Annotated in this window: 58 protein-coding genes, 2 pseudogenes and 1 riboswitch (2 of these 61 cut by a window edge); of the genes and pseudogenes, 39 read left to right on the forward strand and 21 right to left on the reverse strand. The window is 57.5% G+C overall.

Annotated elements, in window-relative coordinates:
* A protein-coding gene (gene pta, locus CTT34_RS04655; RefSeq protein ID WP_159341401.1) for a phosphate acetyltransferase crosses the window boundary here: on the reverse strand, window positions 1-2,080 show its 5' portion. Its footprint begins 104 nt before the window's first position; 2,080 of the gene's 2,184 nt are visible here — the first part of the coding sequence; the start codon lies at window positions 2,078-2,080; its stop codon lies off the left edge, out of view.
* Window positions 2,077-3,261, reverse strand: a complete 1,185-nt coding sequence (locus CTT34_RS04660; RefSeq protein ID WP_159341402.1) for an acetate/propionate family kinase — start codon at window positions 3,259-3,261, stop codon at window positions 2,077-2,079. The genes pta and CTT34_RS04660 overlap by 4 nt, the downstream gene beginning before the upstream one ends.
* A gap of 152 nt (window positions 3,262-3,413) precedes the next feature.
* Here CTT34_RS04660 and CTT34_RS04665 point away from each other — a divergent pair, with 152 nt between their 5' ends.
* The 6 genes from CTT34_RS04665 to CTT34_RS04690 all read left to right on the forward strand — a co-directional run bounded on the left by CTT34_RS04665 (window position 3,414) and on the right by CTT34_RS04690 (window position 8,285).
* Complete coding sequence (locus CTT34_RS04665) at window positions 3,414-4,334, forward strand: EamA family transporter (protein WP_159341403.1); 921 nt, start codon at window positions 3,414-3,416, stop codon at window positions 4,332-4,334.
* Between the two features lie 130 nt (window positions 4,335-4,464).
* On the forward strand, window positions 4,465-4,974 hold the full coding sequence (locus tag CTT34_RS04670) for a porin family protein (RefSeq protein ID WP_159341404.1): 510 nt from the start codon (window positions 4,465-4,467) through the stop codon (window positions 4,972-4,974).
* A gap of 152 nt (window positions 4,975-5,126) precedes the next feature.
* Complete coding sequence (locus tag CTT34_RS04675; RefSeq protein ID WP_159341405.1) at window positions 5,127-5,666, forward strand: porin family protein; 540 nt, start codon at window positions 5,127-5,129, stop codon at window positions 5,664-5,666.
* A gap of 173 nt (window positions 5,667-5,839) precedes the next feature.
* Entirely contained in the window at window positions 5,840-6,901 is a 1,062-nt protein-coding gene (locus tag CTT34_RS04680) for an HlyD family secretion protein (protein ID WP_159341406.1), read from the forward strand.
* A complete protein-coding gene (locus CTT34_RS04685; protein ID WP_159341407.1) occupies window positions 6,891-7,991 on the forward strand; it encodes a DUF2955 domain-containing protein in 1,101 nt (366 codons plus the stop codon). Before CTT34_RS04680 ends, CTT34_RS04685 begins: the two co-directional genes overlap by 11 nt.
* Window positions 7,992-8,099: 108 nt before the next feature.
* Window positions 8,100-8,285: a CsbD family protein gene (locus tag CTT34_RS04690; RefSeq protein ID WP_159341408.1), complete on the forward strand. Its 186-nt coding sequence runs from the start codon at window positions 8,100-8,102 to the stop codon at window positions 8,283-8,285.
* Window positions 8,286-8,343: 58 nt separating this feature from the next.
* Here the strand turns inward: CTT34_RS04690 and thiC are convergent, their stop codons facing one another.
* Both thiC and tenA read right to left on the reverse strand, forming a co-directional pair.
* Complete coding sequence (gene thiC, locus CTT34_RS04695) at window positions 8,344-10,260, reverse strand: phosphomethylpyrimidine synthase ThiC (RefSeq protein ID WP_159341409.1); 1,917 nt, start codon at window positions 10,258-10,260, stop codon at window positions 8,344-8,346.
* A 23-nt stretch (window positions 10,261-10,283) separates the two neighbouring features.
* Window positions 10,284-10,952, reverse strand: a complete 669-nt coding sequence (tenA, locus tag CTT34_RS04700) for a thiaminase II (protein WP_159341410.1) — start codon at window positions 10,950-10,952, stop codon at window positions 10,284-10,286.
* Window positions 10,953-11,031: 79 nt separating this feature from the next.
* Window positions 11,032-11,186: riboswitch (TPP riboswitch) on the reverse strand.
* Window positions 11,187-11,384: 198 nt separating this feature from the next.
* On the opposite strand from tenA, the gene CTT34_RS04705 reads away from it, so the two are divergent.
* Window positions 11,385-11,573 (forward strand): tautomerase family protein, encoded by a 189-nt coding sequence (locus tag CTT34_RS04705; protein WP_159341411.1) that lies wholly within the window; start codon window positions 11,385-11,387, stop codon window positions 11,571-11,573.
* Here the strand turns inward: CTT34_RS04705 and CTT34_RS04710 are convergent.
* A complete protein-coding gene (locus CTT34_RS04710; protein ID WP_254436454.1) occupies window positions 11,500-12,030 on the reverse strand; it encodes a phage integrase N-terminal SAM-like domain-containing protein in 531 nt (176 codons plus the stop codon). The genes CTT34_RS04705 and CTT34_RS04710 overlap by 74 nt on opposite strands.
* Window positions 12,031-12,272: 242 nt before the next feature.
* On the opposite strand from CTT34_RS04710, the gene CTT34_RS04715 reads away from it, so the two are divergent.
* The 7 genes from CTT34_RS04715 to CTT34_RS04750 all read left to right on the forward strand — a co-directional run bounded on the left by CTT34_RS04715 (window position 12,273) and on the right by CTT34_RS04750 (window position 17,174).
* Window positions 12,273-12,773: a DUF4760 domain-containing protein gene (locus CTT34_RS04715; RefSeq protein ID WP_159341412.1), complete on the forward strand. Its 501-nt coding sequence runs from the start codon at window positions 12,273-12,275 to the stop codon at window positions 12,771-12,773.
* Window positions 12,770-13,174, forward strand: a complete 405-nt coding sequence (locus CTT34_RS04720; RefSeq protein WP_159341413.1) for a hypothetical protein — start codon at window positions 12,770-12,772, stop codon at window positions 13,172-13,174. Before CTT34_RS04715 ends, CTT34_RS04720 begins: the two co-directional genes overlap by 4 nt.
* Before the next feature lie 88 nt (window positions 13,175-13,262).
* On the forward strand, window positions 13,263-13,718 hold the full coding sequence (locus tag CTT34_RS04725; RefSeq protein ID WP_159341414.1) for a TIR domain-containing protein: 456 nt from the start codon (window positions 13,263-13,265) through the stop codon (window positions 13,716-13,718).
* A 20-nt stretch (window positions 13,719-13,738) separates the two neighbouring features.
* Window positions 13,739-14,542, forward strand: coding sequence for a hypothetical protein (locus CTT34_RS04730; protein WP_159341415.1), 804 nt, complete (start codon window positions 13,739-13,741; stop codon window positions 14,540-14,542).
* Window positions 14,543-14,649: 107 nt separating this feature from the next.
* Window positions 14,650-15,069 carry a syntaxin family protein gene (locus CTT34_RS04735; RefSeq protein WP_159341416.1) on the forward strand — a complete coding sequence of 140 codons (420 nt, stop codon included), beginning with the start codon at window positions 14,650-14,652 and terminating at the stop codon, window positions 15,067-15,069.
* A 183-nt stretch (window positions 15,070-15,252) separates the two neighbouring features.
* On the forward strand, window positions 15,253-15,897 hold the full coding sequence (locus CTT34_RS04740) for a DUF2971 domain-containing protein (protein WP_159341417.1): 645 nt from the start codon (window positions 15,253-15,255) through the stop codon (window positions 15,895-15,897).
* A gap of 899 nt (window positions 15,898-16,796) precedes the next feature.
* Entirely contained in the window at window positions 16,797-17,174 is a 378-nt protein-coding gene (locus CTT34_RS04750) for an Ltp family lipoprotein (RefSeq protein WP_159341418.1), read from the forward strand.
* Window positions 17,175-17,245: 71 nt separating this feature from the next.
* On the opposite strand, the gene CTT34_RS04755 is transcribed toward CTT34_RS04750, so the two are convergent.
* From CTT34_RS04755 to CTT34_RS04765, 3 genes are all read right to left on the reverse strand, one after another.
* Window positions 17,246-17,500 (reverse strand): Txe/YoeB family addiction module toxin, encoded by a 255-nt coding sequence (locus CTT34_RS04755; RefSeq protein WP_016914643.1) that lies wholly within the window; start codon window positions 17,498-17,500, stop codon window positions 17,246-17,248.
* Window positions 17,497-17,748 carry a type II toxin-antitoxin system Phd/YefM family antitoxin gene (locus tag CTT34_RS04760; RefSeq protein WP_159341419.1) on the reverse strand — a complete coding sequence of 84 codons (252 nt, stop codon included), beginning with the start codon at window positions 17,746-17,748 and terminating at the stop codon, window positions 17,497-17,499. The genes CTT34_RS04755 and CTT34_RS04760 overlap by 4 nt, the downstream gene beginning before the upstream one ends.
* 163 nt (window positions 17,749-17,911) lie before the next feature.
* Window positions 17,912-18,733, reverse strand: a complete 822-nt coding sequence (locus tag CTT34_RS04765) for an aldo/keto reductase (protein ID WP_159341420.1) — start codon at window positions 18,731-18,733, stop codon at window positions 17,912-17,914.
* 198 nt (window positions 18,734-18,931) lie between these two features.
* On the opposite strand from CTT34_RS04765, the gene CTT34_RS04770 reads away from it, so the two are divergent.
* From CTT34_RS04770 to bla, 5 genes are all read left to right on the forward strand, one after another.
* Window positions 18,932-19,396 carry an OsmC family protein gene (locus tag CTT34_RS04770; protein ID WP_159341421.1) on the forward strand — a complete coding sequence of 155 codons (465 nt, stop codon included), beginning with the start codon at window positions 18,932-18,934 and terminating at the stop codon, window positions 19,394-19,396.
* A 105-nt stretch (window positions 19,397-19,501) separates the two neighbouring features.
* Window positions 19,502-20,029, forward strand: a complete 528-nt coding sequence (locus CTT34_RS04775; protein ID WP_254436455.1) for a GNAT family N-acetyltransferase — start codon at window positions 19,502-19,504, stop codon at window positions 20,027-20,029.
* A 22-nt stretch (window positions 20,030-20,051) separates the two neighbouring features.
* Window positions 20,052-20,522: a GNAT family N-acetyltransferase gene (locus CTT34_RS04780; RefSeq protein WP_159341423.1), complete on the forward strand. Its 471-nt coding sequence runs from the start codon at window positions 20,052-20,054 to the stop codon at window positions 20,520-20,522.
* 43 nt (window positions 20,523-20,565) lie between these two features.
* Window positions 20,566-20,994: a GFA family protein gene (locus tag CTT34_RS04785; protein WP_159341424.1), complete on the forward strand. Its 429-nt coding sequence runs from the start codon at window positions 20,566-20,568 to the stop codon at window positions 20,992-20,994.
* Between the two features lie 48 nt (window positions 20,995-21,042).
* Window positions 21,043-21,933, forward strand: a complete 891-nt coding sequence (bla, locus tag CTT34_RS04790) for a class A beta-lactamase (RefSeq protein ID WP_390620251.1) — start codon at window positions 21,043-21,045, stop codon at window positions 21,931-21,933.
* A 110-nt stretch (window positions 21,934-22,043) separates the two neighbouring features.
* Here the strand turns inward: bla and CTT34_RS04795 are convergent, their stop codons facing one another.
* Entirely contained in the window at window positions 22,044-22,604 is a 561-nt protein-coding gene (locus CTT34_RS04795) for a manganese efflux pump MntP (RefSeq protein ID WP_159341426.1), read from the reverse strand.
* A 287-nt stretch (window positions 22,605-22,891) separates the two neighbouring features.
* Window positions 22,892-23,611, reverse strand: coding sequence for a CDP-alcohol phosphatidyltransferase family protein (locus CTT34_RS04800; protein ID WP_159341427.1), 720 nt, complete (start codon window positions 23,609-23,611; stop codon window positions 22,892-22,894).
* 259 nt (window positions 23,612-23,870) lie between these two features.
* Here CTT34_RS04800 and CTT34_RS04805 point away from each other — a divergent pair, with 259 nt between their 5' ends.
* From CTT34_RS04805 to CTT34_RS18410, 4 genes and pseudogenes are all read left to right on the forward strand, one after another.
* On the forward strand, window positions 23,871-24,851 hold the full coding sequence (locus CTT34_RS04805; RefSeq protein ID WP_159341428.1) for a zinc-dependent alcohol dehydrogenase: 981 nt from the start codon (window positions 23,871-23,873) through the stop codon (window positions 24,849-24,851).
* 34 nt (window positions 24,852-24,885) lie between these two features.
* Entirely contained in the window at window positions 24,886-25,284 is a 399-nt protein-coding gene (locus CTT34_RS04810; protein WP_159341429.1) for a 6-pyruvoyl trahydropterin synthase family protein, read from the forward strand.
* On the forward strand, window positions 25,281-27,215 hold the full coding sequence (locus tag CTT34_RS04815) for a glycosyltransferase (protein WP_159341430.1): 1,935 nt from the start codon (window positions 25,281-25,283) through the stop codon (window positions 27,213-27,215). The genes CTT34_RS04810 and CTT34_RS04815 overlap by 4 nt, the downstream gene beginning before the upstream one ends.
* Before the next feature lie 3 nt (window positions 27,216-27,218).
* Window positions 27,219-28,088: pseudogene (locus CTT34_RS18410) on the forward strand (lysylphosphatidylglycerol synthase transmembrane domain-containing protein); the annotation flags it as partial.
* Between the two features lie 108 nt (window positions 28,089-28,196).
* On the opposite strand, the gene CTT34_RS18415 reads toward CTT34_RS18410, so the two are convergent.
* Entirely contained in the window at window positions 28,197-29,021 is an 825-nt protein-coding gene (locus CTT34_RS18415) for a RibD family protein (RefSeq protein ID WP_366070196.1), read from the reverse strand.
* Window positions 29,022-29,118: 97 nt separating this feature from the next.
* Here CTT34_RS18415 and ribA point away from each other — a divergent pair, with 97 nt between their 5' ends.
* Window positions 29,119-30,222, forward strand: coding sequence for a GTP cyclohydrolase II RibA (gene ribA, locus CTT34_RS04825; RefSeq protein WP_159341432.1), 1,104 nt, complete (start codon window positions 29,119-29,121; stop codon window positions 30,220-30,222).
* Here the strand turns inward: ribA and CTT34_RS04830 are convergent.
* From CTT34_RS04830 to CTT34_RS04845, 4 genes are all read right to left on the reverse strand, one after another.
* Window positions 30,219-31,019, reverse strand: coding sequence for a creatininase family protein (locus tag CTT34_RS04830; RefSeq protein ID WP_159341433.1), 801 nt, complete (start codon window positions 31,017-31,019; stop codon window positions 30,219-30,221). The genes ribA and CTT34_RS04830 overlap by 4 nt on opposite strands.
* 170 nt (window positions 31,020-31,189) lie before the next feature.
* A complete protein-coding gene (locus tag CTT34_RS04835) occupies window positions 31,190-31,858 on the reverse strand; it encodes an FkbM family methyltransferase (RefSeq protein WP_254436456.1) in 669 nt (222 codons plus the stop codon).
* Window positions 31,859-33,829, reverse strand: coding sequence for a glucans biosynthesis glucosyltransferase MdoH (gene mdoH, locus CTT34_RS04840; protein ID WP_159341434.1), 1,971 nt, complete (start codon window positions 33,827-33,829; stop codon window positions 31,859-31,861). It lies immediately after the preceding gene.
* Window positions 33,822-35,324 (reverse strand): OpgD/OpgG family glucan biosynthesis protein, encoded by a 1,503-nt coding sequence (locus CTT34_RS04845; protein WP_254436457.1) that lies wholly within the window; start codon window positions 35,322-35,324, stop codon window positions 33,822-33,824. Before CTT34_RS04845 ends, mdoH begins: the two co-directional genes overlap by 8 nt.
* Before the next feature lie 203 nt (window positions 35,325-35,527).
* Between CTT34_RS04845 and CTT34_RS04850 the strand changes: the two genes are divergently transcribed.
* Both CTT34_RS04850 and CTT34_RS04855 read left to right on the forward strand, forming a co-directional pair.
* Window positions 35,528-37,123 (forward strand): alkaline phosphatase family protein, encoded by a 1,596-nt coding sequence (locus CTT34_RS04850; protein WP_159341436.1) that lies wholly within the window; start codon window positions 35,528-35,530, stop codon window positions 37,121-37,123.
* Window positions 37,120-38,529, forward strand: a complete 1,410-nt coding sequence (locus CTT34_RS04855; protein ID WP_159341437.1) for a mannose-1-phosphate guanylyltransferase/mannose-6-phosphate isomerase — start codon at window positions 37,120-37,122, stop codon at window positions 38,527-38,529. Before CTT34_RS04850 ends, CTT34_RS04855 begins: the two co-directional genes overlap by 4 nt.
* Window positions 38,530-38,539: 10 nt before the next feature.
* On the opposite strand, the gene CTT34_RS04860 is transcribed toward CTT34_RS04855, so the two are convergent.
* From CTT34_RS04860 to CTT34_RS04875, 4 genes are all read right to left on the reverse strand, one after another.
* Window positions 38,540-38,890 carry a DUF4870 family protein gene (locus tag CTT34_RS04860; protein WP_159341438.1) on the reverse strand — a complete coding sequence of 117 codons (351 nt, stop codon included), beginning with the start codon at window positions 38,888-38,890 and terminating at the stop codon, window positions 38,540-38,542.
* A gap of 11 nt (window positions 38,891-38,901) precedes the next feature.
* Window positions 38,902-39,834, reverse strand: a complete 933-nt coding sequence (locus tag CTT34_RS04865) for a lysophospholipid acyltransferase family protein (protein WP_159341439.1) — start codon at window positions 39,832-39,834, stop codon at window positions 38,902-38,904.
* 3 nt (window positions 39,835-39,837) lie between these two features.
* Window positions 39,838-40,242, reverse strand: a complete 405-nt coding sequence (locus tag CTT34_RS04870) for a DUF4870 family protein (RefSeq protein ID WP_159341440.1) — start codon at window positions 40,240-40,242, stop codon at window positions 39,838-39,840.
* Between the two features lie 117 nt (window positions 40,243-40,359).
* On the reverse strand, window positions 40,360-40,743 hold the full coding sequence (locus CTT34_RS04875) for a VOC family protein (RefSeq protein ID WP_044627922.1): 384 nt from the start codon (window positions 40,741-40,743) through the stop codon (window positions 40,360-40,362).
* 39 nt (window positions 40,744-40,782) lie between these two features.
* Between CTT34_RS04875 and CTT34_RS04880 the strand changes: the two genes are divergently transcribed.
* From CTT34_RS04880 to CTT34_RS04940, 13 genes and pseudogenes are all read left to right on the forward strand, one after another.
* A complete protein-coding gene (locus tag CTT34_RS04880) occupies window positions 40,783-41,421 on the forward strand; it encodes a class I SAM-dependent methyltransferase (protein WP_159341441.1) in 639 nt (212 codons plus the stop codon).
* A gap of 135 nt (window positions 41,422-41,556) precedes the next feature.
* Window positions 41,557-42,927 (forward strand): MFS transporter, encoded by a 1,371-nt coding sequence (locus CTT34_RS04885; protein WP_159341442.1) that lies wholly within the window; start codon window positions 41,557-41,559, stop codon window positions 42,925-42,927.
* 114 nt (window positions 42,928-43,041) lie between these two features.
* Window positions 43,042-44,835, forward strand: a complete 1,794-nt coding sequence (locus tag CTT34_RS04890; protein ID WP_159341443.1) for an acyl-CoA dehydrogenase — start codon at window positions 43,042-43,044, stop codon at window positions 44,833-44,835.
* 90 nt (window positions 44,836-44,925) lie between these two features.
* A complete protein-coding gene (locus tag CTT34_RS04895; RefSeq protein WP_159341444.1) occupies window positions 44,926-46,572 on the forward strand; it encodes an acyl-CoA synthetase in 1,647 nt (548 codons plus the stop codon).
* On the forward strand, window positions 46,569-47,417 hold the full coding sequence (locus tag CTT34_RS04900; protein WP_039176547.1) for a 3-hydroxybutyryl-CoA dehydrogenase: 849 nt from the start codon (window positions 46,569-46,571) through the stop codon (window positions 47,415-47,417). Before CTT34_RS04895 ends, CTT34_RS04900 begins: the two co-directional genes overlap by 4 nt.
* A 109-nt stretch (window positions 47,418-47,526) precedes the next feature.
* Window positions 47,527-48,300: an enoyl-CoA hydratase-related protein gene (locus CTT34_RS04905; RefSeq protein ID WP_044627916.1), complete on the forward strand. Its 774-nt coding sequence runs from the start codon at window positions 47,527-47,529 to the stop codon at window positions 48,298-48,300.
* 117 nt (window positions 48,301-48,417) lie between these two features.
* A complete protein-coding gene (locus CTT34_RS04910; protein ID WP_044627915.1) occupies window positions 48,418-49,035 on the forward strand; it encodes a LysE family translocator in 618 nt (205 codons plus the stop codon).
* A gap of 15 nt (window positions 49,036-49,050) precedes the next feature.
* Window positions 49,051-49,532, forward strand: a pseudogene (locus CTT34_RS04915) (glutathione S-transferase C-terminal domain-containing protein); the annotation flags it as partial.
* A gap of 86 nt (window positions 49,533-49,618) precedes the next feature.
* Window positions 49,619-50,158, forward strand: coding sequence for a YaeQ family protein (locus CTT34_RS04920; protein WP_159341445.1), 540 nt, complete (start codon window positions 49,619-49,621; stop codon window positions 50,156-50,158).
* Between the two features lie 193 nt (window positions 50,159-50,351).
* Window positions 50,352-51,371 carry a lipid A deacylase LpxR family protein gene (locus tag CTT34_RS04925; RefSeq protein ID WP_159341446.1) on the forward strand — a complete coding sequence of 340 codons (1,020 nt, stop codon included), beginning with the start codon at window positions 50,352-50,354 and terminating at the stop codon, window positions 51,369-51,371.
* Between the two features lie 46 nt (window positions 51,372-51,417).
* Window positions 51,418-51,654, forward strand: a complete 237-nt coding sequence (locus tag CTT34_RS04930; RefSeq protein WP_159341447.1) for a hypothetical protein — start codon at window positions 51,418-51,420, stop codon at window positions 51,652-51,654.
* 84 nt (window positions 51,655-51,738) lie between these two features.
* Entirely contained in the window at window positions 51,739-52,056 is a 318-nt protein-coding gene (locus CTT34_RS04935; protein WP_044627911.1) for a DUF6693 family protein, read from the forward strand.
* A 210-nt stretch (window positions 52,057-52,266) separates the two neighbouring features.
* Window positions 52,267-54,366, forward strand: a complete 2,100-nt coding sequence (locus CTT34_RS04940) for a TonB-dependent siderophore receptor (protein WP_159341448.1) — start codon at window positions 52,267-52,269, stop codon at window positions 54,364-54,366.
* A gap of 76 nt (window positions 54,367-54,442) precedes the next feature.
* On the opposite strand, the gene CTT34_RS04945 is transcribed toward CTT34_RS04940, so the two are convergent.
* Both CTT34_RS04945 and yghU read right to left on the reverse strand, forming a co-directional pair.
* A complete protein-coding gene (locus CTT34_RS04945; RefSeq protein ID WP_159341449.1) occupies window positions 54,443-54,673 on the reverse strand; it encodes a DUF2798 domain-containing protein in 231 nt (76 codons plus the stop codon).
* Window positions 54,674-54,696: 23 nt separating this feature from the next.
* Window positions 54,697-55,396: the 3' portion of a glutathione-dependent disulfide-bond oxidoreductase gene (gene yghU, locus CTT34_RS04950; protein ID WP_159341450.1), read on the reverse strand. It continues 161 nt past the right edge of the window; 700 of the gene's 861 nt are visible here — the last part of the coding sequence; the start codon falls outside the window, past its right edge — the gene reads right to left on this strand; the stop codon is at window positions 54,697-54,699.

The following is a 55,396-nucleotide window of genomic DNA, read 5'->3' on the forward strand; positions in this document are numbered from 1 at the left end:
CTTGCAGCATCGGGCCAACGCTCACCACGCGGGCGCTGCGCTGCACCGCTTTGTAGGTGGTGTTGCCGGTGTTGAGGTCGGGAAACACGAACACGGTGGCCTTGCCCGCCACGGGGGAGTCGGGGGCTTTCTGCTTGCCTACGCTTTCGATGGCGGCGGCGTCGTACTGCAGCGGGCCGTCGATGGCCAGATGCGGCGCGCGCTCTTTAGCGATGCGAGTAGCTTCGCGCACTTTGTCCACATCCGCGCCGGTGCCGGAGTCACCGGTGGAGTAGCTGATCATCGCCACGCGCGGCTCTATACCAAACGCCTCGGCAGAGCGGGCGCTCTGTAGGGCGATCTCTGCCAGGGTTTCGGCGTCCGGGTCTGGGTTTACCGCGCAGTCGCCGTACACCACCACCTGTTCCGGCAGCAGCATAAAGAAGATCGACGACACCTGATTGTACTCAGGGGCCGTTTTGATCAGCTGAAACGCCGGGCGAACGGTGTTGGCAGTAGTGTGAACCGCGCCAGACACCAGGCCATCCACTTCATCGAGCTGCAGCATCATAGTGCCCAGCACCACGTTATCCTGAAGCTGCGCTTCGGCGGTCAGTTCGTTGAGCTTGCCGCGACGGCGCTCGACCATCGGGTCAATGTAGCTGGCGCGGGTGCTTTCCGGGTCGATGATGGTCAGCGCATCGGGCAGCGTGAGGCCACGGTGATGGGCGACGCTTTCGATATCTTCGCGTTTGCCCAACAGCACGCAGTCGGCAATGCCACGACGCTGGCAGATGATTGCCGCCTCGATGGTGCGCGGCTCGTCGCCTTCCGGCAGCACGATGCGCTTTTTGGCCTGCTGAGCGAGCTTCACCAACTGGTGGCGGAACGCTGAGGGCGAAAGGCGGCGGGTGTAGCCACGGCTCAGCTTGGCTTTCAGCCACTCCAAATCCATGTGGGCAGCCACGTAGCGGGCCACCTGCTCGGCGCGCTCGAAGTCATCCATGGGGATTTCAGTACTGAGCTGGCTCAGGTTTTGCGCCGTGGTCAGGCTGTCGGTTTCTACCGCCAGCACCGGCAGGCCGGTTTTCAGCGCCGGGCGACACATCTCGATCATGCCCTCGTTGGGCAAGAAGCCGTTGGTGAGCAGCACGCCCGCCAGCTGGGTGCCGTTCATGGTCGCCAGCGCGGAGGCCAGCACCACATCGTCACGGTCGCCGGAGGCCACGACCAAGCTGCCCGGCGTGAAGATATGCAGCGCGTTGGCCGCACTTCGAGCGCACAGGCTGGTAGAGAGCACGCGGCGGCTGGCGGCTTCGCCCTCGTTGAGCACCTTGGCATTCAGCGCCCGGGCCACGTCCAGCGTGCGCGGGGCACTCAGAGTTTTGCTGTAAGGCACTACGCCAATCAGGTGGAAGCGGTCAGTAGCCAGCGCCGGGGAGTAGCGGCGCAGCTCGTTGAGTACCGGCTCTTCCAGCTGCGGTTTGATGGTGCCCGGCGCGGCAGAAAGGTCATCTTCCTGGCCGTAGGGCAGGTTCTTCATGCGCATCAAGATGCCGCCCAAGGTGCGGCTAGAGCTAACGCCGCCAAAGCTGCGGGCGTGCATATCCAGCTCTTCGGCCAGCGCCTGGGGTTCGTTGAGATCCCCGGTGCCCACCAAAATGATGCGGGCGTTCAGCGCATGGGCCAGCTGCGCATTGGTTTGGGTGGCGTAGGTGGTGTGCTGAGTGGGGACCACGCCTTCCACCACAATAAGATCCAGCTCGCTGCCGTCTCGATAGGCCTGCTGTGTGACCTGCTCGTAAAGCTCGATGACGTTTTCCATCAGCTCGTCGGTTTGGTCATCGCGCAGCAGGCGCTCTAAACGCGCCTGGGAAATGGGCGAGGGCGGGCGTTGGTTCAGCGTGCGTGAGACCAGCGCCGTGGAGCGGTCAAGGCCGGGGCCGTTTAGCTCGTTCTGCATAAACGGCTTTAAAAAGCCGGCTTTCAGGCCGATGGTGTCGAGCGCTTGAATCAACCCAAGACAAGCGGACGTTAGCCCGGCACCGACGTTGGTGGGTACCAGGAGAATGGCTTGCGGTTGCTCGGGGGAGCTGTTCATTCAGGGGTCTCCACGCAGTGGCGGGTTTCCATGGCAATGCGGCCCTCTTCATCGGTGGGGATCACCCACACTTCTGGGCCTTGATGGCCAGCGCTATCCAGCTTGCCCTCTTTGCCGCGAATGGTGGCTTCGTTGGCCGCTTCATCTAAGCTGAAACCAAAGTGGGGCAGCAGGGCCAGCACTTCACGACGCACGATGGGTGAGTTTTCGCCAATACCGCCGGTGAAGATCACGCCATCGAGCGTAGGCAGTGCACAGGAGAGCGCGGCCAGCGACTTGGCGATGCGGTAGCAGAACACGTCTAACGCCAACTTGGCGCCAGGGTGCCCGGCCATGGCTTGGTCTTCTACTTCGCGCATATCGTTGGTCAGGCCGGAAAGCCCCAGCAGGCCGCTCTGCTTGTTCAGTACGTTATCGATTTCATCTAGCGACCAACCTAACTGGCGGTGCAGATGCGCATGCAGGCCGGGGTCCACGTCGCCGCTGCGGGTGCCCATTACCAAGCCTTCCAGCGGGGTTAAACCCATGCTGGTATCCAGGCTCTGGTTGTTCCACACCGCCGCGGTAGAGCAGCCGTTGCCCAGGTGGGCCGTCAGCCAGCCGCCCGCGCCACGGCTACTCAGCTCGCCAGCGCGCTGGCTCACAAAGGCGTGGCTGGTACCGTGGAAACCGTAGCGGCGAATGCCATGCTCGGTGTAAAGCGCTTCCGGCAGCGCGTAACGGTAGGCGCGGGGTGGCAGCGTTTGGTGGAAGGCGGTATCGAACACGGCCACTTGGGGCAGTTCTGGAAACACCTTGCGAGTTGCAGCAATGCCCGCCAGGTTAGCGGGGTTATGCAGCGGTGCTAAAGCTGCCGTGGTTTCGATGGCCTCGATGACGCTGTCATCAATGAGGGCAGCCTGGGTGAAGTGCTCGCCGCCGTGAACGATACGGTGGCCCACGGCACCCGGCACGCGGCCTTCCAAACGCTCCAGAATGGCGTTGAGGGCTTCGGCATGGTCAGCATTCGGCAGCGGCTGGGTAAAGCTTTCACCGGCGCTGTTTTTACCTTTCAAGCGGGCGTCGCTGCTGCCTAAGCGCTCCGCTAGCCCGGCTAAGCGTGGTGCCTGCGGGTCAGCATCGATCAAAGCGTATTTAATAGAAGAAGAGCCACAGTTAATAACCAGCACCGGTGCGTTCATAACAACCTTTGTAACGTAGTTAGGAGGTAAGGGGATAGACTTTAGTTTAACATGCTGCGACGCGGAAAATCAGCGAAGAATTTAGTTAGCCTTCTATGTAAAATGTCGGCATCCTGTTCCTTATATAACCCATCGTGAGCCCTTTTGTTCCTATGTCCTCGATTTCTAGCCCCAACCTATTACCCCGTCATCTTGCCATTCTGCTGATGATGACGGTGGCGACGATGTTCGCTGCGAACCACGTCTCAGCTCGGTTGGCGTTTGATAACGGCACGGGGCTGCTTTTAGCGGTGTTGATGCGCTCAGGCGTGGCTTGCTTGATTCTGCTTTCCTTGGTCATCCTTCAGAAAAAGCGCCTTTGGCTGCCTCCGGGAGCGTGGCGCTGGCAGCTCGCGGTGGGACTTCTTATTACCCTGCAAAGTGTCAGCTTATATTCCGCTGTGGCGCGCTTGCCGGTGGTGATTGCGCTGCTGCTAGTGAATACCTTTCCTATTCAACTGGCGCTCATTAGCTGGGCGCTGGGCGGGCCTCGGCCATCGCTTCGTAGCTGCCTGATTATGGGCACTATTCTGATTGGCCTGTTGGTGGTGCTGGATATCCCCAGTTGGGTGGCCAACGCCGATGCAATGGGGCCGGAGTGGCTGGCAGGCATTGGCTTTGGGTTATTTGCCGCGTTCGCGTTTGCCTGTGCGCTGTGGGTGACCGAGCATCGTTTGGCCGGGGTAGGCAGTACGCTGCGCAGCCTGCTCACCATGCAAACCGTGTTTATCGCCATGATCATTGGTGGGTTTTTAGGGGCCGTGCCGGGCGGCATGAGCTTGCCGGACAATAGCACCGGCTGGGTAGGGCTAACGCTGCTGGCGCTGCTCTATGGCAGCGGGTTCTCGATTCTGTTTATTTTCGTGCCTCGGTTGGATATGGCCCGCAACGCGCCGGTGATGAATTTCGAGCCGGTGGCGTCGCTGCTGATCGCCTATCTGGTGCTTGGGCAAATGCTCAGCCCTAGCCAGCTCGTGGGCGGCGCGGTGGTGGTCGGGGGCATCGTCGTACTGAGCCTGTCGAAAGGGCGCTAGAAAACGTCATGAACAGCGCAAGAAAAAAGGAAACTCGATGCAAGCGTGAGCGGGTGAATTGCGTTCTTCAGGGGGCTGGGCCACACTTCGAAGTGTAAGGAAACACTGTTTTTTAACTGAGGTGATCCCCATGAAGATGACCGTACTATCACTGACCTCTGCAGCGCTTTTGGCGGGTGCAGGTGCGTTCGCGGCATCCGCCCAAGCCCAAGAGTCCTTTCAATACCCACAAGGATACGTGGGTGGCGATGCCATGTTTTGGAGCTTGAACCCTGAGAGCGGCGACTCCCGCGATGACGTCGGCCTGCGCCTGCGCGGCGGTGCTCAGTTCAATGATTACTTCGCCCTGGAAGGCCACCTGGGCACCGGCGGCTCGGATCGCGGTGCCGATCTAGACCACCTAGCGGGTGCGTATGCCAAAGGCATCATCCCCGTGGCGCCCAACTTCCGTCTCTATGGCCTTGCGGGTTTCTCTGAAGTCGAGATCAGCAACAATCGCGAAAGCGGCCTCTCTTACGGTGCGGGTGCCGAAATGGACATTGCGCAGAACGTCTCCGTTGGGGCCGATTACATGCGCTACCTGGACGAATCCGCCTACGATTTTGATGCGGCCAGCATAGGCCTTCGCTACCGCTTCTGATGTTCTAGCGCGCTAAGCGCTGCTTCAAGGGAATACGACCCCGCTGACTGAGCAAAGACTCGGCAGCGGGGGTTTTTTGCAACAACGATTAATTTTAGTTAATGTATCTCCGCTGTTTACGACGCTAAAAGTATTAAAACCAAGGGAATAACATGAAAACATCAGCCAAAGCGCTTGCGATTGCCTCTACTCTGTTCGTGAGCGCCACCGCCCATGCGCAGTCCTTCGATGCGGGCTACCCCAAGGGGTACGTAGGCGCAGACGCAATGGCATGGACGTTAGATTTTGAGGGTATAGACGAGAGCTATGATTCAGTGGGCCTGCGTTTGGTGGCAGGCATGAAGCTGGATGAGTACTTGGCCGTTGAGTTTCACGGGGCCACTGGCGGCTCAGACGACATTTATGGGCTAGACGTTGAACTGGACTACTTAGTGGGCGGTTTTTTGAAAGGTATCGTTCCGCTTAGCGACAACGCCCGCCTGTTTGGTCTTCTAGGCTATTCGGAAGTCAAACTAACCGCCAGTGGTTTTGGCCTGAACGAGAGCGGCCGCGATGACGACGTTTCCTTCGGTGCAGGCGCAGAAGTCGATGTCACCGACACCCTGGCGATTAGCGCAGATGTCACTCGTTACCTGAGCCAAGCAGACTATGATCTAGACGCTTACAGCATTGGCCTACGCTACCGCTTCTAAGCGAGCAGCGACCACAACGGGTTACGTCATACCCCGCTGACTGAGCCAAGACTCGGCAGCGGGTTTTTTAAATCCATATTGTTAGCGTGCTAATAATTTTGTTAGACTAAAGTATTCCATCTAACGCGACCCAAGGGCCATGACCGTTTGGGAACAGTGAACGAGAAACGCTAATGACCCCTGATCAACGATTTACCCGCTGGGTGAAAATAGCCCTGGCGGCGTTTGTGGTGCTGTTTGTCTATTTCTTGCTCGCCGATAGCTTTATGCCCATGACCCCGGAGGCGCGGGCGATGCGGCCCGTGACGCGGATTGCACCGGAGCTTAGCGCGCCGGTGAAAGACGTGGTGGTGCGTGACCACCAGCGGGTAGAAGCGGGTGATGTGCTGTTTCGCCTGGACCCGGCACCGTTCGAGCTTGCTCGGCAGCAGGCGGAGTTGAATCGCGAGCAAGCTGAGCAGGAGAACGCTCGGCTAACCGCCGAACTGGCGGCGGCGCGGGCCTCGCTGGCATCAGCTCAGGCCACGTTTGATGAGCGCCGCGGTGAGCGCCGCCGCGCCGAGGCGCTTTTGGGCCGGCAGGGTATCTCCCGCCAGCAGTATGAACAGCAAGTGGCCGCTGAACATACGGCCCAAGCTGCCGTGGCATCCGCTCGTGCGCAAATCGATAGCTTGGAAGTACAGCTAGGCGAAGAGGGCGATGCCAACCTACGGCTGCGCCAGGCTAACAATGCACTAGCGCAAGCCGAGCTGGACGTGGCTCGTACCACGGTCAGAGCGCGGGAAGCGGGGGAAGTGACGAACCTTCAGCTCCAGCCGGGGGATTACGTGCAGGCAGGCCAGCCTGCCGTGGCGCTGGTGGCCAGCAATGTCGACGTGGTGGCTGATTTTCGCGAAAAAAGCCTGCGCCACGTGGCTCCTGGTGATGAGGCAAAGATCGTATTTGATGCGCTGCCGGGGCGTATTTTTGCAGGCCACGTGAGCGCGTTCGATGCTGGCGTGCGAGAAGGGCAGCAGGCCGCCGACGGGCAGTTGGTGGACATTCCTACCTCTGACCGCTGGGTGCGCGACGCCCAGCGGGTGCGAATTCACGTCGTGCTGGATGAACCGCTGGAAGAACTCCCGCCCAGCGGTGCGCGGGCCACGGTGCAATTAGTGCCCGGCGAGCACGCCTTGGCAAAGCCGTTTGCTTGGCTGCAGGCGCATCTCATTAGCTGGCTGCACTATGTTTATTAGACGGTTGGCGAGATCGTTGGCTACTTCAAAGCCACACGCGGCGACCCCCGCCACTCGTTCGGCACCGGTTCCCTCGGCGCTTAGCCAGAACGGACTTCGCCAGTGTCTACGAGTCGCGGGTGGCGGCACGTTGGGGTTTATCATCAGCCAACTGATGGGGTGGAATTATGGCGTCTTCTTTACCGTCTTCCCTATGTTTTTGTTGGGCTTGGTGCCGGTGTTAAATGGCTCGATCATTCGCCAGTTTCTTTCCAACGTGAGCCTCAACGTGCTGGAAGTCAGCTTGGTCGTTGGGCTGTTAAAACATATGCCCGTGGTGATGACACTGGTGGTGCTGGGCCTGTTTCTGCTGCGCTTTAACCTAATGGCCAAAGGCCCGCTGTTTCTGTTCGGTGCCAACGGGGTGCTGACGCTCAGTATTCTGCTGCACTTTGCCAGCTATCCGGGGGTGGATTTAAGTGATCTGCTGGCCAGTAATCTCATGGCCAGCGTGCTGGCGGTGTTTATCGCCATGCTGATGTACACCCTGTTTCCCGATGTAGAGCCACGCCAGCCGCCGCCCAGAGGCAGTAAAACGGCGGCACAAATCCGCCATGAAACGCTGATTGGCGGCATCACCGCCACGCTCTCGTTTGTGGTGTTTCAGGTATTTGACCTACGCGGTTCGCTCTCGGCGCAAATGGCCACCATCTTGATTCTGTTCACGCTGGGCTATTTCGGCGCTCAGGCATCGGCAGCCAAGCGTGCGGTCGGTACGCTGCTAGGCTGTAATCTCGCGCTGGTCATGCAGTTGGCACTCTACACCCAGAGCCACCATTTTTTGTTGGTGATTCTGCTCTATTGGCTGGGACTAATGCTGTTTGCCAGGGAGCATATGTTGGAGGGTGGCGGCTCAGGCATTGGGTTTGGTGGGCTGACCACCATGGGGATTCTGTTTGGTCAGTCGTTAGGGCCGCAGCAAGACTTGGTCTACAGCGCGCTGTACCGTTTCTCTTCCATGAGCGTGGCGCTGATCGGCACGCTGTCGGTGATGATTTGCCTGCACTACCTGCTCAACCGCTGGGAACCCACGCGCTTGCCCGAAAAGTAGTTGAGGCAACTTTTTAACAAAGAGCTACGCTGAAAAAGAGTCGACGCTGATGTCGTAAGACGCACAGCGAGCGGCCATTTCCCTACTAACGGATTAGAGGTGTTCGTCATGGCAAGTGGCAAAGAAGATAAAGCGAAAGGTGCGGCCAACAAAGCCGCCGGTAAAGTAAAAGAAGCAGCAGGCAAGGCCACCGGTAGCAGCAAAACCGAAGCCAAAGGTAAAGCCCAACAGGCCAAAGGCGAACTGCAAAAAGGCAAGGGCGATGCCAAAGAGGGCGCCAAGAAGAAAAAGTAATTCTTGTTGCGCAGAACGAACAACCGGAGCCAATGGCTCCGGTTGTTGTGTTTAAAGGCTACACCTCCTGGTAAAGCTCGCTGCCTTCCCGGCGGAACTTCTCCGCCTGCTCCTGCATTCCGCGTTTCACCGCTTCGGCATCGCCTTCAGCGGCGTTTTCCGGCGTACGGTCGCGGTAGGTATCGCGCACTTCCTGGCTGATCTTCATGGAGCAGAACTTTGGCCCGCACATGGAGCAGAAGTGCGCCACCTTGGCGGAATCCTTCGGCAGGGTTTCATCGTGGTACTCCCGCGCGGTGTCTGGGTCTAGGCCCAGGTTGAACTGGTCTTCCCAGCGGAACTCGAAGCGCGCTTTAGAGAGCGCGTTATCACGGCGCTGCGCCGCTGGGTGGCCCTTGGCCAAATCCGCTGCGTGGGCGGCAATCTTGTAGGTGATGATGCCGGTTTTCACGTCGTCTTTATTGGGCAGGCCCAGGTGCTCTTTCGGCGTCACGTAGCAGAGCATGGCGCAGCCAAACCAACCAATCATCGCTGCCCCAATGCCGGAGGTAATGTGGTCGTAGCCGGGGGCGATATCCGTCACCAGCGGCCCCAAGGTGTAGAAGGGCGCTTCGTCGCAGTACTCCAGCTGCTTATCCATGTTCTCCTTCACCAAGTGCATGGGCACATGGCCGGGGCCCTCGATCATCACCTGCACATCGTGCTTCCAGGCGATCTTCGTCAGTTCACCCAGGGTTTCGAGTTCTGCGAACTGCGCTTCATCGTTGGCATCGGCAATGGAGCCGGGGCGCAGGCCGTCGCCCAGCGAGAACGCCACATCGTACTGCTTGCAGATCTCGCAGATCTCCTCGAAGTGGGTGTACAGGAAGCTCTCCTGGTGGTGATACAAACACCACTTCGCCATGATGGAACCGCCACGGCTGACAATACCGGTGACGCGGTTGGCGGTGAGCGGCACGTAGCGCAGCAGCACCCCTGCGTGAATGGTGAAGTAATCCACCCCCTGTTCCGCCTGCTCGATCAGCGTATCGCGGAAGATCTCCCAGGTGAGGTTTTCGGCAATGCCGTTGACCTTCTCCAGCGCCTGATAAATGGGCACCGTACCAATCGGCACCGGCGAGTTGCGGATGATCCACTCGCGGGTTTCATGGATGTTCTGGCCGGTGGAGAGATCCATGATGGTATCCGCGCCCCAGCGGATGCCCCAGGTCATCTTGTCCACTTCCTCTTCAATGGAAGAGGTGACCGCCGAGTTGCCCAGGTTGCCATTGATCTTCACCAGGAAGTTACGACCGATGATCATCGGCTCGCTTTCCGGGTGGTTGATGTTGTTGGGAATAATCGCCCGCCCACGGGCCACCTCATCGCGCACGAACTCTGGGGTGATCTCTTTGGGCAGGCTGGCCCCAAAGCTCTGGCCCGCATGCTGATGGCCCAGAATGCGCTCCACCTCTGCCGTACCCAACGCTTGGCGGCGCTGGTTTTCCCGCAGGGCGATAAACTCCATTTCCGGCGTGATGATGCCCTGGCGGGCGTAGTGCAGCTGGGTCACGTTCTTGCCTGCTTTTGCCCGGCGGGGTGTGCGGGTTAAATCAAAGCGCAGCTGGGCCAGCGTAGGGTCGTTGGCGCGGCGCTGGCCATACTGGCTGGTGGGGCCATCGAGAAACTCAGTGTCGTTGCGCTCTTCAATCCAGGCCCGGCGCAGCTCCGGCAGGCCTTGGCGCAAATCGATGTTGGCGCTGGGGTCGGTGTAGGGGCCGGAGGTGTCGTACACCAGCAATGGTGGGTTCTGTTCATCCACGCCGCTGGTTTTGGTAGGCGAGAGGGTGATTTCCCGAAACGGCACGCGAATATCCGGCCGCGAGCCTTCCACGTACACCTTGCGCGAGCCGGGAAGCGGGGCCACGGCGGCGGCATCTACCTGGGCGGTTTCGGCTAAAAAGTGCGCGGTTTTACTTTTGACGGTCTTGGTCATGACGGTGTCCTTGTTGTTGGTCATTATTCAGAAAGGTCTAAACCCATCTGCCAGAAGTCGATTTCCAGGCGGGTGGCATCGCGGAAGATCTTGCTTAGCTCAGCAAAACGGGCGGGGGTAACATCCGCCAAGCGGGCATCGAGCCACGCAAGCTCCGCTTGCATAGCGGCTTGGAACTCCTCGCCTTCGTACATGGCGATCCAGGCGTCAAACGGGTTTTGCGCGCCGCGCAGCGTGGAAGGTTGCTCGTTCAGCCAGTTGGCGATTTCACCGTAGCCCACCAGGCACGGGGCCAGCGCCACGTGCAAATCGAGCAGGTCGCCCCGGTTGCCGGTATCCAACACATAGCGGGTATAGGCCAGCGTTGCGCGGGCCTCAGGGAGTTCGGCAAGCTCCTGCTCGCTAATGCCCCATTCCTGGCAAAAGCCCACGTGCAGGCCCAGCTCCACATCCACAATGGCTTTCAAGCCTTCATGGGCTTGGCGAAGATCGGCGAGGGTGGGGCTTTTATAGGCAGCCAGCGCGTAGGCGCGGGCGAAGTGAATCAAAAACAGGTAATCCTGCTTCAGGTAGTGACGAAACGACGCTTCGGGCAGCGTGGCAGTGCCCAACTGGCGCACGAAGTCGTGCTCGATATAAGCCCGCCAATCGTCTTGGCAAGCGGTGGTGAGATCGGTAAAGCGGTAGCCCATGGTGCCTCCGGTGGTAATGATCCGGAGGGCAGGCGAAAAAGATCGAGGGAGTGGCACGGAAGGGTGGCGTAAAGGTGCGCCGCGGCCATCGCTTGATCCCTACGCCGGTACCCGCGCCGCCATTCATAAAGCAGCGCATTAGCCGGATCAGGTTCAGCGGGACCAGCGCTCGGTAGCTAAAAGCTCACCCTGCGCCATCTCAGCCGGATATCACCGGCACCCCGTCAAGCTGTTCGTGGGTGGAGTGTAGGAGGCGGGTGGGGGAGATGCAAGGGGGGGATGGTTCGACTTAGGCTTTGCTCGGATATGAGGGAGGGGGTAGAGTTAAGTGAGGATTTTCCATAATCTCAATGAGCGGGGCAGGCTTATTAAGTTTGTATAGCCTGCCCTATTAAAACCTGTATATATCTTTGGTTTGATTAGGAGAGCTATATGCCAATCGTAACCGTCCAGCAATCCCCTGGTAGAACAAAAGAGCAACGTGAGCTCTTGGTAAAGCGGATAACCGAAGCCTTTTCAGAAGCATATGGAACAAGCCCTGAGGCAGTCACAATATTTCTACAAGATTTTGACGACGAGCATTGGGCCAAAGGTGGGAAGCTACATTCTGAGCGATCTTGACTTCTTCCATTCGAGAAAAGTCGATTTCTTTAATACGTTGCTGATATGACTCTGAGGCTCGTAACCCCGAACCTAACATAAGTTTTGCAATTAGAAGCATGGAACCGAACAGATGCTCAAACACACCCATGACCTCTTCGTGGGAAAGCACGACAGGTAAGCGCTGAGGGCGCTTAACTCGGCTAAATTGACCAATCTCGCCAAGCGGCTGGTCCAGCACATGGCGATAAAGGAAGACGATGGCATTGAGTGCTTGATTCTGTGTAGCCGCTGCCACGTGCCTTTCGATTGCCAGATACTCCAAAAATTGCCGTACTTCATGACCTGTTAGGGTGGCAGGGTGACGTAAATTATTAAACCGAATGTAAAATCGAATCCAGTAACAATAGGTTTTATCGGTGCGTAAGCTATAGCGCTTGACCCTCATGGTTGCCTTGACGCGTTCCATCAGTTTCATGGGAGAATGCCTCAATAATGCTGTTCATAAAAGCAGTGTTATTGAGGCGAGCAAAACGCGCAAGCCCGCGAATTTTGGCTACATCGCCAAAATTCTCTTTGCACGCTGTAGAATCAATGAGGTAGATTCAATTTGGTGGCTATGAAACCTCAGTCATTGTGATGTCACGTTCATTGAGGTTTCATGGCAGGGCGTATAATCACTGTTAGGGTTTAAAACAATTGGGTCAATAAGGAGTTTTCGTGTCCAGTTTTTCGATTATAGAGTTAATGACTCTAATGATGTCCGCGATGTCTGCTGTTGCTGTGCTCTATCTCGCAATGCAGGTCTCAATCATCAAAAGAATTTATATGCGTGAAACACATGCTAACCGTATGGAGAGAACGCTTGAAGCTATGGAGCTCCCGAGTGAAGTTACAAAGACGATGAGCCAGGTTCTTCACCAGCATTACAGAGGTGATATGCATGCGATATTTGAAGACCCAGAGCTGAGAGCATCTTTGTATTCCACTCTAAATACGCTAGAAAATCTATCCTTTGGGATTTTGTCGGGAATATATGACGAAGATGTGGCGTTTGCGCAAATGGGAGGCGCGCTGCCTAGGTTTTACGATATTATTCAGAGATTTGTCTATGAATCAAGAGAAGAGTTCTTGTCATCTAGTCAGTACATTAAGTTAGAACAATTAGCTCGTATGTGGGCGCATAGGGAGAAAGGCTATTACAAAAGGAGTGCATTATGAGCAAAGAAACTCCTTTTGAGGTTATTTCAGATTATTGTAATAGCGAGGACAAGAATACGGTTGTAAGAGACTTAGCTTATAGTATTTATAGGCAGCAATTTGAAGACCTTTCTAAAGATGCAAATGGTGACCAAACCAGCATCGATGCAATTCAAAAAACACTGTTGTCGCAAGGAAATCTGGTTGCGCATGTTAGAACTGCTGAAGATATGCTGTCCAGACAATTTCAAAGTGAGTTAAAGCCAATACAGTCTAAGGCGACAAAAGACTCTTTTTGGTTTTCCGTAGGTAGTGGCGTAGTGAGTAATATTCTATATTCTCTGCTCCTAATTATTGTGTTTGTAATTGCAAAAGACCAGCTGTCATCGTGGCTCTCAACCTTAATCGAAACGAAACCCTAACAAATGCAGGCACGGCGACGCCTTTTCCATTGCGGCTTCGCCTTCATTTCAAAGCCGCGCATGCTGCAGGCGTTAGACAAGGAAAGAGATGAAGTACGTAATCTTCTATTCATGGCAATCAGATTTGCCCAACAATACTAATCGCGGTTTTATTGAGTCCGTTATTGAAAAGTCTATCAAGAACAGCAATGGAGCTGATCTTTATGATTTAGAACCAACCATTGATAGGGATACCAAAGATGTGCCTGGTTCGCCAAACATAACTCAAACATTAATTGATAAAATTAAGGCCAGCGATGCTTTTGTTGCAGATATTTCCATAGTTACCGGCATATTGAACGAAGATGAACGGCCATCACCCAATCCAAACGTACTATTGGAACTCGGGTATGCGATAGCTCTATTAGGATGGGATAAAATAATCCTGTTCTGTAATGAACACTATGGAACAGACGAGGACTTGCCCTTTGATATACGCCAGCATAGAAGGATCGGCTATCGCTTGGAACAAGATGAAAAAAATCCGATGCGCGCAACAATCTAGCAAAGCATTTCGGGTCTCGATTGTCAGAACTGTTAAAAAAAGGGAAGGCTCGTTCTAGAATTAAGTCCCCGGTATTAGAAGTCTTGTGGAACTATCTAAGTGTCGAAAATTCTGCTGATATTGAATCTGGCGTAGATTCCTGTGAAATAACGCTAAAGAGAGCAACAGACAACACAGAGGTGGTGGAAAGAATCAAGCAAGAAATCACCTTAGTTAATGAAGCAGATGGGAGCATAGATCCAAAGTGGGATGATAAGAAAGAAAGTTTCAGAAAACGAGCTGAAGGATTTATCGAGGAACTTTCCGATGAGCAGAAAGGAAACGACTTCTTGGTCAATCGTAATGTCAATAATGTTTGCCCAGTCACCCTTACAGTTGATAACGACGGAACTGCATCCGCATCAGATATCAGAGTAGAGATGGAACTACCTGAATGGATATTGGGTGTTGAGAACCTTCCAAAAGAACGTGATGTACCAACTAGGCCGAATATGCCAATTCCAACCGCTCCGAAAGCTACTGATGCAATAAGAGGCGCATCAATATTCGGAGGTATATCAAGGATGAACCTTGATCTAGATCATGCGGCGTTGCTCCGAGCAAACGTGAATCGCATCTCTGCTTGCTATCTAAAAAATGAGCATACAGTATATTTCTGGGCCGATCGACTGCTGCATAAGCATGTAATAACTAATCGGAATGACAGGTTCTATCTTCTTGCTTTATCAAACGCACCAGTTGGTACGCATAAGATTACGGGTAAAGTGTTTTGCACTGAGCAAGATGACTGGCATGATTTTGAGCTATCTATCAATGTTGTCTAACAAGGCCGTAAACGCGGACGTATTTTTCGTTCGATTTGCTCACTACAAATTCGCCGGTTACGGCTGGCGTTAGCCATCTTTAAAAATAATATCATCAAGGATATTTTATGAAATATCACGTAAATGCCTGGGGCGGTGATACTGAAGCTTTCAAAAAAGGTTTTGTCAAAGCTTTAGAGCTCACATTTCAAAGCGAGCACAAGTCTTTGCTTATCAGAATTGGTTTATTAGACAATGCACGAGGCATCATGATGGATGTTTTGGGCGAAAAATTCACAAAGAAACTCATTAAAGAAAAAGCAATCGACTTCACTTTAGAGGGACGCCGCATCTCTATCAATTTAGAGGGCGACAGAACCAGGCGTACTGCTTTTAGAAGTGGAGTTATTTTTTGTCCATGGGCAGCACCTGACACATTATTGGATGTAATTCAGGACTATCGACAGATTGATATGGTCTATGTGCCTTGGATGGAAAAAGAAAGGGATGACTATATTATCTCTAATCCTGATTCAGTCGAAATCTAGAAATCATATTGCTAACAAAACCATCCAGCGGACGCGCCAAAGGCGCGCGCCGCTGATGGTTGGCGTTATGCATCCGGAAAAATTATTCAATAACTCTGGGGGTTAAGCTTGTCTAACAAAAAAAGCGTGCAGAACGATTACGATAAGCTATGTTCCCGTGAGGAAGTTATAAAGTGCCCACATATGATGGTGTTACTCGGTTACTTGCATCAGAAACACGAGCTTCCTAGGTATGGGTGGCGAAACAATGGACTCCGCTACCACTATACAGATGCTCAAGGTTTGCTTGGTATAATTCAGAATGGTCGTTTGTGGGCTACCGACATTCGTTTCCTTAATGATCCATCAGAAGGATCATTTCTACCCGAACGACTAATTAGCCTCATGGAATCGAAACCTGGCGGAATAAATAATACTGAACGCGAAGTAATTAAAGGATTAAAAGATGCACTTCGAAATCCGAATTCAAATTATTCTAGCTTCTGTACTAGCCTCTCCGCGAACGGAGATCTTCTGAGTCAATGGCGAGGATATGGTAGCTTCGGTAAAGGTTACGCTGTTGGACTAAGTCTTGAGGGTTTATTACCACATCCACAAGTTGCTTCATATTACGACGTGATATATGGAGATAATGGTCTCGAAGAAATCGCTTTCGATCTTCTCGATCTGTTTGTATCTTCCGTTAGTAAATGGAAAGATATGATGTTCGATGAATGGGTGTTCACATTGAGCGTTTTAGCGAAATCCTTTAAAGATCCAAGTTATAGTGAAGAGCAAGAAAGCCGTTTAGTATGCTCCTATTCTGGCGATGACAATGATCTTTTTTAGAACGAAAAGCCCCTCCGATTTAGGGCAAGAGGTAGTGATTTAATTCCTTATATTCCATTGTCTTTAAGTTTGCTTAAGGATGGAGAAGTGCCGAGACTACCCATAAAGCGAATTGTCATTGGCCCTGGAGTTGACTTCGATCGGAATTATATATCAATTAAAGAGCTTCTGAAGGCTCACTCTTACGATGACGTGGTTGTGGAAAAATCAAATATTCCTTTTCGGCCATAGAGGTAAGCTGATAAGTTGTTTTTTGTAAAATGAAAAGCACCTGAGAGTATTTGGCATGCACGCTATTTCAGTAGGTCATTGTATCAAGATTAATACTAGCATTCGCTGGATAATGCATAACAATGCCAGGCAGCGCGACCCATTTTTCGTTGCGCTTCGCTCCACTACAAATGGTCGCCTGCTGGCGGCGTTGAGGCTGTAGAAAACCCCTTTGACAGCCAGGTTTTGGCAGGACTGAGAAAACAGACGGAGAGTGGTCAGCATGCTGCGCTTCAAGGTTTACAACTACGATCAGAACGCCATGGTGGTGATTAACTATAAGGATCAGCTCCAGCCTGGCAAAAGAGAAAGGGCCTGAAACATTTCAGCAAATGGCGAAGGAAGCCCCTTTTAAAGCAGAGCAATGGATCGCGTCCTGTGAAAAATGGAATAAGCTGTTGGCTAGCGATCTGTCGGATCAAAACATCAAGGCGTTACTACCATGAAAGTTAACTCGGTTTCCGAGCGGGACTAGACGATATGCAACTCCTTCTACGATCAGTGGTATTTGCATAATCGTGGCGCTGTCGGTGTTCCTCGTCCGGCCAGCTTCTAAATTTTACTTTGAGTCTGTTGTTGTGAGTAAACTAAAGATACGAGCCACACCATAAATAAACGGAGAAATAATAATGAAAATCTTGAAATTAGTGATGATGATTACTTTGTTTGCCGCCACGCCGACATGGGCAGAAAGCCTTACAGGGCCGCAGAATAATGCCGTTAGATCTGCGAATCTTTATCTCAGTATGCAGGGCTTTTCCCGAAGCGGGCTTATTCAGCAGCTCTCATCAGACTTTGGCGATGGTTATGAGGTTGCCGACGCAACCGTGGCAGTGGATAGTCTCGATATTGATTGGAACAAGCAAGCGGCTAAGTCTGCACAGCAGTACCTCAATATGATGGGCTTCTCTTGCCAAGGCCTTATTGAGCAACTTTCATCCAGTGCGGGCGATTGGTATACCGAGAGTCAAGCCACCTACGGGGCACGACAAGCAGGTGCTTGCTAATAGCCAACTGTAAGTCCTGACAAAGCGTTCAGGAATCGATGTCCTTACTTGCAGCTAGACGTAATGTTAAATCAGTAGTGATACCGCAGCTGGGCAACAAGCAAAGCGTCGTCCGTGACCTTGTAAACGATGCGGTGTTCTTCGTTGATTCGCCGAGACCAGTAACCCGCGAGGCTGTGTTTAAGGGGTTCTGGCTTGCCGACTCCTTCAAATGGCTCTCGCTTGATTTCTTTGATTAGCTTGTTGATTCGGTTGAGAATCTTTTTGTCAGTTTTCTGCCAGTACAAATAGTCTTCCCAGGCGTTCTCGGAAAAGATGAGCTTCATTCAAGAAGCTCCTTTTCCTGACCGCCCCCTTGCTCCAGCTCGCCAACGGATTCCAGTAAACGGCGGGCGTTCTTGGGCGCGCGCAGGAGATAGGCTGTCTCTTGCAGTGCTTCGTAGTCTTCGAGAGAGATCATGACCACGGATTGCGCCTTATTGCGGGTGATGATCATAGGAGAGTGGTCTTCACAGACCTGCTCCATGGTTTTTGCTAGATTGGTTCTAGCGGCGGTGTAGCTGATGGCATCCATAAAGGGTGCTCCTGTACGCGATGTTGTTAACGTACAGAATAGCGTACAGGTTGGGGTTTGCCAATTGGCTTCGCAGCGTTCGGTTTTCTCCGCTTAAAAACAGCGGTTGAGCAGATGATGCCCATGAATCGTATCCCACGCTAAGCCGTTGATAGGCGATTGCTCACACCATCATTAAACCCTGCTTGCGTGTTGGCGGCGCGTAGGCGGCATCAATCTCTGCCAAATCCTCGTCATCGAGCCTAACGTCATCTGCATCAGCGTTCTGTTTAAGGTGGTCCAGATTTACGGCTTTAGGAATCGCGATCACGCCGGGGTGTCGCAGTGCCCAGGCAAGCGCGACTTGCGCGGGGGTGGCGCTGTGTTTGTCGGCGATGCGTTGCAGAGTAGCGTCACGAAGTAGCGCGCCGCCTTGCCCGATGGGGCAGTAGGCCATGAGCGGCATGTGGCGTTGGGCTTGCCAAGGCAGCAGGTCGTATTCAATGCCCCGGGCGCCGGGGTTGTAGAGCACCTGATTGGTGGCGCAAGCGGGCGCGTTTAGTTCTTCTAGGTCGTCAACGTCGAAGTTTGACACGCCCCAGCGCAGGATCTTGCCCTGTTCGCGCAGCCGCTCAAACGCTTCCACGGTTTCGCTCAGCGGGTACTGGCCGCGCCAGTGCAGCAGATATAGATCAATCGTATCGGTGCCCAATCGGCGCAGGCTGCGCTCGCAGGCGGCTTGAACACCTTGGGTGCTGGCGTTGTGCGGGTAAACCTTGCTAACCAGATACACCTCATCGCGCCGCCCGCGAATGGCTTCGCCAACGATTTCTTCAGCGCCGCCTTCGGCATACATCTCGGCGGTATCGATCAGCGTCATGCCCAGGTCTATACCTTCACGCAGCGCCCTGATTTCAGCCTGCCGCTGCCCGGCATTCTCACCCATATGCCAGGTGCCCTGGCCGATACGGGGTACGCTGACGCCGCCTAGCTCAATCGTCTGCATATCTCACTCTCCTAGTGTCATTTCCTGCTGTGATGTGGTTCTGACTGCCCAAGGCCATCGCCGTTCATGCTCCCATCGTAGACGATCCGCTTTGAAGGTGGTGAACGAGAGAAGATCAATGAGCACAATTCTGAGATCATGTCAGAAGCTACCCATTCCGACCCTAGTGGCAGCTTTCAATGAACCAGAGGAACCCAAATGGCCGAATACACCGCTTCTATTCAGTGGGCCCGTGGGGCCGATGAAGCCTTTCTAGATCAGCGCTATAGCCGTGGGCACGAGTGGGTGTTTGATGGCGGCGTTCGCGTGCCTGCGTCGTCATCGCCTCATGTGGTGCCGTTGCCTTATTCGGTCGAGGCCAACGTCGACCCGGAAGAGGCGTTTGTGGCCTCGCTCTCCAGTTGCCATATGCTGTTCTTCCTCGCCATTGCCGCGCAGCAGGGTTTTGTCGTGGAAAGCTACGTGGATAACGCGGTGGGTGTGATGGAGAAGGGCAGCGATGGGAAGATCGCCATGACCCAAGTCACGCTGCGGCCAAAGGCGGTGTTTGCAGGAGAGCCACCCTCAATGGAGGCGCTTGAGCAGATTCATCATGCTGCCCATGAAAAGTGCTTTATCGCTAACTCGGTTAAGACCGATGTGGTGACCGAGATTCAGCATTAAAGTCGTTAAGTCGTTGGCTGCTGGAGCATGGTATAGCAAAACGTCATGGCAGCGGTTAGCCTAAACGGTGGGTTAGTCACGCTCATTGAGCATATAGGCGTAGCCATGGAAGATACCTCTAACGTCACGCTGGCGTTGGCAGACGCATCGGCATTTGAAGCGTTCAAGCAAGAGTTAAAAGCCTCATTTAGTGTGGCGGTGGAAGAGACGTTTGGCGCAGTGGAAGCGAGCTTGATTCCTTCCGACGCCGATATCGACAACTCTCTTACCGCACCAGATGCCGTGGTGCATCACATACTGCTAGACGGCGTGAAAGTGGGCGGCGCGATTGTGACCATTGACGAAGCCACTCAGCACAACGCGCTGGATCTGTTCTATCTCTTACCCAGCACCCACGGGCGTGGCGTGGGCTATCGTGCCTGGCAAGCCATCGAGCAGGCGTACCCGCAAACGCGGGTATGGATGACCCACACGCCTTATTTTGAAAAGCGAAACATCCACTTTTATGTCAATAAGTGTGGTTTTAAAATTGTCTCTTTTTATAACCGTTATTACCCCTTACCCGATGATGAAGAGCGGGGTAGTAAGGCGCATAAGCTTGAGTTTTTTGGCTTTGAGAAAGTCATGAGGTAACTCTCGGAAAAAGGATTTTAAAGTGACCGTAAGAGCTGCAGAAAGAACCGATATTGCCGCTATCGCCCAGGTGTATCAGGCCTGTTTCCCCCGCGAGAAAAACCACGTCAAGTGGATAGAGGCGTCGTTTAACGCCTACCCAAAGGGCGTTTACTACGTGGTCGAAGTGGAAGGCCAAGTGCGCGGTTATATTCTTTGGTGCGTGAAGAACGGCTTTCGGGAAAAGAGCATTATCGAGCTGGAACAAATCGGCATTCACCCAGATGCGGCGGGTAAGGGGCTGGGTAAACAGCTTATTGTGGAGTCGCTAGCGCTGTTCAAAGCCCACGTGCGCCGCCAGGGCTGTGGCGTGGGAGCGGTGATGGTAACCACCTCGGAAGGCAACTTCGCAGAGAAGCTATATCAATCTACGCTAGGCGTCTCCCGCGCGGCGGTGATTAGTGGCTATGGCTCAGGGGATGAGGTGATCTTGTATAACGCCAGCGTGGAGTAGCGCGAAAGCGGTGGCGTATTAAAAATTCCTTAAGGAGAAGGAAATGAAAGGCGAGTGCCTGTGTGGGGAAGTGGCGTTTAAGATTGCAGGCGAGCTGCCTCATCTGTACCAATGCCACTGTTCGTTATGCCGTAAGGCAACCGGTGCCGCTGCTAATGCGGCCACCTTTGTGCAGAGCGAGCAGTTCCAGTGGCTTTCGGGGCAGGGGAATATCCGTTCTTATCAGCGTGAAAGTGGCTACCGAAGCGATTTTTGCGCGACATGCGGCAGTCCGGTACCCAACCAACTGCTCGGTAGCGACTGGATGTGGGTGCCAGCAGGGTTATTAGAAGGTGATACCACTGCCAGGGTCGCCGTCCATCTTCACGTGACCTCTGCCGCCGCCTGGGAGCAGGAAGCCGCCCACTGCCAGCGCTTTGATGCCTCCCCCGAGAGTCTACAGGCGCTGCACAGCGCACTTCAGCAGGTTTAGCCAGAATAGCGCTACACTCACCTCGAACCTTTTCCTCACTGCTTAGGAATGCACACAATGAATCACCGTCAATCACGCTGGATGCGTGCTGCGCTGTCGGCTTGCTTATTTTTCGCTTCTGCCACTGTTATGGCGCAGGAGGATCGGATTGCCGCTGAGCTTGAGCGCATAGAGCAAACTCTGGATGCGCGCATTGGCTTTGCTGCCCACAACATAGCCACAGGCCAGCGCTGGGAAGTGAATGCGGATGAGCGCTTTGCCATGTCCAGCACCTTTAAAACCCTGGCCTGCGGCGCGCTACTGGAGCAGGTGGATGAGGGGCAGCTGGCGCTGGAAACCGAGGTCAGTTTTGAAGCATCGGAGTTGGTGACTTACTCGCCGGTCACCGAGCAGTACGCGGGCCACCAGCCGATGACGCTGTTTGAATTGTGCGATGCCACCATGACCACCAGCGACAACACCGCTGCTAATCTCGTGCTGCAAGCGTTAGGTGGGCCGGAAGCCATCACGGCGTTCGTGCGGAGTATGGACGACCCCGTTACCCGCCTAGACCGCTATGAGACCGAGCTAAACGAGGCCACCCCAGGGGATGAGCGCGATACCACCACGCCCAACGCCATGCTGGCCACGCTGGAAAAGCTGGTGCTTGGAGATGTGTTATCAGATGAGTCTCGCCAGCAGTTGGAAGCGTGGATGATGGGCAATGCGGTGGCGGATGGCCTGTTCCGTGCCGCCATGCCGTTTGATTGGATAATTGCGGACAGAACCGGCGCAGGCGGTTACGGCTCACGCTCAATTACCGCGATTATTTGGCCACCGGAGCAGGCACCCACCGTCGTGGTGCTTTATATCACCGAAACCGAGGCATCATTTGAAGAGCGCAATGCGGCTATTGCTTCTTTAGGTGAAGTGGTTCAAGAATCGTTGGCAGCTCATTAATAAAAAACGGGGGGCCAATTGGCCACCCGTTTTTTTATAAAAGCGCTTAAGTAGAGTTGCTAAATCGCTAACCGTTCTGGCGTTATTGAATTTAGCGAATGACGGTAAGCCTATAAAATCCCCGTATGCTCCACCACCACCATTACTCCAATCCCAATCAGCACGACCCCGCCTACAAGTTCTGCCCAGTGGCCAACGTATTTGCCCAGTTTGTGGCCTAGCAGCGTCCCCATGGATGCCATGACGGTGGTGGCAAGGCCAATGGCGAGGCTGGTGGTAATGATGTTCACGTCGATGAACGCCAGGCTAGCGCCTACCGCCATGGCGTCTAAGCTGGTGGCAGTAGCCGTCAGTATCAGCAGCCATAGCGTTTGTTTGCGGTGTGCTACCTTTTCTTCTTTTTTCAGCCCTTCATGCATCATGTGCAGGCCAATGATGAAAAGTAGGGTGAACGCCACCCAGTGGTCCCAGGCTTCGACGTACTGTTGAGACGCCTTGCCAGCCACCCAGCCCAGCACCGGTGTCATCGCTTCGATGATGCCAAACACCAAGCCAATACCCAGGGCATGTCGGAAGCGGGGCTTGCTGAGTTCGGCGCCTTTACTGATGGAGGCTGCGAATGCATCCGCCGACATGGAAACCGCAAGAAACAGTAGCGCAACAGGCGTCATGGTAGATAGGCTCTTTAGATAAAACGCGATCTTTAAAATGCTTACTTGAGTGTAAAAGGAGAATATTGAATAGCGCTGAATCCTATCAGGTTTTTTGCTGGTAACAAGGCGGTTTGCGAAAAATAAAGTTTGTAATAGCGAACAAACATAGCTTTGGTTAACAATGTGTCTACTAGCTGATTTTGTTGGTGTTTTGACGTTTAGTTGCATAGTGGTTAAATGAAAAGCCGCCTGGTTGAAAACGTCAGGCGGCTTTTTAAAGACGCATTATTTAACGCCGATTAGAATTAGCGATGTTGATACAGCCACTTAACATCCACGCCGAAAGAGTAAACCAGCGTGACTAACGCGCTAAACGCAAGCAGCCCTGCTAACAAAGGCGAAGTCAGTGGCGTTAACGCCAACAGCATCGCCACGACCTGCCAGACGCACACGGCTTTGCGGCGGTAGCTCTCATTAAGCGGTGCATCTAGCCAAGGGAAGAGAAGGCTAGCGGCCACGAATAAGTAGCGCATGCCGCCAATCAGCAGCACCCACAGCCCCAGCCCCTCTTCCATGATCAAGCCAACACAGAGCAGCATGATCAGCAGGGCATCCAGTTCCATATCGAAGCGCGCGCCAAAAGGCGAGTGGCTTCGGGTGCGGCGGGCAATCCAACCATCCACGCCGTCCAGTAGTAGAGCAATGACCGAGACACCCAGCCATAGCCAAATGGCATCGATGAAAGCGTCACTCACCAGCGCGCCCGCAACCAGAGCGACCAGCACCGCGCGTCCTAGTGTCACCCGGTTGGCCCAACCTAGCGGGCCATGGGGCCAAAACACCAAGATCAAACCGCTGATGAGCGTATAGAAGATACCGGCTGCCCACCAGTTGGCGGCGCTTGCCATGAGCGGCGCGAGCAGCATGCCCATACCCACGAGAAACAGCGCGCCTATTAGCAGCTCGAGACTGCTGAACAGCCGCTTGGGCAGTGGGTAGGAGGAGGAGTTAGAAACAGGCGGCATGGTGGCTCACGAAGCGGCGCGGTCGTCCGCAGTTGAAATTAGTGATGCAATAATTTATCTATGTACCATTATTGTATAGGCTGTATGGTGGTTAGCATCCCAAAAAGTTCCCCACTTAAACAATGTTGAAGGTTGGCAAGCGTTAATAGACCGATTGCTTTTCTACGCTAAGCTATAGGTGAGCCATTGAAAAGTCGCCATATCTTAGTAACGTTAAGATCAACGGATGGAAACAGCGCTTCAACGATAAGGAAATGTCATGTCGGCGCCTGATACGGCGGTGGCCTTTTGGGTAACGCACCCAGGTCACGGCGAACTGCAGCAGGAAGAGCTGCCCACAATAGATACATCAGAAGTGCGTGTTCGTGCCCTGTATAGCGGCGTGAGCCGCGGCACGGAATCTCTGGTGTTTCATGCCCGCGTGCCGGAAAGCGAAACTCAGCGGATGCGCGCTCCTTTCCAGGCCGGAGAATTCCCCACCCCGGTAAAGTACGGTTACTGCAGCGTGGGTCGTGTGACTCACGGCCCTGATTCACTTCTCGATAAAACCGTGTTTTGTCTTTATCCCCATCAGGATCACTACGTAGTGCCTGCCGACAGGGTGGTGCCGGTCCCTGATGACGTACCTGCCCAGCGCGCCGTGCTCACTGCCAACATGGAAACCGCCCTCAACGGCGTGTGGGATGCCAACCCCATGTTGGGTGAGCGCGTCTGCGTGATGGGCGCAGGCGTGGTGGGGGCGCTGGTGGCGTATTTGTGTGCGCGCATTGCGGGGGTCGAGGTCACGCTGGTCGATATCAATCCCGAGCGTGAATCTCTTGCCCGCGCCCTCGGCGTACCGTTTTCCCTGCCTGAACAAGCGCCCAACGATCAAGACTGCGTGATTCACGCCAGCGGCCACCCGGACGGTCTGCGTCTGGCTATGGAGCGGGTCGGCAATGAAGGGCGTGTTATCGAGATGAGCTGGTTTGGCCAAGGGGAGGTGGCACTGCCCCTCGGCGGGGCTTTCCATTCCCAGCGGCTGACTTTGCGCGCGAGCCAAGTGGGTCAGCTGCCTGCCAAGCTGCAACCGCGCTGGAACTATCGCCGCCGCTTGAGCGTGGCGCTACGTCTGTTGGCGGACCCCGCCCTGGAGGCGTTGATCAGCAGCGAGTGCGATTTTATCGATTTTTCTCAACGAGCCCCGGCGCTGTTTAGTCCACAGAGCACGGCGCTTTGCCACCGAATTCGCTACCCCTAAACCCCTTAACCGTTAGTTTCCGACTGGAGTTGCCATGTACCGTTTATGCGTCCGCGATCACTTCATGATTGCCCACAGCTTCAAAGGCGAGATCTTTGGCCCGGCCCAGCGCACCCACGGCGCTACCTATGTGGTCGATGTCGTATTTCAGCGCCCAGAGCTGGATCAAGATGGCTTGGTGATCGACATTGGCCTCGCCAGTGAGACCGTCAAAGAAGTGCTGGCCAATTACAACTATCGCAACCTCGATGAGGTCAGTGAGTTTAACGGCCAGAACACCACGACGGAGTTCATGGCGAAAGTGATTTTTGACCAGCTCGCCGCTGCCATCAAAGCGGGCCGTATGGGCGAGACCGCCAAAGGCCTGACGCAAATGGACATCAAGCTACATGAATCTCATGTGGCCTGGGCCAGCTACGAAGGGGCACTATGAGCCAGCGCTTTACCTTACTAGTAGCAGGTGATCCGGACCAGCGTACCGGTGGTTATATCTACGATGCGCAGATCGTTGCCGCACTGCGCGAACAGGGCCTTCAGGTGGACGTGGTCGGCCTGGACGGGCGCTTTCCGCAGGCCGATGCAACGGCAAAACGTGCGCTTGATAGCGCGCTGGAAACCCTAGCCGATGGCGAGCGCGTCATTATCGATGGCTTGGCCATGGGCGCACTGCCCGATGTGGTGGCCCGCCATGCGGATCGGCTGGATATCACGTCGCTGCTGCATCACCCGCTGGGCGATGAACAAGGGCTCTCAAGTGACGAGCAGCAGTATCTTCATCGCAGCGAGCTGACGGGGCTGGCGGAGGCGGCGCGGGTCATCGTCACTAGCCGCTTCACCGCCCGCCGTTTGAGTGAACTGGCCAGCGATTACTCGCTGCCCATTACTGCGCCCATTACGGTGGTCGAGCCGGGCGTTGCTCACGCGCCGGTCAGCCCCGCACCTGCGCCGGGTGAACCCATCCGCCTGCTGTGCGTGGCCACGCTCACGCCGCGCAAGGGACAGGATGTGCTGGTCAAGGCGCTGGCGCGCGTGAATAGCGACCAGTGGCAGTGTGACTGCTACGGAGGGGCCCGCGATACGGCATTTAGCGCTAGCGTGCAGCAGCTCATTGACGAACATCGGCTTGCCGAGCGCGTCACTCTCCACGGTGAGTGCGATGCCGACACCTTGGAGGCCGCGTACCAACGTGCCCATGCGCTGGTGCTGCCTTCTTGGTACGAAGGTTACGGCATGGTGGTCACCGAGGCGTTGGCCCACGGGCTGCCGGTGATTACCACGACTGGCGGCGCCCTGCGCGATACCCTACCGGAAGGCGCAGGCATCAGCGTCGCTCCTGGCGATGTGGAAGCACTTAGCGCTGCGATTGCTAACTTCTGCACCCATGAGGCGCTACGTACCGAACTACGTGCCGGGGTAGCGGTGGCGCGAGGCGCTCTCAACGACTGGCAGGCCGCTGGCGTTGAGTTCGCCAAGGCGTTGAATGGCACAGGTACGCCCGACCTCTCGGCGGGCAGCCAGTTTGCGGCCAGCTGGCTCACGCTGCGGGAAGCGGTAGATAGTCACGCCCGCAGTGAAGCGCTGGTCAACCGGCTCGATGCGTGGCTATCCATGCGCGAAGCGCCGGTATCGCTGGCAGATTTAGGCTGCGGGCGGGGCAGCAATATGCAGTTTCTCGCGCCTCGGCTGAGCACTGCGCAGCGGTGGGCGCTGTTCGACCACGACGACGCCCTGTTACGAGAGGCGCACCGTCGTGCCCTGCCGCTTCATGATGCGACGGGCCAGTCGCTGAACGTGGAAACCCACTGCGCGTCGCTTGCGAATCTCGATCACTCGGCACTGAAAGTGGCGGATGTGGTCACTGCTTCAGCGCTCATCGACTTGGTGTCTCAGCAGTGGATCGACACGCTGGCACAGCAGTGTGCCGCTCATCGTCAAGCGCTGCTAGTGAGCTTGAGCGTCACCGGCGAGTGGTGCTTTACCGATGCGGATCAGCAGCCCATCGACGACCCGGAAGACCGCTTTGTGCTGGGGCTGTTCAACGCCCATCAGCAGCGGGATAAAGGGCTGGGCGAGGCGTTAGGCGGCGAGGCTCACCGAGCGCTCTATCACGCCATGGCGGAGCAGGGGTACGCGGTGGAAGAGGCCGCTACGCCTTGGCAGCTCGCCGCGGGGAGCCATGAGCAGCAGCCGCTCGTCAGCTCGCTGATCAATGGCTGGGCGGAAGCGGCCACCGAGCAGGCGCCGGAGGCGGCAACGCGGATCGCCGAGTGGCGCACCGCGCGCCTGGATGCCGTGGAGCGTGGGCAAGTGGGCGTTTGGGTGGGCCATCGTGATCTGCTGGCGCTGCCAGCGGAGCAGGGCTAGCCCATGCCTGCCGGGCACTTTCTGCGTCGGCCTTGGGTGCAGCGCGGCATCGTCAGCGTGGCGCTGTTGGTGGCCGTGGCGCTATGGGTAGAGCCCGCTGCCGTTCTAGCCGAGGTGACACGCCTAGCGCCCGAGTGGGTGCTGGCGGCGCTGGCGGTCAGCGTACTACAGGTGATACTCAGCGCGTGGCGCTGGCAGTTCACCGCCGGCCGGGTAGATGTGCCGCTGCGCTTTCGGTACGCCCTGCGCGAGTACTACTTGGCGCTGCTGGTCAACCAGCTGCTGCCGGGCGGCGTGTTGGGCGATGCTGGACGTGCCCACCGTCATGCTCGTCAAGCTACGTCCAAGGGTAGCGCTTGGCGGGCGGTGGTGATCGAGCGGGCGTCTGGGCAAATGGCGGTGGCGCTGCTGACCTTGGTGGCACTGCTCACTTCGTCGCTGTGGCACGCTGCTCTGGGCAGTACGGGTCTGCTCGTTCTGGCTGCGGGGGTGGTCGCCTTGATACTGGTGGTTGCCGCGCTGGGAATATGGTGTCGCCGCGAGCGTGGGCCGACGCTGCCGTCCTGGTGCGTCGCGCTGGGGCGGGATGTGCGTCGCGGCCTGCTGGAGCGCCGGGTATGGCCACTGCAGTTGGCCTCGTCGCTGGCCATCGTGATCAGCTACGGACTGGTGATGGTCTGCGCCGCTCGTGCCATTGGCAGCGAGATGCCCGCTCTGGACATCTTGGCGCTGGCACCGGTGCTGCTGCTGGCCATGTTAGTGCCTCTCTCGATTGCCGGTTGGGGGCTGCGGGAAGGAGCCGCAGCGGGTATTTGGGTGCTGGTCGGTCTGCCCGCTGCTCAAGGGGTGGCGATCTCGCTCGCGTATGGCGTGCTGGTGCTGCTCTCCAGCCTGCCGGGCATTTGGGTAGCGTTTGCCAAACGCGCTCACGCAACCCCTTCGTCTGGCTCGACCTCGTTTAACCCAGCCCCGACCGGTGGGTTAGACGGCACCCAGCTCCACGTCGAACAGCATGTCATCGCCACACCGGAACGAGCGCATCGTGGGGCGCAGCGCGCTCTCCAGCGTCTCGATGGGCGTCATTTGCAGGCCGGGCCTGCCGGAGCCGATCAGCAGCGGGGCCACCATCAGGTGCAGACGGTCGACACACTGCGCTTCGATGAACTGAGAAATAGTGACACCGCCGCCTTCTACCAGCACGCGTTTAAGCCCGCGTGTCGCCAGCAGTGCCACGACCGCCGACGGCTCGAACTGCCCGCGGGCGTTCAATGGCAGCACGCAGCGCTCCGCGTGGCTCGGTGCAGGCATCGCGTCTGGCCCGGTGATATGCAGGGTCTCGACGTCACTGCTGCGAAACAGCGCCAAATCGCCTGGCACGCGCCCGCGCGGATCAAGTACCACCCGGGTCGGATGGCAGCCGTGGACGTGGCGTACGGTGAGCTGGGGATTGTCGGCGGCAGCGGTACCCGCACCGACCAGCACCGCATCGGCCAGGGCGCGAAGGCGGTGCAAATGGACGATGCTGTCATGACCGTTGATGTAGTGGGAGTGCCCGCTTTCCGTGGCAATTCGACCATCCAGACTCTGCCCCAACTGGGCGACTACCCAGTGGGGACGCAACGCCAGCGGCGTCAGGCAGTCCAACAGCATCTCGGCCTGAGGCGTCACGGTGTGTGGCGAGTGCCACCGACCGTCGCTGGTGACCGTCAGCGCCGCCGTGCTGGAAATTCTCTCGCGCTGAGCGAGCAGCCACTGCCACGCGGTATCAATATCGATCGAATGGGATGTACTACTGGAGTCGGGCATGACGCCTCCACACTGAAAATAACCTCAGATCATGCGGGGCCATGTTGCCCAACGCAAGCAACCTTTGCCCATATCATTAGGCAACCTGGAGGCCTACATGTATCAAATTGAACGCGCTATTTTCGATATTCGTCGTGGTTTACCGGTCGTGATCAGCAACGGTGAGCAGCGCCTTCTCGTTCAAGCACTAGAGGGCAGCCGTTCGGTGGATACCCTGGCCCATTTATCCGGGGCGCGTCCTGCGCTGGTACTCACCCGCCACCGCTTGGAAGCCATGGGATTATCGCTCACTGCAGAAGCCGCTTGCCTACCGCTGGCGGAGCAGGTGAGCGAACGTGAGCTGCATCAGTTGGCCGTTGCCCACTCCGGCAGCAAACCCAGCGCGCTATTGAGCGGACTGAAACCCGCAGGGGCCGCCGAACGGGGCGCCGTGGCATTAATGCGCCGTGCGCTGCTGATCCCCGCTGCTTTGACCGCAGTGGTCAGCGAAGACGCCCATGCCGATATTGCCGAGCAAATTGCTCAAGGGCGGCTGTTAGAAGTCAAGGCTGACGAGGCGCAGAAGTGCTTGGCGGGCGCACCGGGCATGCTGAAGCGAGTGAGCGAGGCGAGTATTCCGTTGGAAGACGCCCCGAACAGCCGCTTTGTGCTGTTCCGTGAGCCGGATGGCCTGCGCGAGCACGTGGCGGTCGTGATTGGCCAGGTCGAGGCGCTGGAAGGCCCGGTGCCGCTGCGGATGCACTCCGCTTGTTTGACCGGCGATCTGTTTGGCAGCCTGCGCTGCGACTGTGGCGAGCAGCTTCGCAATGCCGTGGCGGATATCCAGGCCATGGGGGGCGGCGTGCTGCTCTATCTGGCCCAAGAGGGGCGTGGCATTGGTCTAGCGAACAAGCTGCGTGCTTACACCCTGCAGGATAGCGGCCTGGATACCGTAGATGCTGATCAGGTGCTGGGGTTTGGCGATGACGAGCGCCAGTACGCCGTGGCAGTGGACATGCTGAATGCACTGAATATCGAGCAAGTGCAGCTACTCACCAATAACCCGCTGAAGATGTCAGCTCTGAAAGAGGGCGGTATCGAGGTGGTGTCCCGCCAGGCATTGTATGGCAGCGTGACGGACCACAACCACCGTTACCTGAGTGCCAAAGCCAACCGGGCGGGCCACTTTTTGGACGAAGTGCTCGAAAGCCGCGGTCGTTAACGTCTGCCCGCCGCGGGTACTTCCAGCGGCGGTAGCTGTGCGGTTTCCGTAACGACTTGGGCAAGCTGCATGGCGTAGTGATCCACGAGGCGTTTACCCAGTGCAGCGTTGGCGTGGCTGGCATCCCCGGCCACGCCGTGCTCGCTTAAATCCTCCCCTAACCAGGCAAAGGCGGCGCTGCCTTCGGGGCTCACCAGCGCGCCTGTCGCAGGAGTGGCAGGGGCGGTGGGGGAATAGCCGTCTAGAGTGACGAGCTGCGGTGCCAGATGCTGCATCATGGCGGTTTCGAGCAGCCCGCCGTGCAGCCCGTAACGCAGCTCATCGGCGTTCATCGCGCCTTCCAGTGGCGGTAGCCGGGTGTAGGTCGCTTTGACCACGCGCATATGGCAGCGCCGCCGGAGTGTGAGGGCCGCTAAATCCATGACGGCTTTATTGCCGCCGTGGCTGTTGATCAGTACGAGCTTGCGAATGCCAGCGCGAGCAATGCTTTCGCCGTAGGCTTCAAGCGTGGCAATGGCCAGCGGGGCGGGTAGGCTCAACGTGCCCGGAAAGCTTGCATGCTCATCGCTGGCGCCCACGGCCATGGCGGGCAGGCACACGACGTCCACGCGAGCATCCTGCGCGTCCAACCGTTCCAGCATCGCCGCCTGCAAGCCTTCACCGATGATGAGGTCGGTGCCCAGCGGTAGATGGGTGCCGTGTTGCTCGATGGCCCCCAGAGTAATGACCGCGACCGGGTCGCGTGGCGATAGGGCGTGAAGCTGAGGAGCGGTCAGGTGCTGCCAGTGATAAACCATGAACATCCCGTTTGCGATAGGGTGATTAACGTGTGTCATCCAAGGGCCGCGCCGGGCTTGGCACACGTGTTTGATAATAGCGCGTGGTCGCTGCGACAGGCGTAAATGTCTCCCGAGGCAAGCTGATCGGCCCCTTCGGCAAGCCATGCGGCCATGGCGTCCGGCGTAAGCTAGGTATCGAAGCGGAACTGGCGCTGCTCACCGGCAATGGCGTTGAAGCGGTAGTCGCCCAGGCGCTGAATCTGCGCTAGGCAAGCGTGACTCACTTCGAGCATGCCCGCCACGAACTCCACGGACAGCGCGGCCACGGGATAGTTAAGCCCCTGCAGCACCTCCGCCTCGAATCCTTCCACGTCGATCTTGATGAATCGAGGCTCGCCGTAGCGGTCGATCAACGCATCCAAAGTGGTCATCTCCACCCGTAGCGTCTCTTCCCAGCGTACTCGCTGGAAGCCCGGGTTACGCTCGCCGACTTGGCGACGCCACTCGGTAGCGAGCGTCGAGAGCGTAGGGTTGCCCACGCTGATGGCAATGTCCGCATGGCCGGGGGCGGGGCCAACCGCCAGAGGCAGTAAGGTGATATGGGGACTTTTTAGCAGCCGTTGAAACCATTTGGCCAGCGCTGGCTGGGGTTCTAGCGCAATGACCTGCGCCCCCAGTGACTGAAAGGCGGCACTGCGGTCGCCCAAATGCGCGCCAATATCGAAGGCGATATCGCCCGGTGCTAAAAAGGGCTGGTAGAGCCGCTTCAAACTGCGCTGCCGCCCAGGCCGCCAGTATATGAACAAGGAGCGGGCCAAGCCGCTGGCACTACGAAGCTGTTGAAGCGTAGAGGGCATCTAATGGGGCTCCTTCGCCCGGGAAACGGCTGGCTCTTGAGAGGACTTGCCGGGTTTTAACAGTTGGCAAGGCATATCGCCATACAGCTCGTTGGGGGGCACGTTCAGCGTGAGATCGCCACGGGTATCCAGCGCTTGAGAGCTGCGCGCCGTCAGGTCGGCAAAGTCCTTGAGCAGTGCCGGTGTCAGGCTAATGCTGGGCGTGTGCAGCAGCCCTAGCCGGTGGCTGACCACGCCGCCCCAGGTGCCGCTGCTTGAGTATTTTACCAGCGGGGCAGCGGCCACGAGGCCAAGCCAAGCGGGGGTCAGCCAACCAAACGCCGATGGAGAGAACAGCGCCATCAGGCTTGCCCACAGCACCCCACAGAGCGTCATCCACCCAGTATGCCGCCAGGTTTCACGCCAGCTCAACGAGCGCTCGCCCCGGTGCTGAGTTTGCCAGTCGATGGCGCGGCCAATCAGCACGTTGATGATGAACAAGCTGTGCCACGCCATCATCAGCGGCGCAATCAGCGCGGCAAACACGATCTCGAGCAGCGTGCTGGCCACCAGCTTGAAGCGCCCGCCAAAGGCGTGGGGGCATTGGCAGATAGTCAGCAGTAATCCGAGCAGCTTGGGAGCCATCAGCATGCCTAGCGTGGTACTCAATAGCCATAGGGATAGCGCCTTGGGCAACAGTGGCTCTGTGGCACCGTCGAGTGCGTGGTAGCCCACCATGAGGCTGGTGCACACTAGCAATCCCAGCCACACCAGAGAGGATAAGTAGGCAAATGCACCAAAGAAGAAGTGCAGGCGACTGATGATGTGGAAGCCAGCGCCCGTCAATAGGCGCAGGTGCTGGAGGTTGCCCTGGAGCCAGCGCCGGTCGCGCTTGGCAAAATCGAGCAGATTGCTGGGCATGGCTTCGAAGCTGTTGCGCGACGCGCTGGCATGGGGGTTGTGCCGGGAGAGCGCCGCCGTTGCCGAGGTATCCAGCAGTACTTGCCAGCCGCCACGCCTTAGCAGGGCCGCTTCTACGAAATCGTGGCTTAAAAGCTCGCCCCCAAGCGGCGGTTTGCCCGACAGCGTTGGCAGCCCTGCGTGGGCCATGAAGGCGCGGGTACGAATGATCGCATTGTGTCCCCAGTAATTGGCGGCGTCGCCCTGCCAAAAACTCTGGCCCGCTGCCAGCATGGGGCTGTACAGCGCCGAGGCAAGCTGGGTAAAACGGCCAAACAGCGTGCGTTGCCCCACGGGAATGGGCACGGTTTGAATCAGCCCTACGGTGGGGTAGCGCTGCATTTGATGCACCATGTGCAGCAGGGTGTCGCCGCTCATCAGGCTATCGGCATCCAGCACGATCATATAGTCGTAGCGGCGGCCCCAGCGGCGGCAGAAGTCGGCAATATTGCCCGCTTTGCGCCCGTGATTGTTGGGGCGACGGCGGTAATGCACCGCGAGCTGCCCCGCCAAGCGCTGCTGTAGCGCGGCCACGTGAGCGGCTTCTTCGTCAGCTTGGGCGGGGTCTTGGGTATCGCTGAGAATGAACACTTCGAAGTGCTGACCGATCACGCGCGCGGTGTCTTCGTCCTGTGCACTGGGCTGCTGAAGCAGCGAGCGGCAGGTGGCTTCAAGACCCGCCATCGTGGGAATCGGGGGTTCGGCGTAAATCGGCATGACCAGCGCCGTGCGGCTGACCAAACGGCTGGCGGTTGGGCGCTCTGTCGTCACGCGTTTGAGACTGAGGGGGTCAAGGCGTAACGCGCAGATCACGAAACCACAGACGGCTCCCCAAAAGGCCAGCGCAATCCAGCTAAAGGTGAGGCCAAACAGCGTCAGCATGGCGATTTGCCAACCCAGCGCAAGGTTGTCGACCACGTGGACCATCGCTAGACAGCCTACGATGCTGGACCCGATGACCAGCGTGGCCAGCAGCGCACGCCGAGCGTTGAGCCACGGGATGGAGGGCGTCAGCGTAGGCACATCACGCATCGGGATACCACACGTAGTTCCAGGTCTCGGTTACGGGCTCACCGTCGCGCATCAGGCGCAGACGGATATCGCTGGGCTGGCGGCTGGGAGGCAGCCTGAACGTGGCGCGTCGACCGCTATTGGGCAGCACTTTGACCTGGGGCAGTAACGCTTCGCCCTCTCGCACGCTGATATCCAGCGTGAGTTCCGCATCGGCCGACAGTGCCTCCAAAGTACCGCCGGCAAAATCGACCACGAACTGGCGCTGCTCGGCGGAAGGCGAGTCCGCTTCACCCGGCACGGCGGCGCTGCCGTGACGGGTGCGAATCACTTTCCCCAGAGCGTGCCCTTCAGGCTGTTCGTTCAGGGCATAGGTGCGGTAGTGCAGGCGCTGAGTGTCGCCAGCCTTAAGCGTGTCCTCAGCGACCCAGTAGGCCACGATGTTGTCGTGGGTTTCGTCCGGCGTGGGAATTTCCACCAGCTCAACGTGACCTTTGCCCCACGCCTCCAGCGGCTCGACCCACTGGCTGGGGCGGCGGTGGTAGTTGGCCTCTAGATCGAGGTAGCGATCAAAGTCGCGCTCGCGCTGCATGAGGCCAAACCCTTGGGGTGCATCATCGGTAAAGCTTGAAACGCGTACGGCCGATGGGTTGCTCAGCGGTCGCCAGATCCATTCGCCTTGCCCGGTATGCATCAGCAGGCCATCGGAGTCATGAACCTGAGGGCGGAAGTCATCCGGCCGTTGGGCGCTCGCTTCCCCAAAGGTGAACATGCTGGTCAGCGGGGCGATCCCGACTTTTTCGATATCGTCACGGGCAAAGATCTCGGCTTCTATTTCCGCTTCGGTGTGCTCGCCGGGAGTGAGGGTGAAGCGGTAGGCACCGCTCAGCGACGGGCTATCCATCAATGCCATCAGCGTGACGCTCTCGGCGTCGCTGTCTGGTGTGACCAACCAAAACTCGCGAAAGGCCGGGAACTCTTCGCCTTGAGACGAGGCGGTGTTGATCGCCAACCCTCGTGTGGATAACCCGTAGGCTTGATGCTGGCCAACCAGACGAAAGTAGCTGGCGCCGAGAAAGACGGCGAATTCATCCGCGTAGTCGGGATTATTGAGCGGATAGTGGAGACGAAAACCGGCGTGTCCGCTGCCGCTCAAATCATGTTCGAGCAGTTCGCTGGCGTCGCCATCGTAGCGAAAATCGTCGGTGGTAAAGTCGAGAGGGACGACGTCGCCATTCTCGACCATGTTCAGCGCTACCGGCGTTTGAAATAGAAACCCGCTGTGGAAGAGCTGTAGGCTAAAGGGGCTGTCGTCGTGCCAGTAGGCACGTTCGGGATTGAAGCGAATTTGCCGGTAGCCATCGTAGTTAAGCGATTGCAGTGCCTCGGGCAGTGAAGACTCGGGCGCTTCATAGGGGGCATTGGCTAACTGTTGGGCACGCGCCACGACCTGTTGAAATACGGCGTCTTCGCTAGCGGTGGCGGGCAGGGCGAGTGCCCAACTCAGTGATAACATCCATTTTGCAGTCCTACGACAACCCATGGGCGAGTTCCTTTCGTGACCTGATAGAGTGGACAACACGTCATTGTGTGAAATATTTAAACAAAAACTATACGCTTAACAAGCTGGGTCAAACATTAAGATTAAACGCAGCGACGCGCGTACGCCGTCAATCGGTTATACCGCTGATGCTCTCTACAACGCTAGTGGTGGAATGAATGCTTCGTCTCCTTGTCACGGCCTGTGCGCTGAACGTGCTATTGGTCGCCCCGTTGTGGTGGCGTTTTGGCACGCTATCGCCTTTGATCGCATGGGAAGCATGGGTCATCGCCTCCGCCATGCTGCTATTACCCCCTGGCCCATGGCGGCGCTGGGTGGGTATCGGGGTCGTTAGTGCCCTGGCACTGGCTACGGCGGCCAATTTGGGGGAGGCGGCGACTTATACGGCGTTTGGGCGGCCGCTCAACCTCTACCTGGATGTGCCGCTGGTACGCTCCATTTACCACCTGCTAGTGGGTAATGTAGGCCAACTGGCGGCAATTTTCCTGATGCTGCTAGGCGGTATGCTGCTCCTTGGCTTGCTGTGGCTGATGCTGCGCCTATTACTGCCTGCTCGCCCCCCTAAGCGCCGAGGTGGGGTGGTTGTCACAGCCAGCGTGTTGCTGGTGGGTAGCTTAGGTATGAGCATTTTAGAGGCGAATCACCACCGCTTGGTTCCCCATGCCGCGCTGCCGATGGTCACGACCTCCCGTTTTCAATGGGCGCAGATCCTCGATACCCATCGGGCCCGGCAGGCATTCAGTGAGCAGTTAGAAGCGTCTCCGTTAGCGGCGCAGGCCTTGCCAGGCTTGGCTGGACGGAACGTACTGCTGACGTTCATCGAGTCCTACGGCGTGTCTGCTCTCGATGATCCGCGCTATAACCGAACGCTGCTGCTTACGTTGGAAGACCTTAAGCGTCGGTTATCCAACCGTGGCCTGCACGTGGTGTCGGGGCTGGTGGAATCCCCCATCCGCGGTGGGCAGTCGTGGCTTGCCCATGCGACGACGCTGAGTGGCCGCTGGATCGACAATCAGCTCTGGTATCGGCTGATGCTGGAGAGCGGCCACTCGACGATGATCGATGACTTTCATGCCACCGGTCAGCGCACACTCAGCGTGATGCCCGCGATTACGTTGGCGTGGCCAGAGGGGCAGGCCTACGGCTTCGACCAAATCGCCGCAGCGAAGGATATCCCCTACGCCGGGCCGCCGCTCAACTGGGTGACCATGCCGGATCAATTTACCCTGGACTATACCCAGCGCGAGCTATTGGGCGACGAGCCGGTCTTTGCGCAACTCGCGCTGATTTCCAGCCATGCGCCCTGGACGCCGGTGCTCCCGGTGCTGGAAAACTGGTCGCTGGTGGGTGATGGGAGTATCTATGCGCCCTGGGAAAACGCAGGCGATCCGCCCGAAGTGATTTGGCGAGATTTGGAGCGAATTCGCGATCACTACGCGTGGTCGGTGGACTACGCTGTTAGCGTGACCGGGCGCTGGGCCGCGCGAGTGGCCGATGAGCAGACGCTGCTGATTGTCTTGGGCGACCATCAGCCCGCACCGCTGATTACCGGCGATGACGCCAGTGCCGCGGTTCCGGTGCATATCATTAGCGGCGACCCGGCGTTGCTGGCACCGTTTAAACAGCGCGGTTTCGTGGAGGGTATGCTGCCTCCACTAGCGCGCCCGCAGGATGCGCCGCGAATGAGCCAGCTGCGCCACTGGCTGCAGCAGGACTTTGGCCCCTCGGCACTATCACCAAGGACGACACCATGATTCAACCGGTTATTTTGAGCGGTGGCAGCGGCACCCGGCTTTGGCCGCTCTCCCGAGAGCAGATGCCCAAACAGTTTTTGCGCTTAACCGGCGAACAGAGCCTGCTTCAGCAAACGCTCACTCGCCTTGAGGGCTTGACGACGCTACCGCCGATGCTGATGGGGCACCATTCGCACCGATTTTTGATGGCCGAACAGCTGCGTGAAGCCCAGCAGGAGGGCCAGATCGTGCTAGAGCCAGCAGGGCGCAATACCGCCCCGGCGATTGCCTGCGCGGCCCTGTTGGCGCGGCAATCCGGCGAAGACCCGCTGCTGCTGGTGCTACCCGCTGACCACGTTATTGGCGATGCAGCGGCGTTTATCGATAGCGTGCGGCGTGCCGAACCGCTCGCAGAGCAGGGTTATCTCGTGACCTTTGGCGTGGTGCCGACCCATCCAGAGACCGGTTACGGCTACATTGCCTGCGGTGACGCGTTGGGGGAGGGTCACCATCTGGCAGCATTCATCGAAAAACCCGCGTTGGAGCATGCCAAAGCGCTGCTTGAGCAGGGTGACACGCTCTGGAATAGCGGCATGTTTTTGCTGCGCGCCTCCCGCTATTTGGCGGAGCTTGAACGGCTTCAGCCTGACATGCTGGCCGCCTGCCAAGAGGCGGTGGCGTGTGCCCATCGTGATCTGGACTTTCTGCGCTTGGACGAACAGGCGTTTCAGCGCTGCCCTAGCGAATCGATCGATTACGCGGTCATGGAGCACTGTGCGCAGGCAGCCGTGGTGCCTTTAGACGCTCAGTGGAGCGATATTGGCAGCTTTGATGCGCTGATGGCGACGCACATCCCGGATACGGCTGGCAACGTGGTGACAGGCGATGGCGTACTGAGCGATACCCGCCGCTCGCTCGTGGTGGCGAACCACCGCTTAGTCGCCACGCTGGGTGTTGAAGACCTGATTGTGGTGGAAACCTCAGACAGCGTACTGGTGGCGCATCGAGACCAAGCGCAGGGCGTTAAACAGCTCGTGGCGGCGCTAAGCCAAGCGGGGCGCAGCGAGCCGCATACTTCGCCGCAGGTACATCGCCCTTGGGGCAGCTTTCAAGCCATGGACAACGGCGAGCGCTACCAAGTGAAGCATATTACCGTGCGTCCTGGGGCGCGGCTTTCGCTGCAGCGCCACCATCATCGCGCCGAACACTGGGTGGTGGTCAGCGGCACGGCCAAGGTCACGGTGGACGAGCGCACGTTTTTGGTCAGCGAAAACCAGTCCACTTACATCCCCATTGGCGCGCTACACCGCCTGGAGAATCCGGGAAAAATTCCGCTGGAACTGATCGAAGTGCAGTCCGGTAGCTACCTGGGCGAGGATGACATCGAACGACTGGATGACGTGTACGCGCGCCACAGCGACGAGTAATGGAGCGTACCTACCAGAGCCAGCTACCCGGCCGTGCCGGTGGCTGGCCTTTACGCACCGCCACCCAGCCGATAATGCAGCGCACGCCGAGCCATACCACCAGCAGCGGCCAGAGTAGCGTGCCGATAAAGATCAGGCTCAGGGTAAACGTGACGATAAAGTAGAGGCTGCCGATCCAGAACGTGCGGATCAAATAGCGGTAGTGCGCCTGCAGCCAGGGGGCCGCTTCTTTACGGTAGACATAGGCAATGATCACACCAATCAACAGGGTGACGTTGGCCGTGACGAGCCCTGCCAAATAAAGCGCATAAATAATTTGTGGCGGACGCGTATCCTCTTTGGGGAGGTATCGTTCAGTCATGGCCATCCTCGCTAGTAGAGACGGAAGTCGTTGGCATTAGGCAGCCCTTGCTGCTCTTCCACCACTTTGCGGTAGCGTTTGTACTCCCACTGATACTGCGCTGGGTCCAGCGCAATGGAAGCTTCGACGCTGGCATTTACGCCGGTGGCGGACGTGGCATCCTCCTCGCTATACACCTGCTCGTCGGCATCGAGAAAGTGAATCTCGAAGCCTTTGCCAGGAATGCGCAGAGCCACACCGGTGACTACCCGCGCTTGGGTGCGCGCCACCAGCTTGGGTAACAGCGTGGCGGTATAGGCATCGCGGCCATAGAACGGCGCAAACACGCCGCTGCCCCAATCCGGCTCTTGGTCCGGCAAAATACCAATCGCCTCGCTACGCTTCAGCGCTTTGAGCAGCGCCGCCACGCCCCGCGGGTTGGTGGGTACTAGCTTTGCGCCCATGCGCTCGCGGCCATGGCGGATAATCGGCTCTAAGTCAGCGATTTTGGGCGGTTCGTACATCGCGGTAAACGGAAAGTGGCTGGAGAGCCAAAAGTTCAGCACTTCCCAGTTGCCAAAGTGAGGAGCCAGCACGATCACGCCGCGCCCCTCGGCCCGGGCGCTGTCCAACTTGTCGCGGCCATGTACCGCTAGAATGCTGGCTTCTACCTTCTCGGGCGGGGCCATCCAGGCGTGACCGAGTTCCAGCATCGTCGCGGTGGAGTGCTGTAGGCTCTGTTTGGCCAGGGATTGCCGTTGATTGGCAGGCGCGTCGGGGTAGACCACCTTCAGATTGATCTCGGTTACCTTGCGCTCGCGTTTGCTAAAGCGATACACCTGCGGGCCGACCAGAGCCGCAATGCGCCAGAGCCAGCGCACCGGCCAGCGGGAGAGCGTGCGCCATAGCGTTGCAATGGCACGGGCTTGAAAGCGCGATGCAGGGGGAGTTGCCTGTTCGGTCATGGGTTACAGTAGCCAGCTATCGACATTGGAGGGCGCGCGCTTCTCCTGCAGCCCTTTAAAGCCCTTTACGCAGCGCACGATGAACCACACGGCCAGCGCGAGCAGCATGGGGAAACCGATCAGAATGAGCGTGAGCAGGGTGGCAACACTGCCGTACAGAAGGCCGATCCAGAAGGTGCGAATCTGGTAGCGGTAGTGTTCATCCAGCCAAGCCGGACCCTTGCCACGGTACACGTAGGCAATGATGACGCCGATCAGTGACGTAAAGCCCACCACAAAACTGGCGAGATAGAGGGCATAATTCACCATGGCCATGGTGGTGTCCGGGGGCGGGGTGGTGGCGGAGGTCTCGTCCGGCGTGGCGTGGCGGTCGACCACTTCACCTTCCAGCGGGGCGTCATCGCGCATGGGCGTTCCTTCTTTGATCAGGTCTATTCCAGCATCCAGCGGACACTTTGACTGCCCGCTATGATAGCGTGGGCGGGGCGACTTATCACCCGCAGGCCGCCCACGTCGGGGGCATACTTAACGCGCTGCCGGGCGGCAGATTTCCAGCAGGTTGCCGTCGGGGTCGCGCAGGTAAATCGACTCGATGGGGCCGCTGGCACCCTGGCGGGCCACGGGGCCAAGCTCGACCTCGATGGCCAGTGCATCCAGGTGCTGCTTAAACTCGTCCAGCGGTAGCTGGCAGCGCAGGCATAAATCCAGGCTGCCCGGTGTCGGCGTGGCTGAAATGGGCGCGATATCGGTATCGGTTTGGTGCAAGCGCAGGGCCGTGTCACCCAGCATCAAGTCAACGCGCTGAGCGTCCCGATAGCGTACATCCAGGCCTAATACACGAGAGTAAAAATCCACTGCGCGACCCATATCGGTCACGGTAACCACAAGATGATCCAGACCTGAGAGCATGCCTCTTTCCTTAATACAAACGTAAAACCAGAGAATACGATGATGCGACGCTGTCCGCTATGCCACGCGCAGGAGTCTGCGCTGTACCACCAAGACCGTCGCCGTGATTACTACCAGTGTGCCACGTGTGCGCTAGTGTTTGTGCCTAGCGAGCAGCATTTAACCGCTGCCGCCGAAAAAGCCGAGTACGACCAGCACCAAAACTCGCCGCAGGATACGGGATATCGGCGCTTTTTGGGGCGTTTATTTAATCCGTTGGCAACAAAGCTAGCTCCTGGCGCAAGAGGGCTGGATTTTGGCTGCGGCCCTGGGCCAACGCTCTCGGTGATGTTTGAGGAAGCGGGCTTTGATATAGATGTGTATGACATCTTTTACGCGCCCCATGCCGCGAATCTGACTCGCCAGTATGACTTCATTACCGCCACCGAAGTAGTGGAGCACTTGGCGGCACCGGGCGAGGTGCTGAACCTGCGGGTCGCGCAACTGCTACCCGGAGGCTATCTTGGGCTGATGACCAAGCGAGTGACGAGCCAAGAAGCCTTCGCCCGCTGGCACTATATTAACGACCCAACCCACGTCTGCTTTTTTAGTGAAGCGACCTTCCGCTGGTGGGCGGCTGAACAGGGTTTAACAGTCGAATTTACTGGCAACGACGTGGTAATTTTTAGAAAACACTAATCTGCTTGCTATAAGGGCGAAAAAGCATTGACTTTGCGCCTATGGAAGCAATAATTGCGCGCCCGTTTTCTTGCCTGTTTGATGTGATGGCGTGTTAACGGCAACGATTCATCCATTGAGCAAGGTGAGGTACGCATGTCGCGGCAACTGCTGGCCATGGCGTTAGCGCCCCTACTAGGGCTGTTTATTCTTGGGATTGGCAATGGCTTTCTCGCTACGCTGATTACCGTGCGTTTGGACGCAGCGGGCGAATCGGCGACGGTGATCGGGATTGTCTCGTCGGCCTATTTCATCGGCCTAGCCCTGGGTGCCATGGTCAACGACCGCCTGCTGCTGCGCATTGGTCATATTCGCGCTTACGGCAGCTTTGCCTCGCTGGTCGCGGTGACGGTACTGCTGCAAGGCCTTTTCTTCGAACCTTGGGCATGGTTTGCGCTGCGTTTGATCGGCGGCTGGGCCACGGTGGGTGTTTATCTGGTCATCGAGAGTTGGCTGCTCACGGCGGGCGACCAGAAAGTGCGCGGCCGCCTGCTGGCGCTTTATATGATCTCTCTTTACGCCGCCGGGGTACTGGGGCAGCTCATGCTCGGTATCACCAGCGCCATGGGCGACACCGCGCCCTTCATGGTGATTGGCCTGTTGGCGTCGCTCTCGGTACTGCCCATGGCGATGATTCCCCGGGTGTCGCCGCTCATCGAGCACGCCGAACCGCTACCGCCGCACCGTTTGATCACCATGACCCCCACCGGCGTCATGGGCAGTCTCGGTTCTGGCATGGTGGTCGCTGCCGCCTACACGCTGCTGCCGCTTTACCTGCAGCGCATTGGCATGAGCGTCAATCAGGTCGGCCAAATGATGGCCGTCGTTATCATGGGGGCGATGCTGCTGCAGTACCCCATTGGCCGCTGGTCGGATCGCCATGATCGCCAGATGGTCTTGATTGGTATCAGCGCCTTCTGCGTGGTGATTTCAGCGGCCATGCTGTGGTTGCCGCTCTCCACGCCGTTGCTCGCCGTACTGCTCTTTTTGTTGGGTGGTGGCGTGTTCGCGCTGTACCCGGTGGCCGTTAGCCATGCTGCCGACCGTGCGCCTGCCGGTGCACTGGTGCGGATGAGCCAGGGACTTTTGTTGATCAACTCGATTGGTGCCACCATCAGCCCGCTGATGATCTCGCCGGTGATGACCGCCATGGGCGATGCGGGCCTGTTCTGGGCGTTTGGCTCCCTCAGTCTATTCTTCGTGCTGTTCTTCGGATGGCGGCGTAGCGTGCGCCCGGCACCGGTGCCAGTGGCACCGTTCAACGCCACCACCCCAATGACCGCCGCCGGTGCTGAGCTGGTGGTGACCGAAGAGCTGGTACAAGGGGCGCTCGAACACGAGCACCTGGAAGACCTTTCCGACGTCGTGCCCGAAGTCGACGTGGCTGAGCCGGTAGTGGGGCCGCCCCAAGAAGACGAGAGCCACATCACCTACTACGATGACGTGGAAACCGAGGTGCGCAAATAAGCCGCTAAGGCGGCGACAGGTGAGACCTTAAGCTAATAGTGTGGTGAGACTAGGGAAACTACTATCGGCGATAGTGTTTTTACTACTTTTACCGCCGTCGCCTGAGGTTTTGCCATGAATTATTACGCCGCCCCGGTCCGTGATTTTCGCTTCGTGCTCGAAGAGATGTTAGCCCACCACTCCCTATCGCTACCGGGATTCGAAGAGGCCACGCCAGATCTCGTCGAGGCCGTTCTGGAAGAGGCCGCGAAGCTGGCGGGCGATGTGTGGGGCCCGCTCAACAGCACCGGCGACCGCCAGGGGGCTAAGCGCCATACTGATGGCAGCGTCACCACTCCTGAAGGCTTTGCCGCCGCCTATCAAGCGTATGTGGAGGGCGGCTGGAACGGTATTGGCGTGTCTGAAGAGCTGGGCGGGCAGAACCTACCCGAAGTGGTTGCCAGTGCGGTGCAGGAGATGCTCCACGGCGCGAACATGGCGTTAGGGCTATGCCCGATGCTCACCGCCGGTGCCATCGAGGCGCTGGCCCATCACGGCAGCGATGCCTTAAAAGCGACCTACCTGCCCAAGCTGGTTGAGGGCTCCTGGACCGGCACCATGAACCTCACCGAACCTCAAGCGGGGTCGGACCTCTCCAAAGTGCGTACCAAAGCCGTTCCAGAAGGCGAGCACTACCGCATCAGTGGCCAAAAGATCTACATCACCTGGGGCGAACACGACGCCGCCGAGAACATCATTCACCTCGTCCTTGCCCGCAAGCCCGATGCCCCGGAAGGTAATAAGGGGATTTCGCTGTTCCTGGTTCCCAAATTTCTGGTGAACGACGACGGCACGCTCGGCGAGCGAAATGACGTCACCTGCGCCTCCATCGAGCATAAGCTCGGCATTCACGGCTCGCCCACCTGTACGCTGAGCTTTGGGGAAAACGGCGGTGCCGTAGGCTACCTCGTAGGCGAGGAAGGCCGCGGGTTGAACCATATGTTTACCATGATGAATGAGGCGCGCCATAAAGTCGGGATTCAAGGCATTGGCGTGGCCGAGCGCGCCTGCCAGCACGCCTTTGCCTACGCCCACGAACGCACCCAAGGCCGCTCGCCCAAACAGCGGGGCGGCAGCGAATGCACCATTAGCGACCACTTTGATGTGCGCCGGATGCTGCTCTCCATGCGTGCCCGCACCGATGCGCTGCGTGCCCTGGCGCTCTACTGTGCCGGGCAGTTGGATATCGCCCGCCGTGCAGAGAGCGACGCCGAACGCCAAGCTGCCCAGGCCTGCGCTGATGTATTGATCCCGGTTGTGAAGAGCTTCTCGACCGACCAAGCGGTGGATATCGCCTCCATGGGCGTGCAGGTGCACGGCGGCATGGGCTACGTGGAAGAGACCGGAGCGGCCCAGCTATTGCGGGATGCGCGCATTGCGCCTATCTATGAAGGCACCAACGGCATTCAAGCGCTGGACTTGGCTGGCCGAAAACTGCAGCGAGACGGCGGTGCGGCGCTCTCTGTGCTGATCGATGACGTGCATAAAACGGCCGAAGCGCTGCGGGGTGAAGCGTCGCTGGCCAGCATGGGCAGTGCACTCGCCGCCGGTGCTGACGACCTGCGCGCCGCCATGGCCTTGGTACTGGAGCAGGGCAGCGACCCTGAACACGGCCCCGATGCCGTACAGGCATACGCCACGCCGCTGTTGAACCTGGCCGGGCACGTGCTGTGCGCTTGGCAAATGGGCATCGCGGCGCTGCATGCCCAACAGGCTGTAGACGGCGGCAGCGATGAGCCTTTTTACCGCACCAAACTGTGCAGCGCCGAGTTTGCCATTCACCAATGGCTGCCGGTTGGCCGCGCCCAGCGTGCCGTGGTCGAGGCCGGCTGGCAGTGTTTTAGCCAGTTCGATAGCGCGGCTCACTAACGCCACCGCCGCCTTATGGGCGGCGGTATTCGTTATAAGTGTCCGATAATAAAACGTCCTATAACAACAGCGAGAGTGCAGGAACCGATCATGACCTCCATCTTTGAACAAGACTTACCGCCAACCGCTGCCAACCATGTGCCGCTCTCGCCGCTCACCTTTATCGAGCGCTCGGCGGCCATCTATCCCGATTATCCGGCTGTGGTGCATGGCACGACGCGCCGCACCTGGGCCGAGACCTGGACACGCTGCCGCCAGCTAGCCTCAGCGCTGGAAAAGCGCGACATTCAACCTGGGCAAACGGTGGCCGCCATGCTGCCCAATATTCCCGCGATGTTCGAGGCTCACTTCGGCGTGCCGCTGGCGGGCTGCGTGCTGAATACGCTCAATATTCGCCTCGATGCCGACGCGATTAGCTATATGCTGGCCCACGGCGAAGCCAAGGTGATTCTGGTAGACCCTGAGTTTGCCGAGGTGATTCAAGCGGCGGTTGCCAAGTTGGAAAGCAAGCCGCTGATTATCGATGTGGCCGACCCGGAATTTTTGGGCGAGACCCAAGGCATTGGCGAGCTGGAGTACGAAGCGCTACTGGCCGAGGGCGACCCTGATTACGCCTACCGGCTGCCCAGCGACGAGTGGCAGGCGATTTCGCTGAACTACACCTCCGGCACCACTGGCAAGCCCAAGGGCGTGGTGTATCACCATCGCGGTGCCTACCTGAACGCGGTGAGTAATATTCTCGAGTGGGCCATGCCCCACCACCCGGTGTATCTGTGGACGCTGCCGATGTTCCACTGCAACGGCTGGTGCTTCCCCTGGACCATTGCCGCCAATGCGGGCGTTAGCGTGTGCCTGCGCAAGGTGGATCCCAAACGCATCACCGACCTGATCGCCGAAGAGGGCGTCACCCACTTCAGCGGCGCGCCGATTGTGCTCAATGGGTTGGTGAACCTACCGGCCGATCAAAAGCGGGTGTTTGATCATCCGGTAAAAGTGACCACCGCCGGTGCCGCGCCGCCCGCCTCGGTGATTGCAGGGGTGGAAAAGCTGGGCATCGAAGTGACCCACGTTTACGGGCTTACCGAGGTGTACGGCCCGGTCACGGTATGTGCTTGGCGCGAGGCGTGGAACGAGCTGCCACTGGAGACCCGTGCCAAAATCAAGGCCCGCCAAGGGGTGCGCTACCACATGCTGGAAGCGCTCTGCGTCGCCGATCCAGTCACGCTGGAACCCGTTGCCAAGGATGGCCAAACCATCGGCGAAATCCTGATGCGCGGCAACAACGTGATGAAGGGATATCTCAAAAACGCCGAGGCCACGGAAAAAGCGCTGGAGGGCGGCTGGTACCACACGGGTGACTTGGCGGTATGGCACGCCGACGGCTATATCGAGATTAAAGACCGCTCGAAAGATATCATCATCTCGGGCGGTGAAAACATCTCCACCATTGAAGTCGAAGATGCCATTTACAGCCATCCAGCGGTGGAAGAGGCCGCCGTGGTCGCGAAGCCGGATGAAAAGTGGGGCGAAACGCCCTGCGCGTTCGTCAAACTGAAAATAGGCTACGGCGAAGTCACCGAGGCGGATATCATTGCCCACTGCCGTAAGCATCTTGCGAGCTTTAAAGTGCCGAAAACGGTGGTTTTTAGCGAACTGCCCAAAACGTCCACGGGCAAAATTCAAAAATTCGTGCTGCGTGAAGAAGCCAGACAGCACCAGTCAGGGGAACAGCAATGAGCGAACAGCGGATTGGCGTGGTAGGCGCAGGCACCATGGGGCAGGGGATTGCTCAAGTGGTGGCCGCCAGTGGCTTTAATGTGCGGCTGTACGATGTCGCCGATGAGCAGCTCACCCGCGCCAAAAATGCGATCGATAAAGGGCTCGAGAAGCTCGTTGCTAAAGAGAAGATGACGGCAGAGGGCAAGCAGGAAGCGCTGGCTCGGCTTTCGACCACCACGGCGCTGGATGCGCTCAGCGACTGCAGCGTGATCATCGAAGCTGCCCCCGAGCAGCCCGCATTGAAAGAGAAGCTGTTTCGGGATCTCAGCCATTTGAGCAGCGACGCTATTCTGGCGTCGAACACGTCGTCTCTATCACTGACTCGACTGGCGGCGGTCTGCGAGCGCCCTGAGCGGGTGGTAGGCATGCACTTCTTCAACCCGGTGCCGGTACTCAAGTTGGTCGAGGTGATCCGCGCCGAGCAGACCTCGGATGCCACCGTAGAGCGCATCGAAGCGCTGACCAAAGCGCTGGGCAAAACCGCAGTGCCGGTGGGCGATGCGCCGGGCTTTGCCGTGAACCGTTTGCTGGTGCCGATGATCAATGAGGCCGCGTTTATCGTGCAGGAAGGCACCGCCACGCCGGAAGCCATCGATGACGCTATGAAACTAGGTGCCGCCCACCCCATGGGGCCGCTGGCGCTGGCGGATTTGATTGGCCTGGATGTGTGCTTGGCGATCATGGAGGTGCTGCAGGAAGGTTTTGGCGATCCCAAGTACCGCCCCTGCCCGCTGCTCAAGCGTATGGTGGCCGCAGGCTACCTGGGCCGTAAGAGCGGCCGTGGGTTCTATATCTACGAGTAGCCAACTACCGGATTGAAGCGCGACAAAAGAAGTGATTGCCACCCAACCAAGCGTTCGCTAGGGTTGAGTGGTCATCACTTACAAGCGCAATAACAATCAAGGAGCCATCATGAGCGACGCAGTGATCGAGAAGGTTGATAACGACGGTGTAGTGCGCCTGACCATTAATCGCCCCAAAGCCCTGAACGCGCTGAATAGCGACGTGCTCAGCGCTTTGGAAGCGCATTTAGTCGAGCTTGAAGCGCACCCCAACCTGCGGGCGGTATTGATTACCGGCGCTGGGGAAAAATCCTTTGTGGCCGGGGCAGACATCACTGAAATGCGTGATAAAACCCCCGAAGAGGCCCGCGCATTTGCCAGCCAGGCACTGCGTACCATCAAGCGACTTGAAACACTGCCCGTGCCGGTGGTCGCGCTGGTGAACGGGTTTTGCCTTGGCGGCGGCTGCGAACTGGCGCTGGCCTGCGACTGGGCCGTCGCCAGCGACAACGCCATCTTCGGCCAGCCGGAAGTCCTGCTAGGCGTCATTCCCGGCTTTGGCGGCACCCAGCGTTTGCCGCGCCGAGTCGGTCCCGCCATGGCCATCGACCTGGTGACGACCGGGCGCAAGATCGATGCTCAGGAAGCGCTGCGCATTGGCCTGGTCAACCGGGTAATGCCCCAGGCCGAGCTTGAGAGCTATGTTGAAGAGCTTACCAAGCAGCTGAAGGGTAACGGGCCGCAGTCGGTACGCGGCGCCAAGCAGGCCGTGCATGACGGCATGGATCAGGACCTCGATAGCGCCCTGGCGCTGGAAACCAGCCTGTTCGCCTTCTGCTTTGCAGGCCAGGAGCAGAAAGAGGGCATGAGCGCCTTTGTCGAGAAGCGCAAACCCAATTTCTAAGCTCTCTTTTTTCTAAGCTCTCTTTTTTCGAGTTTTACTTATTTGAGGGGTGGCGCACGCGTCACCCCTTATTTTATTCTCAGGCTTACTATTTCTTACTATGCCGGAGTGACCGCGATGCAGTGGGCCGCCTTTCTTCTTGCCGCGCTGGGGTTTGCCTATTTACCCGGGCCTGCGATGTTATACACCGCAGCACAAACGCTGGGACGTGGCCGACGGGCGGGCTGGTTGGCGGTGGCTGGGGTGCATCTTGGTTGCTATGTGCATGTTATCGCCGCCGCACTGGGGTTAGCGCTGCTGTTTGCGGCCATTCCACCTGCCTATCTCGCGATGAAAATCATCGGTGGACTCTATTTGCTCTGGATGGGCGTGCGTTTATGGCAACAAGGCATTCGCACGAGCAGTGACGAACTCCCGCTCGCTTCAACCAAGCGGGTACTGCGCGATAGCTTTCTGGTGGAAGTGCTTAACCCTAAAACGGCGCTTTTCTTCGTGGCGTTTCTGCCGCAATTTGTGCAGCCCGATATTGCCATGCCGGTCGCATGGCAATTGCTTTGGTTAGGCATTGCCACCAACGTGCTGTTCTCGTCAGCGGATGTGGTGGTGGTGCTATTGGCCAGCCCGCTTCGCGCATGGCTGCAAACGTCTCATGGCTCTTCCCGGTTGATTCAACGGATTGGCGGAGGCGTATTAATGGGGCTCGGAGGTAATACACTGGTGCAGGCAGCACGGTAGGGCCAGTCACTGTGATTTTCACCGTCGGGCTTAGTGCCGTGTTTGATCGATAGCGAACACGATGTGGCTGTGTGGGATTCCTTGGCAATTATCGAATATGTAGCCGAGAAACATCCGAGCGTATGGCCTGAAGAGCGCGCGGCGCGTGCCTGGGCGCGCTCCGCCAGTGCCGAAATGCATAGCGGCTTTGGTGCGTTGCGGGATGAGTGTTCGATGAACTGTGGCAGGAGGGGCTTACGCGTTTTGGTGGCCCGTTTCTGGCAGGCGAGCGCTTTACGGCGGTGGATGCGTTTTACGCCCCCGTGGCGTTTCGGGTACAAACCTTCAACCTGCCGCTGAGTGACACCTCCCTTGCTTATGTAAAACGCCTTTTAGCCCTGCCCGCCATGCAAGATTGGTATGCTGCTGCACTGCAAGAGACATGGCGTGAGCCGATGCATGAAGCAGAAACAGTGAAGTATGCCACTCTGTTGAGCGACGAACGCGCGATAGGCTAGTGCGTAGTGCGTGGATGGCTGCGCGATGATCACTCAAATCCGCTACACTGGCGCGCATATCATTAGAGAATGTTGAGATTCATGTTATGGCGCTAAGTGCTACCCCCTACAAAGTCGACGTTAACCTGACTGACCTGGATCGCAACGTCTATGAAACGTTGCGTTTCACGGTGGCCCGCCATCCCTCTGAAACGGAAGAGCGTCTGTGCTCGCGGCTAATTGCTTATATCCTCTGGTACAGAGAATCGCTGGCATTTGGGCGTGGGCTATCAGACGTGGACGAGCCTGCGCTTTGGGAAAAAAGCCTGGATGGACGGGTGCTGCATTGGATAGAGGTCGGACTGCCCGATGCTGAGCGTTTAACCTGGTGTTCGCGCCGCGCTGAGCGGGTCTCGCTGCTGGCGTATGGCCGCGTGGATATTTGGGAAAGCAAAGTGCTGCCCGCCGTCGCCTCGTTGAAAAATGTTCACGTGGCAGCGCTACCCCAAGAGGCGCTGGCCACCGTGGCAGCAGATCTCCCCCGGGCGATTAACTGGGCGGTCATGATTAGCGATGGTTCGCTGTTTATCACCGATGAAAACGGCCAGCACGAAATCACTCCGCAGTGGTTATTGCGGGAGCGATAGGCATTCATGTGCTAGTTTTTAAATGACGAACTGGCCAACAGTTCGTCATCACAGGGATGTGTTTCCAGGTTGTGCAGTGCATTACATAAAGTAGCTTGCTATCTATTTGCAAGATTACATACAATCAGAAATGTTTGTTATCCCCTGCTAATAGGCTGCCTACCTGCCTAGCTCTCAACTCAAGGAATGAGCCATGACGCCGTCTGTCCCTCATCGCAGAGATGAATCTCTTAAAGCCGTCTTTCGCAAAGCCGTGCTGCCGTTTGTATTACCGTTCAGCCTGCTGCCCGCTATTGCGTCTGCCGACGATAGTGCGCTTTCCATTAAGCATGAAAACGATGGACTCGCCAGCAGTGATGACGGCCACTTTACCAGTGGCTTCGAACTGAACTGGATGTTTACCCCCGAACCGCAAAGCTGGACACAGCGATTAGCGGCTGCGTTGCCGGATAGTATCATCAGTCAAGCTGATCGCGCCTCCTACCGCCTAGTGCATCAAATTTATACGCCCAATGTGATTGAGCGCCGCGAGCTGATTGAGGATGACCGCCCTTACGCGGGGTTAGTGTATGGCGGTGTGTCGCTTTATGAAGATAAGCCAATGGGACGCTGGCAGCAGGCCACAGACCTGCATTTAGATGTTGGCTTAGTGGGCCCTTCGTCGCTGGCAGACAGCATTCAGCGGGAAGTACACCGCGTGACTGAAAGCGACCGACCACGTGGCTGGAGCAACCAGTTAGGCGATGAAGCCATTGTTAACCTGAACCTGCGTCGCCAGTGGTGGCACGATACCCCCTTAGCGGGTAAACAGTTCTCCCATGGGCCTAGCGTGGGGGCGGCACTGGGCAACCTGTACACCTATGCCAGCGCGGGTTACAGCGTACGTTGGGGAGACGATGCCCAAGGGATTCCCACGCTGACGCCCAACCCTGGCAGCCGCCATCATCTTAACGGCACACACGGCTGGCAGTGGTACCTGTTCGCTAACGTGGAAGGTTACTACGTGGCCCATAACCTGACATTGGATGGCAATACGTTTAGAGATAGCCACTCAGTGGATCGCAATGAGTGGATAGCTGAAGCCTCTGCTGGGTTAGCGCTGGCCTGGGATGAGTGGCAGGTAACCTACGCGGCCGTTCAGCGTACCCGGGAATTTGATGGTCAGGATGAGCAGGATAAGTTTGGCGCACTGACGTTGAGCAAACGCTTCTAGATCTTAAATATAAGCGGCGGCTAGCGGCTGATTAAGGTGAAACGAGATGGCAAATAAGTACCCTCATACACCGGATGGCCGCTACTTCGTTGCCAAAGATCGGCTGTGGCGCTGTACGGACCCACGCCTAACGGATGACGAAAAACGCGGCCATGTCAAAGCGCTGATGAAGGCCCGCCGGGCAGTGCGCAGCGCCCAGCAGCAAGACGATGAAGAGTCACTGCGCCAAGCGCGTGAGGTTGTGCAGGAAGTCAAAGAGGCACCAGGTGAGTGCGGCCCTTAAAGCGCAGGCTTCACCTGCTGGCCGTTCACGGGCAGCGAGCACAGTGGTAATCTTCGCCCCTTTCTTAACGCGTAAGGGCGACCTGTGAACATTAAAGCTGACCTCTCGATTCTAGATATTATTGGCCACCTGCTCATCTGGGTGTTGCTCACCATTATTACCTTTGGCATTGCGCTGTTTTTCTTTCCTTACTCCTTCGCTCGCTTCGTGATCAACCGCACCAGCGTGGTGGATAACGCGACCGGCGTAGAGCGGAAAATGGTTTGCGATATCAATATCTTCAGCAATGTTGGCCATATTATTCTGTGGATGGTGATCTCATTTCTGACCCTGGGGCTTGGCTATATTTTCTACTTTTACCGGGTGTGGAACTACGCGTTGAATAACTCTCGCCTGCAGTAATGTCAGCCCCCTCGCAAACGAAGAGCCCCTTGTACTGCCTGCCGACCTTCGGCAGGCAGTCATTTTTTGAGAAATATTTGCATTAACGCATCTTCCTGTCCGACTCAACTCACCTTTCGCCTCCGTTGACATCCTTTGTATAGCCTCCTATATTTTCGCGAATAAAAATTACTATCATTAATATTAATATTCGCTCTGGGATCTTACACGATGAACAATGTAGTGTCGTTTCGACTGCGCACGCTGAGCGTCGCGGTTGCCTTAGCCTCGGTTGCTGCTGTGCCGGTAGTTTATGCACAAGAGAGCAGCGTCAATCTGGATACGGTTGAAGTCACCGCTGAATCGGCCGGTCTTTATGGGTACAGCGATGCTGAGCGGGAGCCCTCAGTAGGCAAGCTGGATGTGCCGCTGGCCGAACAGCCTTACTCCATGTCAGTGATCGACCAAGAGTTTATTCAGGAGAGCGGTGCCAAAAACATTCAAGATGCGCTGCTGTATACCCCCGGCGTGTACGCGGGCAACTTCGGATTCGACACCCGTGGCGACAGCGCTAAAGTGCGCGGGCTTGATGCAGGTCGCTATTTGGATGGTTTGCGCCAAGTGTATGGCTCCTACAACACCGTGCGCACCAACGTATACGCGCTGGAGAGCGTAGAGGTGCTGCGCGGACCATCTTCCATGCTGTATGGCCAAGCGGATTTGGGCGGTATTATCAACGGCGTCTCTAAACTGCCCCAAGAGGAGCGCAGCGGTGAGGTGTGGGCGCAATACGGCTCCTACGACCGCAAGCAGCTGGCGTTGGACGTGACCGGGGCGGCCGATGAAGAGGGCGAGTTTCTTTATCGCCTCGTGGCGTTAACCCGTGACAGCGACACCCAGGTGGATCATGTGGAAGATGATGGCTATCTGTTTGCACCGTCGTTTACGTGGCGGCCAAGCGATGCCACCAACATTACGCTGCTGCTTAATCGCCAGGAAAACAAAGGCCAGGTATCGGCACAGTTTCTTCCCCAGGCGGGCACGTTAACGCCGGGTTCATTGGGTTTTATTGGCTCTGAGCGCTTTGTTGGCGAGCCGGGCTGGGACCGCTACGACCGGGAAAAGACTGAAACGACGTTGTTTGTTGATCACCAGCTCAACGACAGCTGGGCGTTTGCGGCCACCGCTCGCTATACCGATTCCAGTACGGAAACTCGCGAGCACTGGGTGAATATCCCCAGCGTGCCCGATGCTAACGGCAATGTGAATCGGACCATCTTTATGGCGGATGCTCAAACGCGCATTCTCAATATGGATGCGCGCCTGGAAGGCGAGTTTGCGCTCGGCAATACCCAACATACGCTGGTGGCAGGTATTGACCGTCAGGACGCTCGCTGGTCTCAGGATAACTATAGTTCGGTGGCCAGTGGTGGCGGGCAGTTCAACGTCTATAACCCTCAGTATGGCAATCTTCAGCTGGATTCGCTGAACCCCACTGACCGCCCGGATAATGAGATTGAACAAGTCGGCGTGTATCTGGCGGATCATATCGAAGTAGGCCCTGTGGTCGTCTCAGCGGGCCTGCGCCGTGACTGGGCAGAGAACCGCACGCTGGCGCTATCTGGCCCAGATACGGTCAGTGATGAAGGTGAGACCACCGGCCGGCTGGGGCTGATGTACCGCTTTGATAACGGCTTCTCACCCTATGTCAGCTACTCCGAAGCGTTCGCCATGAACCTGGGCACCGATGGTACGGCCAACCCAAGCCCCTTGAAGCCCACCACCGGCGACCAGGAGGAGATTGGCTTTAAGTACGTATCTCCAGATCAATCCCTGGCCGTGAGCGCGGCGTACTTTGATATTACTCAGCAAAACCGCATTAGCGATGGCGTTACTCCGGGCGGCGTCGAGCAAGTGGGTGCCGTGGTCGATGGCTGGGAGCTACAGGTAAATAAGCGCTGGCAGCAGTTTGAAACCCAGGTCGCATACACCAACTTAAACGCCAAAAACGACGGCACCGGTATTCGCTTGCCGTATGTGGCCGAAGAGCAGGCTTCCTGGTGGAACCGCCTGTATGTGGGAAATAACTGGCGTGTTGGGGCGGGCGTTCGTTATGTCGGCGACAACGTTGGCTCTGGCGGCGCGCCGGTGGTGCCTTCCAGCACGCTGTATGATGCGATGGTGGGTTACACCCTGGGTGAGTGGGACTTCTCCGTAGACTTGAAAAACGCCACTGATGAAGAGTATGTCTCCTGGTGCCGCTATGACGGCGGTGACTGTGGCTACGGCGACCGTCGCAGCGTTACGGCCAACGTGCGCTATCAGTTTTAACGCATCATGACATAACAAACGGGGCCTGCGATGAGCAGGCCCCGTTTGGTTAATGGGACTCAGTGAGTGAGCGGCGTTAGTGCGGCTGCTTGACCAGTAGCTTCACCAAACGCCGCACGATGGGGGCGACCAAGTTGATCACCGGCAGCGCGACGGCAAAGGCAAACAGCCACGCCTTGAGCCAAATCACTACAATCCCTTCCACAAGTCCCACGTTATACAGCGTTATGACCAGCGACATAATGCATGACATAAACAGTGCCATCAGGCATGAAAATATCAGCTGGGCGTATTTCGGATCGAACATCGTACGTTTTCCTAATACGCGAATTAACGCTTATCTTCGGTTTTCTCGGTGAAGTCGCTGGCGTCGTGGCGCTCGTGAAGCTGCTCGTTGGGTTCGCCCCAGGTGCGGTTTACCATGCGGCCCCGCTGTACCGCAGGGCGGGCATCAATCTCTTCGGTCCAACGCAGCACATTCGTATAGGTGTGTGCCTCGAGGAACTCAGCGGCCTCATACACGCGGTTTTTCACCAGCGCGCCGTACCAGGGGTGAATCGCTATATCGGCAATGGTGTACTCATCGCCTGCCATAAAGCGGTTGTCGGCCAAGTGACGATCCAGTACGTCTAGCTGACGTTTGACTTCCATGGTGTAGCGGTCAATCGGGTACTGGTACTTCTCTGGCGCGTAGGCGTAGAAGTGACCAAAGCCGCCGCCCAGTATGGGAGCGCTGCCCATTTGCCAGAACAGCCAAGAGAGGCACTCGGTGCGTTTGGCCGGGTCTGTAGGCAGAAATTCACCGAATTTCTCGGCGAGATAGAGCAAAATAGCCCCTGACTCAAACACCCGTTGGGGCGGGTTCATACTGTGATCCACCAGCACCGGGATCTTGGAGTTAGGGTTAGCCTCAACGAAGCCGCTGCCAAACTGGTCGCCTTCGCCGATTTGAATCAGGTGCGCATCGTACTCGGCTGCCTCAATACCTTTTTCCAGCAGCTCTTCTAGCATTACCGTGACTTTCACACCG

This window comes from Halomonas meridiana (assembly GCF_009846525.1).
Taxonomy (GTDB): Bacteria; Pseudomonadota; Gammaproteobacteria; order Pseudomonadales; family Halomonadaceae; genus Vreelandella.

Excerpts from the sequence above, each read along its gene's own strand:
- CTT34_RS04660 (WP_159341402.1), bottom strand. The coding sequence starts at position 3,261 with ATGAACGCACCGGTGCTGGTTATTAACTGTGGCTCTTCTTCTATTAAA.
- CTT34_RS04665 (WP_159341403.1), top strand. The coding sequence starts at position 3,414 with ATGTCCTCGATTTCTAGCCCCAACCTATTACCCCGTCATCTTGCCATT.
- CTT34_RS04670 (WP_159341404.1), top strand. The coding sequence starts at position 4,465 with ATGAAGATGACCGTACTATCACTGACCTCTGCAGCGCTTTTGGCGGGT.
- CTT34_RS04675 (WP_159341405.1), top strand. The coding sequence starts at position 5,127 with ATGAAAACATCAGCCAAAGCGCTTGCGATTGCCTCTACTCTGTTCGTG.
- CTT34_RS04680 (WP_159341406.1), top strand. The coding sequence starts at position 5,840 with ATGACCCCTGATCAACGATTTACCCGCTGGGTGAAAATAGCCCTGGCG.
- CTT34_RS04685 (WP_159341407.1), top strand. The coding sequence starts at position 6,891 with ATGTTTATTAGACGGTTGGCGAGATCGTTGGCTACTTCAAAGCCACAC.
- CTT34_RS04690 (WP_159341408.1), top strand. The coding sequence starts at position 8,100 with ATGGCAAGTGGCAAAGAAGATAAAGCGAAAGGTGCGGCCAACAAAGCC.
- thiC (WP_159341409.1), bottom strand. The coding sequence starts at position 10,260 with ATGACCAAGACCGTCAAAAGTAAAACCGCGCACTTTTTAGCCGAAACC.
- tenA (WP_159341410.1), bottom strand. The coding sequence starts at position 10,952 with ATGGGCTACCGCTTTACCGATCTCACCACCGCTTGCCAAGACGATTGG.
- CTT34_RS04705 (WP_159341411.1), top strand. The coding sequence starts at position 11,385 with ATGCCAATCGTAACCGTCCAGCAATCCCCTGGTAGAACAAAAGAGCAA.
- CTT34_RS04710 (WP_254436454.1), bottom strand. The coding sequence starts at position 12,030 with ATGAAACTGATGGAACGCGTCAAGGCAACCATGAGGGTCAAGCGCTAT.
- CTT34_RS04720 (WP_159341413.1), top strand. The coding sequence starts at position 12,770 with ATGAGCAAAGAAACTCCTTTTGAGGTTATTTCAGATTATTGTAATAGC.
- CTT34_RS04725 (WP_159341414.1), top strand. The coding sequence starts at position 13,263 with ATGAAGTACGTAATCTTCTATTCATGGCAATCAGATTTGCCCAACAAT.
- CTT34_RS04735 (WP_159341416.1), top strand. The coding sequence starts at position 14,650 with ATGAAATATCACGTAAATGCCTGGGGCGGTGATACTGAAGCTTTCAAA.
- CTT34_RS04740 (WP_159341417.1), top strand. The coding sequence starts at position 15,253 with ATGATGGTGTTACTCGGTTACTTGCATCAGAAACACGAGCTTCCTAGG.
- CTT34_RS04750 (WP_159341418.1), top strand. The coding sequence starts at position 16,797 with ATGAAAATCTTGAAATTAGTGATGATGATTACTTTGTTTGCCGCCACG.
- CTT34_RS04755 (WP_016914643.1), bottom strand. The coding sequence starts at position 17,500 with ATGAAGCTCATCTTTTCCGAGAACGCCTGGGAAGACTATTTGTACTGG.
- CTT34_RS04760 (WP_159341419.1), bottom strand. The coding sequence starts at position 17,748 with ATGGATGCCATCAGCTACACCGCCGCTAGAACCAATCTAGCAAAAACC.
- CTT34_RS04765 (WP_159341420.1), bottom strand. The coding sequence starts at position 18,733 with ATGCAGACGATTGAGCTAGGCGGCGTCAGCGTACCCCGTATCGGCCAG.
- CTT34_RS04770 (WP_159341421.1), top strand. The coding sequence starts at position 18,932 with ATGGCCGAATACACCGCTTCTATTCAGTGGGCCCGTGGGGCCGATGAA.
- CTT34_RS04775 (WP_254436455.1), top strand. The coding sequence starts at position 19,502 with ATGGAAGATACCTCTAACGTCACGCTGGCGTTGGCAGACGCATCGGCA.
- CTT34_RS04785 (WP_159341424.1), top strand. The coding sequence starts at position 20,566 with ATGAAAGGCGAGTGCCTGTGTGGGGAAGTGGCGTTTAAGATTGCAGGC.
- bla (WP_390620251.1), top strand. The coding sequence starts at position 21,043 with ATGCACACAATGAATCACCGTCAATCACGCTGGATGCGTGCTGCGCTG.
- CTT34_RS04795 (WP_159341426.1), bottom strand. The coding sequence starts at position 22,604 with ATGACGCCTGTTGCGCTACTGTTTCTTGCGGTTTCCATGTCGGCGGAT.
- CTT34_RS04800 (WP_159341427.1), bottom strand. The coding sequence starts at position 23,611 with ATGCCGCCTGTTTCTAACTCCTCCTCCTACCCACTGCCCAAGCGGCTG.
- CTT34_RS04805 (WP_159341428.1), top strand. The coding sequence starts at position 23,871 with ATGTCGGCGCCTGATACGGCGGTGGCCTTTTGGGTAACGCACCCAGGT.
- CTT34_RS04810 (WP_159341429.1), top strand. The coding sequence starts at position 24,886 with ATGTACCGTTTATGCGTCCGCGATCACTTCATGATTGCCCACAGCTTC.
- CTT34_RS04815 (WP_159341430.1), top strand. The coding sequence starts at position 25,281 with ATGAGCCAGCGCTTTACCTTACTAGTAGCAGGTGATCCGGACCAGCGT.
- CTT34_RS18415 (WP_366070196.1), bottom strand. The coding sequence starts at position 29,021 with ATGCCCGACTCCAGTAGTACATCCCATTCGATCGATATTGATACCGCG.
- ribA (WP_159341432.1), top strand. The coding sequence starts at position 29,119 with ATGTATCAAATTGAACGCGCTATTTTCGATATTCGTCGTGGTTTACCG.
- CTT34_RS04830 (WP_159341433.1), bottom strand. The coding sequence starts at position 31,019 with ATGGTTTATCACTGGCAGCACCTGACCGCTCCTCAGCTTCACGCCCTA.
- CTT34_RS04835 (WP_254436456.1), bottom strand. The coding sequence starts at position 31,858 with ATGCCCTCTACGCTTCAACAGCTTCGTAGTGCCAGCGGCTTGGCCCGC.
- mdoH (WP_159341434.1), bottom strand. The coding sequence starts at position 33,829 with ATGCGTGATGTGCCTACGCTGACGCCCTCCATCCCGTGGCTCAACGCT.
- CTT34_RS04845 (WP_254436457.1), bottom strand. The coding sequence starts at position 35,324 with ATGTTATCACTGAGTTGGGCACTCGCCCTGCCCGCCACCGCTAGCGAA.
- CTT34_RS04850 (WP_159341436.1), top strand. The coding sequence starts at position 35,528 with ATGCTTCGTCTCCTTGTCACGGCCTGTGCGCTGAACGTGCTATTGGTC.
- CTT34_RS04855 (WP_159341437.1), top strand. The coding sequence starts at position 37,120 with ATGATTCAACCGGTTATTTTGAGCGGTGGCAGCGGCACCCGGCTTTGG.
- CTT34_RS04860 (WP_159341438.1), bottom strand. The coding sequence starts at position 38,890 with ATGACTGAACGATACCTCCCCAAAGAGGATACGCGTCCGCCACAAATT.
- CTT34_RS04865 (WP_159341439.1), bottom strand. The coding sequence starts at position 39,834 with ATGACCGAACAGGCAACTCCCCCTGCATCGCGCTTTCAAGCCCGTGCC.
- CTT34_RS04870 (WP_159341440.1), bottom strand. The coding sequence starts at position 40,242 with ATGCGCGATGACGCCCCGCTGGAAGGTGAAGTGGTCGACCGCCACGCC.
- CTT34_RS04875 (WP_044627922.1), bottom strand. The coding sequence starts at position 40,743 with ATGCTCTCAGGTCTGGATCATCTTGTGGTTACCGTGACCGATATGGGT.
- CTT34_RS04880 (WP_159341441.1), top strand. The coding sequence starts at position 40,783 with ATGATGCGACGCTGTCCGCTATGCCACGCGCAGGAGTCTGCGCTGTAC.
- CTT34_RS04885 (WP_159341442.1), top strand. The coding sequence starts at position 41,557 with ATGTCGCGGCAACTGCTGGCCATGGCGTTAGCGCCCCTACTAGGGCTG.
- CTT34_RS04890 (WP_159341443.1), top strand. The coding sequence starts at position 43,042 with ATGAATTATTACGCCGCCCCGGTCCGTGATTTTCGCTTCGTGCTCGAA.
- CTT34_RS04895 (WP_159341444.1), top strand. The coding sequence starts at position 44,926 with ATGACCTCCATCTTTGAACAAGACTTACCGCCAACCGCTGCCAACCAT.
- CTT34_RS04900 (WP_039176547.1), top strand. The coding sequence starts at position 46,569 with ATGAGCGAACAGCGGATTGGCGTGGTAGGCGCAGGCACCATGGGGCAG.
- CTT34_RS04905 (WP_044627916.1), top strand. The coding sequence starts at position 47,527 with ATGAGCGACGCAGTGATCGAGAAGGTTGATAACGACGGTGTAGTGCGC.
- CTT34_RS04910 (WP_044627915.1), top strand. The coding sequence starts at position 48,418 with ATGCAGTGGGCCGCCTTTCTTCTTGCCGCGCTGGGGTTTGCCTATTTA.
- CTT34_RS04920 (WP_159341445.1), top strand. The coding sequence starts at position 49,619 with ATGGCGCTAAGTGCTACCCCCTACAAAGTCGACGTTAACCTGACTGAC.
- CTT34_RS04925 (WP_159341446.1), top strand. The coding sequence starts at position 50,352 with ATGACGCCGTCTGTCCCTCATCGCAGAGATGAATCTCTTAAAGCCGTC.
- CTT34_RS04930 (WP_159341447.1), top strand. The coding sequence starts at position 51,418 with ATGGCAAATAAGTACCCTCATACACCGGATGGCCGCTACTTCGTTGCC.
- CTT34_RS04940 (WP_159341448.1), top strand. The coding sequence starts at position 52,267 with ATGAACAATGTAGTGTCGTTTCGACTGCGCACGCTGAGCGTCGCGGTT.
- CTT34_RS04945 (WP_159341449.1), bottom strand. The coding sequence starts at position 54,673 with ATGTTCGATCCGAAATACGCCCAGCTGATATTTTCATGCCTGATGGCA.